A 57,671-nucleotide genomic window follows, 5' to 3' on the forward strand; every position below is an offset into this window, starting at 1 on the left:
ATTTGTGTATATATGTACAAATGTGTGAATAGATTGCTCTTACGTCATTTTAATTGTGTATTTTCGCACAATTATTATCCCGCTTGTAAAAATTTCCAATGGCGCACCCAGCACGCAGCCGTTAGAATGACGTAAACGGCAAAAAAAACACCCCGCAAGGACTCGTCGTCCCGCTTGGGTGTTCTTCCGCACCTATTTAGCTAATTCCTTCAGCTCTCTGTTTCTTCCTGTAATGCTTGATCTCTTGATCCGTCGTGACCAGGATCGGCAGCAATTTCTCGCTCCGGATCATCGCCGACTTGCACATCGGACATGTGGGTTGCTCCTTGAACGAGAAGCTGTCCCTGATCCAGCCGTTGCAATCGTCTCTGCCGCATGACCAGATGGTGGTCAATTCCTCAGGCAAATTATCCAGCGGTTTATTCCATGAATAAGCCATCGAACCTTCCCCCTTCGCATCACTCGAAAAAAAAGAAAAGCCCCAAACGCTAAGTCTGGGGACAATGTCTCACTTACAGCTTGACAACATTCTCGGCTTGTTGGCCGCGGTTGCCTTGAACAACGTTGAATTCCACTCGTTGTCCTTCGTCCAGCGATTTGAAGCCATCGCCAACGATTGCGCTGAAGTGTACGAATACGTCGTCTCCACCTTCAACCTCGATGAAACCGAAACCTTTTTCTGCGTTAAACCATTTAACTGTTCCCGTTTGCATAGAAACACCTCCATATTTTTATATGACCTCTTATTTTATCGAAATTAAAATAAAAATTCACATATTGCACAAGATTATTAATTAAAATAATAACCCTCTGCAATATGCGAATTGCGGTCAAAATTCCAATAAACTCATTGTACCATATCGGCAAGATAATAACAAACTGTATTTGTCCCATTGGTATTTGTCCCATCGTTGCTTCCTTATGCCAGCCCATCATAACGCCTGCGAATTTCCTCCAGCGCATCGAGCAAGTTTCTTCGAAGCTCAGGCGGTTCCATCACTACAACCTTGGCTCCATAGCTCAGCACAACGGACAAGGCATACTCCTCCTTGTAGAACACCGTTCTCACGTCGATATAGTCGCCTTCATGACTGCACTCGCCGGGGAACTGCTCCGAAACTCTAGGGTCGGCGCTTTTGTCGAAGCGCAGGTGAGCATGAATGCCTAGCGGCGGCTGCTCGGGGACCACCGATTCCGTCTCTCCACGCGGCTCGAACGTCTCGTTCGCGATCACCAGTCCGCTCATTCGGGATACGCGGAACAACCGCCTGGCCGAGCGGGTGAGACAATGGCCTTCGACGTACCACGCGCCGCGCTCCCAAAACAGTCGGGTCGGCTCCACACGTCGCTCGCTCATCGTGCCGGATGCGCTTTGGTAAGCGAATGCGATGACGTTCTTGCGTCCGATAGCGCCATAGATGCCGCGAACCGTCTCCCTATCGGGCTCCGAGGTACTCAGATCGAAGAAGAGATCGTCGGCATGCTCCCCGCTCTCCAGCTTGGGATGCAGACTGCGGAGCTTATCCTTCATCCTTGTATACCTGTCTCCGACTGCGCCCTCCACACTCTGCAGCAGCCGGTAGATGACGGAAAAGTCCTGCACCGTGAAGTGCTGCTTGGTCAGGAAGAAGCCGTCCATCAGCTCGAACCCGCCGTCCGCGCCGGTATAGGAGACTACCGGAATGCCAGCTTGGTTGATCAGCTCGATCTCCCGGTAGATGGTCCGCGTAGATACCTCGAACCGGGCAGCCAGATCGGCCGCCCTTACGCGCTTCTTTGACATCAGCTCCAGCGTAATCGCGAGCATCCGATCCAGCTTCATCCCCACACCCCGTTCTCTACGTTACCACTATGCCATCGTGCGGAAAAACTGACGAATATCCTCCACGAACCGGGCAGGTTGCTCCATCGCGAAGAAATGACCGCCTTCCGAAGACTCCGTCCAATGAGTGATGTTGTGAGCTTTCTCGGCCAGAGTCCGTACAGTCGGGTCATGCGATACGGATACAAGCACCCCGGTCGCGACGCTTCCTCTTCCCTTGGGTACCCACGCCATAGGATCGTTCATGGATTCGTAGTAGATCTGGGCAGACGAGCCGGCGGTGCCGCTGAACCAATAGACACTGACGTTCGTCAGCATCCGGTCGCGGTCGATAGAAACCTCCGGCAGCTCCTCGGCCGGAGCAGTAAGCGATTTAAACATCTCGACGATCCAAGCCAGTTGCCCCACAGGAGAATCAGTAAGCCCGTATGCCAGCGTGTACGGACTTTTGGACTGGATCTGCAGATAGCCGTCGTTAAAGCTCTCCATGCTCGCCAGCCGCTGCCGCTCCTCCTCCGTCAAAGCCTCCAGCTCGCCCTCCTCGCCCGACGGGAACGTGAGCAGCGCGTTCATATGGATGCCGATAAGACGCTCCGGCGCCAGATGGCCCAGCTCGGGAGCGATGAAAGCGCCCGTGTCCCCTCCTTGTACGCAGAAACGGTTATAACCGATACGCTCCATTAATTGAAGCAACGCCTCTGCGATTCTGCCAGGCGTCCAGCCTGTCTTAGCGAGCGGAGCGGAGAAGCCAAAGCCCGGGATAGACGGAATGACGAGATGATAAGCGTCGCTCGGATCTCCTCCATGAGCGGAAGGATTGCTGAGCGGGCCGATGACGTCCAGGAACTCCACGAACGATCCCGGCCAGCCATGCAGCAGCAAAAGCGGCTTGGCATCCGGCTCCGGAGATTGAATATGCAGGAAATGAACATTTTGCCCGTCGATTGACGTCATGTAATGGGGAAGGTCATTCAACGCGCTCTCCTGGGCGCGCCAGTCAAATTCATGCTGCCAGTAGCTTGCCAGCTCCTTCAAGTACGGGACCGGCACGCCGCGCTCCCAGCCTGTTTCCGGCAACTCCGGGTATCGGCTGCGAGCCAGCCGATCCTTCAATTCGGCAAGTTCAGCCTGAGAAACCTCGATGCGGTATGGGCGGATTGCTTCATTATTGTTTGTAGTGTTCATGGACCATTCTCCTCTCGATTGGCGGATACAAGAGAAGAATACCAAACTAATTATGACATTAAGGCTGTCATAATTAAAACACAACTATTTATCCGTTTGCTGACGCATCCGCTCCACAACGCCTTAAGCTGTTACCACGCCCTAAAGGCTTCAATCAAGATTTATAAGCGATTGCGCCAAGAGACCGCAGGGCTGGTGCGCAAGGAAGAGGCCGAACATGCCGCGATCGCATATCTCGACTCGGTTTACGATAACATTCGCCAGTGATGTATTAGAGTACGGAAGCTCCACAATTTTCGCATATCCGATCCGCTCCGAGCGCAGCCTTGCAGGAAGGACAGGTTTCGCTTGCCGCAGCCGCAACCGCTTCCTCTTTTCCAATGTGAGCTTCAGCTTTGCCCGTTTCTTCGAGAGCCATAACTTCTCCCGCTTCCGCTGCGTTGACTACAATAACTTCCGGTGCCGACTCTGCAAGTGTATGCTCAAATTTATGACCGCAGGTGGAGCAGTATTTCGCTTCGAACGGCAATACTTCCCCGCAAACGCAATCCTTCTCAGCCTTAATGATTTTTATTTTATTCTCCAGCTGCACAATCTCGAGTTGGATAACATTGATCGTATGGCTGGCTGTCTGAACCAGTTCCAGAGCGGATGTTGACTGACCGGTTGTATGTGCCTGATATACCGCTTTGCCAATTTGAGCATAAAGCTTTTCGATCTCGCCGCGTTTGCTTGAAATTTGCGAATGCAATCGTATAACCTCAACGGAATCCTTGGCCTTATCCGCTGCTTTCGACGCGCCTTCTTTTAGTTTGTCAAAAAAACCCATTGCAATCCTCCTCTTGTTCCCTAAGACATTATATAAATCTATATTACATCATATTTTCGGCAATTATCTATGATTATTGATTATCAGTAATCTTGACCAAAAAAAGCCCGGTCCACTCGACATCGAGCGAACCGGGACAAAGATATCCTGTATTTGGAATGATTGCTGAATACGCATTATGGGGTTATACTATGTGCATACTCTTAAAGAGTATCCACATATTCATCACACCTACCAATTTGCGAGTATAAATAATTACCAAATATAACAAGGAGGTAGTTGATGCATGAACACCGATCATCCAAAGGCGATAGACGTTATCCATATATTAATGAGATCAACCTATTTCATTCAAAGAGAGTTTCAATCCCAGTTAACGGCGTTTGACACGCCTTTTCCACTCACAGGTCCCAGGCTGCGTCTACTTTCCGTCGTTGCGGAAACCGGGAAAATTCGCATGAATGAATTAGCTGCTAAATTAGGTATCAAAGCAAGAACCGTTACCGATTTTGTTGATGCTCTTGAACAGGATAAGCTCCTCGTTCGTATTCCGGATCCAACTGACAGGCGAGCTACGCTGATCCAGCTTACGGAGCTCGCTCAGTCCAATATTGAGCAAGCCCTTGTTTACCAAGATAAAATCGCAAACAAGGTGCTGGAAAATCTTTCGGTAGAGCAGCAAAAGCTATTTTTCGAGCTTCTATTGCAACTAATCAAAGATAAGGATATTTCCGATACTTGCGAAGAGGCAAAGAAATAATCCCGTTCACATTAGCGAACGGTGATGTTCGCAAGTATTCAGCTATTTCCCCTCTAGCTCGAGGCACTCCATTGATATTGAAAATGATAGAAGCCCGATTCCAATTCCAGAATAATCCGATAATCGTAGAGCGCGATGATCCGTACCCCTTCTGCTTCATCAAGCCGTGCGCCTTGCTCCGTCACCCGGTCCTGAAGCGCGTTCGGCAATTCAAGCGTGGCCGTCGTATTCGGGGGAATCGTTACTTCTATGTTCACCGCCCCGTCCGCGACTTTCCAACCGGAAACAATTTCCCCATACATGGATTTAAAGGTCGCTTTGGCGTAACAAAGCCCATCGTTAGGAAGCGGCTTGATTTGAATATGCTTGAAACCCGGTCTGTCTTGGGCCGTGTCAATGCCTGCCACGAAGCGATATAACCACTCCCCGATCGCTCCAAATGCATAATGATTAAAGGAGTTCATATCTTTGCTCCAAAACGAACCATCCGATTTCCGTCCGTCCCAATGTTCCCAGATCGTAGTGGCGCCATTTTGTACGGAATAAAGCCAGGACGGATAGTCGCGGGATAACACCAACCGATAAGCCAGATCGTTTCTCCCGATATCCGAAAGCGTCGGACAAATATAAGGTGTCCCAAGAAATCCCGTAGTCAACTTATACTCCGATTCTTCAATTAACCGAATAAAGTCCTTCTCCACTCTTTTGCGTATCGAACCTTCCACCAAGCAGAAGTGAAGAGCTAATACGTGTGCCGTTTGAGTAGCGGATACCAATCTTCCCGTACTCGTAACAAACTCTTTATTAAAGCTAACGCGAATGTTGGCGAATAACTCCTCGTACATGGCCGCATCCTCGTGTTTACCTAACGCCAAGGCGGATCTGGAGAGCAATTTTGCGGAATAAGCGTAAAACGCAGTCGCGATGAAGTCCTTTGGCGTCGAACCAGTATAGCTTCCCGCCGGAGCATCCAACGCTAGCCAATCCCCGAATTGAAAACCGTCATTTCGAAGATATTCCTGTTCCCCCGAACCCCGCAAAAATTCGACCCATGCTTTCATGCTATCGTATTGTTCTTCTAACAGGCGCAGATCACCATAACATAGATAAATTGTCCATGGACAAATAACCGCGGCATCCCCCCATCCGGAGGCGGAATGCATCTCCCACCCCGGCAACGTGTCGGGAATCGTGTTGGGTACGCCGCCGGCAGGCAATTGGTCCGCTTTCAAATCCCTCAGCCACTTTGTAAAAAAAACGGCAACATTCATGTTATGGACAGCTGTACGAACGAAAACCTGAGCATCGCCCGTGTATCCCAATCTCTCATCCCGTTGCGGGCAATCCGTAGGTACTTCAAGGAAGTTTCCTCTCTGTCCCCATACAATGTTGCTTTGCAATCTATTGACAAGCGGGTCCGAACATTCGAAAGTACCCGTCTCTTCCAAGTCTGAACTTATGACATGCGCCGTAAAACATTCGGAGATCACGTCCCCCGGATAACCATTCACTTTCACATAACGAAAGCCCTGAAACGAAAATCTCGGTTCATACCGTTCATTTCCCGTTCCTTTACATATATATCGGGTCATCTGCTTGGCCGAACGCAAATTTTCGACGTACAAGTTACCGTCCGAATCCAACTCCTCGGCATGTATCAGCTCAATGACCGCTCCTGCATCACCTGATGCTGAATAGGAAACCCAACCGGTCATATTTTGGCCGAAATCCAAAATGGTCTCGCCATCCGGCGAATGCAAAACCCGCTCGGGTTTAAGTTCTTTTACGATTACCGTCGGAACGTTTTCCTGTGGGATCAGCATATGTTTGGAGCGCTCCAACGTTTCAACGAACAACCAATTTTGATCGTCGTATTCCGGCAGACTCCAACCATCCTTCTCGAGCCTGGCGTCATAGGTTTCTCCATCATAAATGGAAGCCAATAAAATCGGCCCCGTCTCCGCGCGCCAGGAACCGTCTGTAACGACTACCTGTTCGCTGCCGTCTTTGTAGACGAGATGCAATTCAAGCAATGCGGCCCGACGATCCCCATAAAAATCGCAGGGGTGTCCTCCTATCCTGCCTTTGTACCAGCCATCGGCGAGAGTCATTCCAATCGAATTATCACCTTTGCGGATATACTCCGTCACGTTAAAGGTTTGGGTCTGAAGCCGTTTGTGATAACTTGTCCACCCAGGGGTAAACAATTGATCGTTTAAACGTTTGCCGTTAATCTCCAATTCATACAACCCAAGAGCCGTCGCGTAAACTCTTGCGGAACGCAAGGGAGAATGCACTTTAAAAACTTTCCGCAATAAGGGTAAGGCTTCGCATGGGCGATTATGTTTCCCTGGATCAAATGTAATCCATTGAGCCTTCCATTCTCTAAAATCCAAAATACCCGTTTCAAAGAAAGATGACTCCCAGTCGCTTACTCGTCCTTTCGCGTCCCAAACACGAACTCTCCAATGGCAGACTTGACGAGACCTTAGCGGGCGTCCATCATATACGATGTGCACCGACTGGTCCGAGCCTATCTCTCCGGTATCCCAGATCGGATTTTCGAAATACGGATCGTTCTCAGAGACTTGGAGATGATATCCTTTTTGTCGAATTGCCCTCCCCATGCCGAAAAGCTTCCAACTAAACCGGGGGATGCGTACGCCAATCCCGATCGGATTTCCCTTGTATTCGACGCGAAGGTCTCCAATACCGAAACCATGCATTTTTGACCTCTGAGTTTTAGCGGTGAAAACGCGATCAGCCTTTGATTGCACCAGCGACGAGTCCTTTCATCATATATTTTTGTGTAAAGATGAATAAAACGACCAGCGGCAAAGTCGCCATCACGCACAGCGCAAAAATCGGACCATAATCGATGGATTGGTGATTGGCCTTAAATTGCACGATTTGAGACATTAGAGTCATCTTTGAGGGATCTTTTAAATAAAGAAGCGGACCGAAAAGATCGTTCCAGATCCCGTATATATTTAACATAATAAGAGTCCCTGTAGCCGGAAGCATAAGAGGAAAAATAATCAACCAGAACGCACGAAACTTTCCATACCCGTCAATGGCAGCCGATTCTTCGATTTCCCTTGGAATGGATTTCGTAAAACCCGAGTACATGAATATCGCCATTGGTAGCGCTCCTGCCGCGTATAACAGGATCATGAAAGTGCGCGTATCAATCAGATGCAAGGCAACTCCCATTTTAAAAATGGGGATCATGCCTGTTTGTAACGGAATGACCATGCCCGAGATAAAGAAAAAAAAGAGAAACTGAAAGAACCTACGCGGAATACGCGCTATAACATAACCTGCCATAGAAGAGATAATGACCAACAGCCCGATTGATCCAACGCTAATGACGGAGGTATTAAACAGACCTAGCAACACGTTTACTTTTTCAATCGCTTTTTCATAATGGCCCCAATATAAAGAGTCGGGCATTGCTAAAGGTTGATTGATTTGAGCTGGAGATTTAAAACTTGTCAGAATGAGATAAAATATCGGATACAAAAACATGAAAGCAGCAATGATTAATATAATCTCCAACGTTATGCCCGTAGGGTTTTTCCGCTTGGCGGAGCGCTTATTCATTACATCTCCACCTCTTTCCGTCGCATGATCTTCAACTGGATCAGCGTAACGATCATGATAAAGATCATCAAGACAATCCCGCCCGAAATGGCATAGCCGTACGTATTTTCCCGGAATGCGGCATTATAAATAGCAAGCGTCAGGGTATAGGAAGCAGAACCAGGGCCCCCGCCTGTCATGATGTATGGAATATCGAACATTTTTAAGCCGCCGACGATGGTCATAAAAACGACGATCGTTGTCGCGGGCATAAGCATCGGAAGCGTGACATGTCTAAATCGGTTTAACGCCTTGGCGCCGTCCATTTTCGCAGCCTCGTACAAATCCTGGGGGATGGTTTGCAGTCCGGCTAAATAAATCACCGCGCAGTACCCGAGTCCTTGCCACTGCGTCAATGCAATAATGGTCGGAAATACGGAACGTGTGTCTCCCAGCCAATCGCGCACCCAGCTATGCAGCCCCATACGTTCCAGAAATCCGTTAAGCAAACCTTCATACTGCAAAATATGGCCCCACACGATAGAGGTGACCACAAGACTTACGACAACCGGTAAATAAAACGCGACTCTGAGCAAAATTTTCGTACGGAAAGAACGATTCAACAAGATCGCCAACAGTAAGGACAAGGGATTTTGGACAACAATTCCGAAGATGGTGATCAAGATCGTGTTTTTGGCCGCCTGAAGCATTTTGGAGTCTTCAAGCAAAAACGCATAATTGTCCCAACCAATAAACTTAGCAGGACGAATGGAGTCCCATTCTGTAAACGAATAGTAGATGCTTGAAACAAAAGGGTAAAATACAAATGCCGAGAATAATACCGTTGCCGGAAGAATGAACCAAAAACCAGCCCACCACTCCCGGGTGCTTGCCTTCATCATAACATCACCTGTTTAGTATTCGACCGGCCGCTCGAGGAGGGGCCGGCCGAATGAATATGGTCTTCGATTACTCTGCCGGGAGAATGACAGTTCCTATGTCCTTCTCCAACTTTTTCTGGGCTTCCGTCAAATCTTTTACATCAAGTTTGATGCCCGAGGCTACCTTCGTAAAAGTCTCCGTTAGCGACGTCATAGCTGAAGCAGGCAAGTAAGCTTCGTATCCGATACCGGATTCCGTCTCGTCAACAACCTTCAACAAATCGTTTAACGCGGCATTCGGGTATTCGAGCTGCATGCCCTGGATTCCCGGAACGGTTCCGCTACCCACATTAAACGGCCCATAGACTTCCGGACTCGCGATAACGGCTACCAAATCCTTTGCTTGCTGAAGGAGCTTTGTTTTGGCGTTCACCGAGAGCGATTGGTCAATACCTAGCGACAACTTGGCATACCCTTTTTCTGTTCGGAACGGGAGGTATCCGAGTTCGAATGCCGTATGGCCTTTCGTTTGGAAGTTTTCCTGAGCGGTGCCTGGCATCCAAGGACCTTGAGCGATCATGGCCGCCTTGCCCGAAGTGAACAGATCCGCGGATTGCGGCCAATCAATGCTGAGCGCGTTCTTGTTCAAGTAACCCTTCTCGACCATTTCTTGCAGATGCATCATGACCGCTTGAACTTCCGGTCCGTCCAGTCGTTTCTTGCCTTCGTAAAGATCCTTGCCATACGTTGGACTGCTCTCGTAGCCATGAGGCTGCATCCACAGATTAAATGTCATGCTTGCCGTCCAAGCGTCTTTAAAACCTGCAGCTACAGGTGTAATCCCTGCAGACTGAATTTTTTCGAAAGCGCTTTCCATTTCCAGCCACGACTTCGGCACTTCGATCCCTAGATCTTCGAATATATTCTTGTTGTACCAAATTCCGCTCGAGGCGATGCCCATAGGAAGTGCGTATACCGTGTCCTTGTACGAATAAGCGCTCTTCGTTCCCGGATTCAGCTCAGATCCCCAAGCCTCGCCGGATAAATCCGCCAAATATCCTACTTCTCCGAACACCGCTGTCTTACCTTGGTGGAAAAACAAGTCCGGCGCCGTATCCGAGGCCAGCTCCGCCTTCAGCTTATCCGCGTACGCATCTCCGAGTGTAATGTCCCATTGGATGGTAGCATTCGGATATTTCTCTTTGTAGGACTTCTCAACATTCGTCTTGAACTCTTGCATGAAAGGCCGGTCATCGATAAACCAAGTCCCGATTCGAATCGTAAAGGATTCGTCTTTTCCGCCGCTGGATCCAGGCGTAGCTTTACTCCCCTCAGAAGTAGTTGAACCCGTTGCAATCGCATTTTGGGGTTCGTTATTTGCTCCGCATGCCGAAACCAGCGAAACTAGTAATAGGCTTACCAGTACGAGAAGCGTTCTTTTTCTTTTCATAGATTTGACCTCCATTTTGATGTGATTAGGATTGGCACAGCCCGTCGACTAGCCTCCATATCCATAAGTTTATCGTTTCGAAACAAGAATCGACATATGTCCATTTGTCTTGAACTGTTCTGTATTTTTCCTTACCCTTTATACTCGCTGGGAGTTTTCCCAGTCAGTTTTTTAAATAGTTGGCTAAAATGGGCTGCATCCTTGAACCCTACGGCATATGCCACTTCATAATGCTTCATGCTTGTCGTCGACAACTTCTCCTTAGCGATATTGATACGGTGTTCCCACAATACATCGCTAAAATTCCGTCCGGTTTCTTTCTTAATTAACCTGCTTAAATACGAATAATTGACGAAAAGTTCTTCTGCCAACATTTGCAGCGTGATGTCTTCCATATATCGTCGTTCGATAAAATTCATCGTGGCATCGATATAATGGATGGGCGTATTCTGTCTGACAGTACTAATTTGAGATGCCGTATTTTTCAAAAACGACTCCATAAATGCCATTAAATCCGACAGAATGGTATAAGACAGTACGTCTTTGCGGACAGCAATTGTCTCCTCGGGACTTGGTTGGATACCAAACGAATGCAGGATTTGGCCCGCAGTCTCCACCATCTCCATGCAGGCTTCCTGGATACGCGTTTTGCTTATTCCTTCCATCATGAACGTTCTGCTCTTGGATCTTAAATAATCGGAGAGCGGCTCCTGTTCTCCTCTGCGCAAGAGATCGGACAGCTCGGAACGATTCATCTCCGACTGCTCTCGTTTCTGCTCCTGCATTAAGAGCATAGCGGAGTAAGCAACGATCGAATTCCGTCCTATCAACATCCGGTATTCCAAACATTTCTTGGCTTCTTCACGTCCCCTGCGAAGCTCCGTCACAGATGGCAGCAAATCGCTAATGCCGATCGAAATACTAAAGCCGCATGACTCGCCAATAGCACCCAGGATCTTCCGGGCCACCTCCATCGCTTCGTGTACGGATTGTTCCTTCGTGGCAGAGGGGGACATGAACAAAACTAAATATAGACCACTCTGCGCTAGGGCCGACCAGTAAGTATGAGGGAACGATGTCATAACGTCGGCGATAAATTCTCGTAAAGTAAGGCTGGTAAACGGTTTCCCCAAATCGTCCAATAAACCTGAATTGTCGATTTCAATAAAAAAGAAAATGGCTGGTTGATTCAACGTTTTGGGCAAGTCAAGCGATCCGGGCATCTCCCGTTGCGGCATTGTCAAAAGCGACTGAATCCATGCCTCCTGTTGGACCCAATCCGGTCTCCGACGTTCCATTCGATGATCTCTGATCCATTGAACTCGATCTACGAGTTCGTTTTCATGAAACGGTTTCGTTATAAAATCGACAACGCCTAACTTTACGGCCTGCTTGGCATATTCGTATTCGCCATGCGCCGTCAGAAATATCACTTTCATATCAGGACAGACATCGAGAATACGACGAGTTAATTCAATGCCGTCCATGGAGGGCATGCGAATGTCCGTGATTAGCACATCCGGCCTATTATCTTTTGCCCTGCATATTGTTTCGTACGCTTCCCACCCATCGGCCGCTTGTCCGACAATCGTACAACCGATACGATTCCAGGCGGACAAGGAGACGATGTAATCCCTAACCGCCTTTTCGTCATCGACGATAAATAGTTTCATGGCGATGCAATCTCCTTTTCAGTTGAGACATCCGTTAGTTCTTTCATTATGATGGGCATAAGAAGCTTTACGACCATTCCATGCTCGCCTTGCAGCTTCGCAATGCCATAACGATTCCCAAAATGCAGCCTAATACGGGATTCTATGCCCTTTAAGCCTGATCCCATCCCTTTGGATTCGCGAGCGCGAGGTTGTGCAGAACCGCCGTTGTCCTCAATCTCAATGACGAGGTTGAATTGACTTTCGTAAGCTCTAATGTCGATTCGGCCTTTCCCGCGAATATGGTCGATGCCATGAATGAACGCATTTTCAATAATAGGTTGAAGAATTAACTTCGGAACTTCGACCTGCTTCAAGTGATCGGGCAGGTCGATATGATATTCGAATCGGTTTTCGAATCGATATTGATGAATCTGCATATAGATTTTCGCAAATTTCATTTCGACGTCCAAAGAAACGAAGGCTTCCCCAGGCGAAATGGAAAAACGAATGATGCTGGACAGACTTTTCACGACGTAGGGGATCCGATCGATCTTGTCCTTGGATTTGGCCAAAATGCTGACGTATTCCAAGGTGTTGTGCAGAAAATGGGGGTTGAAATACGTTCGTATCGCCGCCAATTGGGCCTCCTTCTGCTCGAGCTCCGCTTTATATACTTTCTGGATTAACTCTTTTGTTTCAATGATCATCCGGTTAAAACTATGGCAAAGCTGTGCGATCTCATCATGGGAACCGAAATTTTCTATGAGCTGGTAGTTTTCCTTCTGCGCTTTGCGCATGAGATTGCTTAACGTAGCCAAAGGACTTGTAATTCTTCTCAGTACATAATAGGTAATGACGATTACAGCCACCCACGATGCAAGCGCTACCACGATCGAGAAGACGGCCAATTTTCGGATGCCCGCACTTGCTTCGGATACAGGAATGCGGCTTACATACTTAAATCCCGTCGATTTGGATTTTAGTTCCGTCGTGATCGTATCACCCATAGCTTGCGTGGGAATGAGTTGGCCGATTCTATTTTGATTGTCGGTGGACATCACAATATTACTGGCGTTCGTGATAAAAAACGAGCCACTTTCATAAGAGTCGTATAATGCAGTAACTTTGATTGGGTCTAACAAGACAACCAAACTACCTAGTACGGTACCTGTTGCTGAATCAACGAGCTGCAAATTGCAGATAAGCCTACGATTATCGATAAAAAATGCCCACTCCGGAATGCCTTGTTTTTCGAACGGCATAATGACAATCGCATCGTAATACTGGATTTCAGATTCGGCACCCGCAAAATATTGTTTGCCTTGAACGTCAAAAATGTGAATGGAATCGGCGAAATCGCCAATGTTTTTGCCCATATTGCCTAACTCAATCCACAGCATTGCTTCCACTCTTTCTGTCAAAGCCGTACGTTCGGATGGCGATAGTGGATATTGATCAGGGTTCCAAGCGTTGCGCAGCAGCGTGTACACGAACAAATTGTCGCCGATGTCTGAAGCTTCGTTAGCAAACGCTTTGAAAACTCCATCGATTTTATCCGAAGTTTCGGACATGGTTTGCTTAAAAGATTGATCAACATTATGTTCAAGAATTTCTTTCGACGTTACATAGAAGGTTGCACTCACAATGATCAAAGGAACTAGCGTTAATAGAGAATAGATCAAAATCATTTTGTAATGTAATTTCGATCGAATGAAACGAACGATTTTCACCTGCGAACCTCTCCTTGTCATTGATTGGCATCGAATTCGTGTCCATAACCAATCTCTATTCTCACGGAAGGGACTGCCGTCAGTCAATGATGCGTTGAACTTGTTCGGATTGTATTTGATAACGGCAAGAGCTCCTTTCCGTTACATCCGGAAGGAGCTTGATCCTCAATTCTTCGTTCAAGCGCTACTCTCAGTAGATTGCAATTTCGTATACAATAGGTTGCATGGTTCCGGAGGTAAAGTAGATTCTCGCTTGGCTTCCGGTTACTGCGGGGAAAGTTACGGTCCTTGGCGTGTTTACGTCACCAATCGTCGTTCCCGTATATGCCGTTGCCCATGCAGAACCGTTCCAATATTCAACCCTGTAGCCTGTCGTGCGGTTTCCGTACTCGGTTATTACGGCTTTGCTGAAAGTAACCGATTGACCGAAGTCAACCGAAAGCCATTGCCCCGAAAAAAGATTGTTGGCAGCCTGCCAGTTTGTTAAAGACGAACCGTCGAACGCCTTATCGGCGGATTGATTATCGTCGTACCGCGAAGAACCGGCGTAATTGGACAATGGTTTATTTAATGCATGATTGCGATTTAAGAGCTCAAACTCGTAAATGATGGGTTGAAAACCAGTACCGCCAATAAAAAACAGTCGTGCTTTACTTGCGGTTACGCTAGGAAAAGTTACAGTCAAAGGAGTACCATAATCGCCAATGTTTGTTCCCGTATAAGCCGTAGACCATCCAGAACCGTTCCAGTATTCGACGCGGAATCCCGTTGTACGATTTCCATATTCGCTAATTACGGCGGAGTTAAATGTTACATTGCCGCCAAAGTCGACTTGCAGCCATTCATTTGCATATTTACCCGATGCCGCCTGCCAGTTGGAAGCAGTACCATCGAACGCCTTTGCGGCAGTTTGACTCGCATCGTATTGGGAGGAACTGCTGTAAGTCCGGTTAAAAGCAACATTTTGCGTCAACAGCTTATAATATTCAATCGATTGAGGACTAGTTGTCATTCCTGATTTAACCGCTATAGCTTTTATAACGATCGTTTCGGGTGAAGGAGACGTAATTAGCAAAGGAGCTGTGTAAACAGGACTTGCCGTCGTCGGAGTCGTCCCATCGGTAGTGTAATGAATGGTTGCGCCACTAGTCGTCGTCGTCATCGCCACGCCCAACATGGAGTCATACGTTCCTCCCCCGGTGCTCATAATTGGCGGACTCGCCCTATTGGTTATTTTGGTAACCCATAATGTCCAATCCTCCGTGGAAGGCTGGGAGGGAATACTCCACTGCCCCGATGTATTCGGCGAAAAATTAGGGGTTATCGTCGTATATTTTCCGGTACGTGGATTTAACCATCTTGCCATATAGGTATCCGAAACATTCAATCCATTCAAAATTCCGCTATATGTCGTTGTCGTTGACGGATAATAAGCAACAATCGATGATCGATCCGAGTTTGTTTTCACTGCCGGGCTTTGCGTTCCCGAAGGAGCTCCGCTCCAAGAGATAACAGAATGATTTGGCTCCAGCGTCCACCAATTCGCGGCTTCAAAGAAGTCTTTCATATAGCGCATTTGTTCTCCGGCAGGCTTATCTATGGCATTGTACCAAGGAGTCGGAGTTCCTCCCCAAACTTGCCAAGTGTCATGACTATCCCAAGTGGCTTGCCATAAGCCTTCAGCACCATATGAGAACCCGGCACTGCCAGCCATATTCGCATTCCATGCTGTTTCCCTCGTGTAATAAGAAGGTATGCCGTTGATATTCTCGTAATTGGCTTCGCCTTCGATTACAACCTTGGTCGGAGTTTCATTGTAATGATTCAACCAGTAGCTTTTGTCCAGTAATGCGCCATGGCCTCCCTGCAGAAAATCGAAATGATAAGCATCGTCATTTCGAAACGCTATCGTATTCGTGTAATCATTGTGAAGAGTATTGGCCCGTTTGTATGCATCTATAGCGTAGGTATAATCGAGCACATTTTTCCAGCTGGCCGCACTACCCTGACCATATTCCCCGCCGCCTGTCCACACCGTTGGATAAGCGCCGTACCTGGCTACTATATACCTGGCCATCCTTTTGTAATCCGCTTCGTTACCGCTCTCCAACAACCTTCCCCAGTCAATGCCCAATGCAACGACGAGCCCTTTTTCGACAGCATATTGAATTCGAAGATCGCTGTTTTGCCAGAACCCGGGATTTAGGTCAGACGCGAATCCACTCCAATTCATTAGAGAATTCGCAGCATTAAATACCTTGAACTCCCGAATGGAGGGAGTGCTGCCTCCTGTTGCTCCCGTTATCGTAATCCTGACGTACCTAACCGTGGCCGATACAGGATCGGAGAAGGTATCGCCCGAAACTCCCGATGTGCGGTCTACCAAAGTTGTATAAGATACATTATCGGTCGAACCTTCAATTTTGTATCTCCAAGTGTCATTCTCTCCAAATAAGGTTTCGACTTTACTAAGTGTCGTATTTGCTTTTAGATCCATAGAAAACCATTGAGGATAAACATTCGAAGCAGCCTTCCACATCGTCCCTTCTCGATTGTCCAGAGCTTTGGTTGGGTGGGCCACATAACTATCGTAAGTGGTGCTAGAGGTAATAAAACTCGAAGCATCAGCATCATACCGATTGTAGTTCCAAACATGACCGCCCTCATTGTAGGTTCCGGTTGCATCCACATCACCTTGCTCGAAAGCGAAAAAGTTCATCTGATAAACCGAAAATCCTTGTTTGACACGCTTATCCACCATACCTTTATACTGTGACGACCATCTCGAATCGTTAGAGGATCCCCATCTTTCCCGATAAGAAAGTCCCATCCAATGAGTATCCGCCAACCAATAGAAAGGCGTTCCATCGTTGTAGGTTAAGTATCGGTTCGAAGGATCCGCTTTTACGAATCCATGTTTATAAATACTCAAGGATCCCGAATAAGGTTGACTCATTACGGTTCCGGTTTGTCCATGCAACCCCGTATCCGTCGGATCGGAGGCAATCGTTGTATACGACCACGTGCCTGTAGCGGTGGGAGCAAACCGAAACTTCCATGTATTCCCGCCATCCCAAAACCCCGGTATTGTCAAGGCTATACCTCCGGGCCCAGTAAATGTGGCACTGATTTCTACATCCATAAAAGGATTCGAGTAGCTCTTTGAACTATGCATTGTGATGTCTACCGCTTTCCATATTTCCGTGGTATACGCGGCATGAACGTTCTGAACCGAAAATGATAACTGACCTATGCCAAGTGAAGCAAACATAACAAGAAATGCGATTACTAACGATACTCGTCTTTTCATTGATCTTTCACCCTCCCAGGTAAGCGGTTTCATATATAGAGTAAGGGAACTGCTCTATCATTCACATGTTTGTATTTTGTTTTACCTATTCTATAGTTTTCTCTCCAAAGAAAACATGACCGTCGAGAATGGACGGAATCTCTGCCCCTATGATACTATTTAGCCAACAATGGGGGCGAGGTGGATTCATATGAAGCGAAATGAGACTTCGGTGCGAACGATCAACCTGCTAGAACTGGCGCCCTATGTTCGCTTGGTGCAGCACATCCAAAGCAACGACAGTTACCGCCTTCCTCCACGCATCATCTACGATTACGAGATGAAGTTTGTCGTAGCAGGCAGCTGTGAGTACACGATCGACCAAAAGCTTCATAAAGCTGGACCGGGAGATATGATATTCCTCTCTCCCATGGTCAGGCATTCATGCATCGTTCCTAAGGACAGTATGTTTCACTACTACGCAGTCCATTTCGATCAGAAGCTTTTATACCCGTTGAGCCCGAGCTAACGGATCGCCCAATCGTCCGTCTATCCGATATCGAGCTGCCGTACGTCTTTTCAATCTCCGATCGTCAAGGTTGCGAATCGTTGCTGCGCTCGATGTATGCTGCTTTTGCAGAAAGAGAATTCGGAGCAGAACTTCTGCTTAGAGGCGAATTGCTTAACTTGCTCGCGCTGATCGTCCGTGAACTGACTACGACGGGTGGCAAAAGTCTATGCCCTCCCCGCAGCGAACGGGTCGGACAAGCCATCCGGTGGATGGAGACCCATTATCGGTCGCCGATACAACTTCATGACATCGCATCCTCCGTTCATTTGTCCCCGAGCCGCTTTCGCGAGCTGTTTAAGGAAGAGACGCGCAACGAGGCCGTTCATGGCGAAGGATGGACGGAATGGGAACTTGTCCGCCGAGCGACACCTCGCTTCCCCGGTCATGAGCAACCCAAAGTTCCGCTATGGGGATATCTGGATGAGTCCAAGCCCGAGACTGCAGAGAGGCAGATCGCCCATACAGCGGAATATGGAATCGACACCTTTATTTACGATTGGTATTGGTACGAGGACGGTCCATTTCTAAATCGAGCACTGGAGGAAGGATTCCTTAAAGCGAGCAACAACGATCCGCTCAAATTCTCCCTCATGTGGGCTAACCACGATTGGATTAACATCTTTCCATACAAACGGGGAATGGACCATACCCTGCTGCACAGCGGCCAGGTGTCGCTGCCAGCGTTCGAAGCAGCCAGCGACTATATGATCGAACGTTACTTCTGCCACCCCTCTTACTGGCGAGTAAATGGAGGCTTACGGTAGATTATCCGGCTTATGCCAAACTAGCAGAGGCCGGTTGGGAGAGTTATCGCCAGGATTTCGGCAAATACGGACTACCTTATTTCCCTAACGTTTCGATGGGCTGGGATAGCAGTCCGCGTACCGTTCAATCGGATATCCACGCCAATCTTGGCTACCCATTTACACCAATTTTGGTCGACAATACACCCGAGCAATTTCGCAAATCGCTCGCCGCAGTAAAGGAGTTCCTAGACCGCAGCGGAACGCTCCCGCCAATCGTTACGATCAACTCTTGGAACGAATGGACCGAGGGTAGTTACATCGAGCCAGACACCGTACACGGCCTAGGTTACCTTGAGGCAATACGCTCCGTGTTTGGGGGATAGACAACGCAAGAAACGCCTTGAAGACGCTAAGAGACCGAAGTATATTTTCTGATATAACCTCCTTGATCAACTACGATAAAACAAAGATAAATGGTTCTACAAACAAACAAGCGACCAGCTACGGTCGCTTGTTCATGGTTTAAGGGCTATTTGTCCGATTTTTAACCTCAAATTAGGCGAGCAGTTCTCTGATCGCAACCAACCGTTTCTCTTCAATAGACAGGTTGGCAGCCGCGCCTATAATCAACGACATCGCGCCTGCTCTGGAACCTGCCCGCTGCCCAAGCGGATCCGCCACATCGTCGGTGAATATCATTTTGCGCAAAATAGGGTCTCCGCCGCCATGGACGCCCGATGCTTTCCGACTGTGCAAGGTCATCCGTTCCCCCGCGCTGTTATAAAGGCGAATTTCGTTCCTCTCTCCCTTTTCGAAGCCGCTTTGGTAATCCTCTGCTTCGAGCCGGCCTTTCGTACCGACGAATGTCGCCTTCCAGCCCTCGTAAGGACTATACGCTTGCAGCGAATAAGTCAATAATGTCCCTTTTGAATATTTGACGTTGACCGACATCGTATCGTAGATGTCAATATCGTCCCCGAATACGCACTGGTCCCGGTAATACCCGTCCGCCTGCTCTGCTTGCTGATACATCGATCTTGTAAAGTCGCTTTCCGAAATATCATAATGAAATTCGCAAGTCGATTGATGGCTGCATGTCCAGCATCTCTCGCCTCGCTCGGCTCTCTTCGTTCCATAGAACAGCAGATCGGCATTTGCGAACACGCTCTCCGGCTCGTCCTCCAGCCACCAGTTGATCATATCGAAATGATGCGTCGATTTGTGAATCAATAATCCGCCGCTGTTGTCCATTTGCCGATGCCAACGCCGAAAGTAGTCCGCTCCATGGCTTTTGTCCAGCGACCACTCGAGGACAACGCTGTGAATTTGGCCTATCGCCCCTTCTTTCAGCAGTTCTTTTACTCTAACCACATAAGGCATAAAGCGGCAATTGAAGGTCACCGTTACCTTCTTGCCCGACCTTCGTTCCGCCTCCAATATCGCCCTGCATTTATCCGCCGTCGTGGTCATCGGTTTCTCGGAAATGACATCGCACCCCGCTTCGAGAGCGCGGATAATGTAATAATCATGCAAGCTGTCCGGAGTCGTCACAATAACCGCATCCGGATTGGCCTCCCGAAGCATTTGGTCGAAATCGTCAAACACGGTTATGCCGTTGGCGGCGGAGCTTAACAATTGGGCACGGACCGGATTAACATCATACACGCCGACAAGCTCCACATCCGTCTTTAGCTCGGCGGTCAGCGGGACAGCGAACATTTGCATCGCTCTGCCGCCTGCGCCGACGATTGCAAACTTTTTCATGCACTCAGCTCCGAGGCCGATTCCTGATCCAGAAATAGACGCCAATCCTTATGGATCTTCAAAATGGATGCCGGTACCTGCTCGGTTATCTCCTCTCTCAGGGCCAGCATGATCGCGTTCGCTTTTACTTGATAAGGTACGCAGGAAATAATCGTTTCACTGTCGAGAATTTGCCGTACCGTCATCGTAATAGCCTGCTTTGGGACCTCGTCAATGGAAGCAAACCAGCCCTCGCGCACCTGCTGGCTCTTGCACGCTTCATCCAATTCAACGACTTTATACGCAGCCGTCGTGTCAAAATCGGCAGGCGGATCATTGAAAGCGATATGAGCATTCTCCCCTATTCCGATCAACGACAAGTCGATCGGCGCACGGCGAATCTCCCGAGTCAGCTCCGCGATATGCGCGTCAATATCCTCCGCCTCCCCATTAACGAGATAGGCTTTGGCGCGGGCAGCATAGGACAGAAATCGCTCCTGCAAATATTTACGGAAGCTGGCCGGATGCGTCACCGGCAGTCCCACGTACTCATCGAGGTGAAACATCTCGACTTTGCTCCAATCGACTTTGCACAAGGCAAGCGCTTCTAAGAACGTAAATTGCGATGCGCCGGTCGACAACACGATTCTCGCCAATCCGCGCCGTGCAATACAATCGTTAATGATCGCCGCAGCCTGCTCAGCCGCAGCAACTCCAAGCTTTCCGGCTGTCTCTGCTACTTTTGGTTTCATACTACCGTTTACCTCCATATTCGCGATATGCGTTCCTTCTACCTGACTGTTTGTTCGCTTAGCCATTTATTGGAGGGGATCAAGACGGGAAGCCCCGTCTCTTCCGATTCCGCAGCTGCAATCGCAATGGCGGCGCTGTCCCGCGCTCCTTGAATGCCCGGCATAGCTGGCAACCCTTGATGGATCAATTCTACGAAGGAGTTGACGATTTTCGTATCTCCCCCGCCATGCGATCCGGCCCTGCGCTCCGGATAATAAATGTGTTCGCCGCCATTATGCCGCTTCGTAACCGTAATTTTGAAATCCTGCTCATTATTATAGAAGCCCGTGATCTTCCCTTTGGTTCCGATAAACATAAATTCACGCGTATACTCGGGGGTGAAATGACATTCCAGATAGGAAATTCGCGCGCCATTATCATAGTCGATCAGAACAAGAGAATTATCATGCGTATCGCATTCTTCCGAATAAACGCATAAATCATCCTTCATTCGAACATTCCCGTAGTCCATTTCCAGTCCCAGCTGGTTGTCGACATAGTAATTGCAGTCAGCCGCCTCCCCGCAGTTCCGGCAGCGTTTCTCCTTTGGCGCCGTTCCCCCGAACACATCGAGCCCCCCGGAGCCATACACTCTTACCGGCGAGGCATTGATCAGCCAATTGGCCAAGTCCAGCGAGTGCGTCCCTTTCTCCAAAATCAGGCTTTTCACATATTCCTTGCGTCTCCGCGGACCATGGTAATAATAATCGCCGCCAACCGATACATTGTCCGTGACGGTGCCGATCTTGATCTCTCCAATCTCACCGGAAGAGATGATGCGCTTCATGTCCTCCATCAACGAACAGTAGCGCAGTTCAAGGCCAATCATGAATACGCGCCCCAGCCCCGCAGCCGCTTCGATCATCCGATCACAGTCTTCAATCGTTTGCGCCATTGGCTTCTCCAAGTAAACATGCTTGCCCGCCGCAATGGAAGCAAGGGTATGCTCGGTGTGCGCATGATCGTTACTGCAAATAATGACAGCGTCCAGCCCGGGAAATTGCAGGAATTCCTCAAGCGAGGTCGTCATCGGTATGTCCCCTAGCAGTTCCCTCGCCTCCAGCAGATTTTCCATTCTTATATCGCAAAGTCCCACCAGCTCGCAATCGGGATGATTGCCGAAATATTTACCTCCGAAGTACACGCCGCGCTTTCCCGTGCCTAATATGCCTATTCCAATTTTGTTTGGTTTCATGATCCTTGCCGCTTATGACGGCTCCTCCTCTCAAGGAAGTATGATTTCTTCCACATACCAGTCGTCAAACCATGCCGTACCGTCCGTGAGCTGATTCGCTTGGAAATACACCTGCAAATAATGAGCGTTCGCTCCAGGCGTGATCTCCAGCTCATAGTACGTCCAATCGGTATCGGAGCTTACCTCTTGCCAGTTGTAGGTCAGAGTGGATGTCTGGTTCTCCCTGATCTGTCTGAACCCAAACTTGACCTCCCCCGTTGTGGAATCGTTTTTCACCCAGCCGCTAAGTACGTATTTCGCTCCTGCCTGAACGGGAATAAAACCTAATGAATTAACGACGTTATACACGTTTTGACTGTCCGGCAGCAATGCAATCGCATATTGTCCACTATGCACGGTATTCTGGACCCAGCTTCCCTGACGCATAAGCCAGCCATCAGGAGTCGTGCCTGCACCTGTGCCTTGTTCAAAACCCGGGTTGTACAGCATATTATAATTAACATTAATCTGCAGCGGCACAGTCTGTACGGTGTTTCCATCCGATACAAGGATCGTCGCCAAGTATTGGCCCTCCGGCACTTCGGCCGGCAGGTATACTGACCCGGTAACGGTCATCTGTCCATTGCCGGCCAAAGTGAATACGCCAGGCAACTGCAGCGTCATCCCCGCAGGCAGCAGCCCCGGACTTAACGCAATCTGCTTATCCTCCGAATCGGTATTCGTCACGCTGATTGCAAACGAATAGTTGCCGCCCTTGTTTGTTGTAATCGACGCGGGAACAGCTTCCACTTGAACCCGGTCTATAAATTCCTCTACATAGAAATCATCAAACCATGCGGTCCCGTTCGCAGCGTTGCCCGATTCCAGGTAAACCTGCACATAACTTGCCTGGGAAGCAGCTCTAAGCTCCAGCTCATAGTACGTCCAGTCGGAATCGTCATCGACAGTTTTCCACGTATAGCCGATTGTAGACGTTTGGTTTTCTCTAATCTGCCTGAGGCCGATTCTGACCTCTCCAGTTGTAGAATCGTTCTTCACCCAGCCGCTCAGCTTATACCGGGCTCCCGGCGTTACAGGCATCAACCCCGAAGAATTAATGACATTGTAATTACTGTTAGGGTCGGGATTCAAAGCAACGGCATACTGTCCGCTGTGTACCGCATCCTGGACCCAGCTTCCCTGACGCATAATCCACCCTTCCGGCGACGAGCCTACTTCAGTCGCTTGCTCAAAGCCCGGATTATGCAGCAAATTGTAATCGACAACGATCGTAAGCGGCACCGCTTGAACGGTATACCCACCTGTCTGGATCCCTATGGATGTTTCGTATACCCCTTCGGTTATCTCCATTGGCAAGTACACCGAACCGGTGACTGTCGCTTGCTCTTGTGCAGGCAAGGTAAAAGGTTGCGGCAGTTGCATCGTTATTCCCGAAGGTAGTGGACCGTTATTCAACGTGATTGGTAAATTCCTTGAAGCGTTGCTCGTCATATCCAATGCAAACGAATAAGCGCCGCCCTTATTGGTGGATATGACCGCCGGTTCCGCCGCTGCTCGCAGCAAGTCCGTATACGAATAGGCAATCGACTTCATTATAGTGACTGGGGCTCCCTTATATTCAAACTCGATCTCCAACCGAATCGGGTAACGGCCGCGTTCGATCGATGAGGCGATCTGAAAGCTGAATGCCATAGAATCGGACAATCCGCTGCCGATCTGCTGCAGCGACTGGCTTATCGGAGCCACATTAAAAGCTTCCGGCAGCAGCAAGTTGACATTTATATTTTCCGCGGAGCTTGGTGCTTGATTCGTCAAGCTTACCTGCAGTTCATTCAACTCACCTTGACCGAATATATGATTCTCGCCCAGTTCAAGATCGGCGAGTGCATAAGTGCCGGCTATAGGTCCCAGCAGCTTCTTCATTTGGTCAAGCGCATCCAGCATTTCCTGTTTCTCCGGATTCACTGCAGATGCATGAACCCAATCATTCAGATCACCCAGAATTCGCAAAGCCTTGAGCGTGTCCTTCGCTGCATCCGTCAAGCTTGGACTCACTTCTTCCAGTTCATGTTCAATCGAGGTCAATCGGGAATCCAATGCACTCATCTTGGCAATCCAATGGGAATGCGAAGATAACGCGGATGCTGCATTCCCCGCAACGATCGCTTGATCGACGGATGTCTGGAAAGGAACGATCCGATAGAGAAGTGCCTGCTCCGGCTCCATCGTCAAGATTAATTCGTCGTCAAATTCATCGATCGACGGGCGGGAATCTCCGAACAACAGCTCCGCATGATAGCCGGTCACGCCAAGCGGAACGGTTGCTTGCTGCGTTTCATCGCTGACATTGACAGCCATCACATATCGTTCGTCGCCATCTTCCCACATCGACCACTGAACTTCCCCGCTCTGCCCCTCACTAATCCAGTCCGCATCGACGACAAGACGGCCTATGACATCCAGCTCTTCCTTGAAATCCATTAGGCCAAGCCACAATGGCGAGTATCGCAACTGCCATCCTGCCTCATTAATGGAATAATAAGCGATTCCTTGCGACCCGTTGATAAAGGACTGATAGGCCATGTTTCTAACTTCCTCAATGGTTGGTAAATAAGGCCGTGTCGGCGGATTATACATCGCTTGCAGTACCGTCCACACCGGTTTATTCTCCCCGGCCATCTGCTTGGCTAACGCGGTATGCTCTCCTACCAGCGAGATAGGTTGATCCGGAAGCGGATAGTAATCCGTTGCGAATATATCCGTTGATTTCGCAGTAATATCATAGGTCGCATAAGGGGCCTCGACCATATATACGGGATGTTTTTTGTCAATCGATCTTATCATTAGATAGGCATTAATAAGCTCTTCCGAGGTTTTTCCATTATAAATGGGCTCATCCATAATCATCCATGCCAGAACGGCCGGATGGTCTTTGAATCTCGTTACAAACTCGGTGGTCATGGCCTCGTTTTCACCGACCTGCATGTTGTAATATAACGGGACCATGACCTTCAAGCCGTTAAGATCGGCGTCATCGAGCACATCTTCCAGCACATCGGCATTATTCGTCACTCTGCCCTGAACGGTGTTTACCCCTACCTCGGCCACATAGGGATAATCCGTCTGAAACACATGATAGGCGGCAATCGGAAAGAACGGCTCTTCATCCACGAGAAGCGTTCCATCCTCGCGCAGCATCTCTGGCGGATCATGACGGTAGATGGTCGATTCAACCGTTTCAAGCACCGTATTCAAGCTGTCCAGCAGCTTGACTTCTACCCGGTAGGGCTCGTCCTTGGCCATCTGCGAAGGATTGAAGCCGAAATTCAACGGCTGCCCGGCGCTCGCCTGGGAATACGTAGCGATAGTGACGCCAGTCGATTGCCGATAGATGCGGGCTTCCGCATGCAGGTCCTCCAAAGGCTCTTCTGCCGAGAAGAACGATGCCCTGACCTGACCTTCTGTCACTTGGGAATAGTAGAAATATTGATCGGTCGTCAGCTCGATCATCGGTCTGTGCTTCAGCAGTTCGAAGGCCGCGTTGTCAAAGTAGACGGTGCCGGTGCCGTATAGCCGCAAATAGACTTTGACGAGCCCCGCTTCCAGCGGCGCCACGTCCTGAATGCTGATCCGCTGCCAATCGCCGGTAACGGAATCGCTCAGTATCGAGTGGATCGTATCGTATTCGAGCAGATGATTTTCGCTAATAATCTCATTACCCTTGTAATATTCCAGCTTGAAGCCTACCCCTGCCCCTTGCACCGAGACCCCTTTCAGCCAAGCCGAAATTTCATACGTCGCACCGGCTTCGTAGGGGATCGTTTGAACAATCCAAGGTTTCGTATTCTGCTGTGTTTGAATGGCCACGCTGTTCAATCCGGCATAGACCTCGCTGGTGGACAATGCAATCTCCGGATTTCCCCAGCCGGCCATCGCATCCCAATTAAGGGGATTACCCAAGCCAAGCTGCTCGAACCCCCCATTGCTCATTACATTGTCTCCGATATTTTGCGCCTGTGCGCGAGATGCTCCGATCAGATTCCCTATAACGAGCACTACCAACAATCCCGTAAGGATCGCGATATCCCGGAAGCTGCCGGCAATCGTTTTTCTCTTCACCGTAGTGCCAGTCACAATGAATCACTCCCACTTAAGAATAGTATGTTTCTTGCGGGTGAATCACATTGCACATTAAACCTTCGGATGACTGCGACCACTTCACATGGATGTCCCCATAGGGTGTTGGTATGGTGCCGGAGGCTTGATGGAATATCCCCTGAATTGGCTCTACTCTAAACCGCTTAAAACCCGGTTCCAACGGTCGAATCCCCAGTATATACGCATAATAGAAGTAAATCGGGATGGCCGACCAACCATGACACAAGCTGCCCGCCAATCCGAAATCGGCTGCGCCGCCTTTCGTTTCCCAGAAACTAGTTGCGCCTCGATACAGCATGCCGCCCCAATCCTCGGCAATGCTGCCAAACACAACAGTCCCGTATTGGTCCGGCTCATCCAGCAAAGCCTTGTACTTAAAGTAAGAATAGCTGAGCGTAACCGGTATGAACCCGTTGTCGGGAGCCGCCAGCTTTGCCCTCAACCGCTCTGCCGTCCCTTCGGGGCAAGCCCCGGCGCATAATGCCAAGGCTTGCGTCAATTCCGCATAATGATCCTCGCTGTCTCCGCCCAGATAGGTACGATATGCAAGCCTCTCGGCATCCCAGAACCGTTCGTGGAACGCTTTCTTCACCTGCTTGGCGATATGCAGATAATACTGCGACCGCTCTGCGCTTCCACAGTGCCTCTCCATGATCCCTGCCGCATCCAACGCCATTGCAAAAAATAAATTAAGAGGTGCGTCGCACCGAATATTCCCTTTGCTGTCGACAGCGGACTGCTTCCAATTGTGCATGCCCGGGGCCCAATCATAGAAGTTCCAGTACGCAGGATCCTCCGGCGTAACAAGCAATTGCTCCCGCATGCGATAGATATGCAGCTTCAGCATTTGATGAACATAGCCCAGCATTTGCTTTGCCTGATCCGTATTTCCGCTGTATAACAGATGCTCCTCCAATGCAACGACCCAGAGAAAGCTGAACGACGGAATGGCAATCGGCACGACCGAGGGGGCCGTTAACGTCAGGAAACCATCCTCCTTCAACCCTTCTGCCAATAGCCGGAAGGAAGCAGCCGGGAACTCGTATTCGCCGAAGCTGTAATACCCGCATAAAGCTTGATTCCGGGAGTCCATCGCATACAACGCTTGCTCGCGCCAAGGCGTATCCTCGTAATGCTCGTGCATGCATAGATGGAGAGTCCGGACGGCAATCTTCTCGATCTGCCGGTGCAGGCTGTCCGGACAATCGAATTTCCCTTTCGCTTCAACCGGATATTCAGCCGGCCTCAATCCGGCGTAATAGAGCACCAACTTCTCCTTCACGCCGCTGATATGAAGCTGCAAATACCGGCCAGCCATTCTCTTAAAATAGTAGGTGAACATTTGCCGGCCATCCCCACACCGATATCGGACAGCAAAGTTTTTGCCGCGCGCATGGGATCGGACCCGAAGATCGTCCAGATGTTCGCCATATGCGATATCAATCGTTGTCCCAACCTCCGCCTCCAACTCCAGCTCCAGATAACCGCACTCTTCCCTCCCCAGATCCAGCAGCAGGTACAGTCCGCCATCCGCACGGAATAATTCAGGGCTTATGGCGCAACCTTCGGGCCGCGGCAGCGGAGACGGCTCCTTCTGTCCAACAATGACCTCCGGCAATCGATAGGACAAATAATCTTGCTGCATCAGCTCAGCAACCGTTGCGCCTTGAACCTCTTGACGCACATACAAGCCTTGGGACACGATATGCGCGGTGCATCGATTGTTCAGCTCAAGCTTGCGGATGGGTCTGGGGTATAACGCGGGACTCATCTCGGTCGTCCGATGCTCTGGATCATATCGCTTCCAATCCGCTTCCCGCTCATATTCAACGTCCCGCCATAAGGAGTGATTGGCCGCATCATATTCAAACGTAAATCCCAACTGATTCGTAATCTTGGGAACCGGCCCGCTCACATACGTCGGAGACACTCGATAATACGTGTCCTTCCCGCTGACAACCGTCGCACCCTCTGTTTCCAGCGCGTAGATTAACCCTGGATTTCCCTTTATATATTGAAAGCTGTCTTCTCCCTGATAGTGGGCGAGTATCGAGATGACGTTATTCCCACGCCGCAGCAAATGGCCGATCGCCAAACAATCATAGGCCTTATGGTCCGGATAATCGTCGTATTGCCCGGCATCTGCGAACGTCCCATTGATCCAAAGGACGTAATCTGAATCGACGGAAATGTAGAATCCGGCATCTGTCATTGCTTGGTCAAGCACAAACTCATGACGAAATTCAACATACTGATTGACCTCATCCGGGCCGCCTTCATTCCAGATCCATACCGCGTGTTTGAAAGGTTCCATTGTTGCGGAGTTCCCCTTTTCCAACCTTATTTAACTTTTGCGTACCATTGACGTACACGATCTGTCACGACTTGTCCGCCGCTTTGATGCCATTCTTCCACAAACTTGTCGAATCTTTCGATAGGTTCATCGCCAATAATAATTTTGGTCATGACTTCCTGATATAACGTATGGTTCTGAATATCGGCGTATCCTTCGTATACACTGGACGGCACGCCTTCACCCGCTATTATCTTGGCATATGGCTGGTTGTCGATCAGAATTTGCTCTCTCTGCTGGAACAGGCTCGCGCGCTGTTCATCGACAGCCCCCCGCTCAAGCTCAAGCTGATAGAGCAGGTCTTCCAGACGAAAGATGAAATTATTTATAACCTTTGCCGAATTTTTCTCGAAGTCTTGTGGAAGAATGATTTTTTGCCCGTTTTCCACCTTATGATCAATTCCTTCAATCCCGAATATGACATCTTCCCTATTCGCAGGATCGTGGAACCAATCCAATATTTTCAATGCATTAATAATGGTTTCTTCCCCTTTATTCGCAATAACAAATTCCGGGCGGTTAATACGCGTTTGTGTCGTAAAGCCTTCGTAGCCCTCCACTTTCGGAACCGGCAACGCCGTTAACTGAACGTCCGGATTAACCTGGTAAATACTTTCTATATTCGCGTGGGTGTTCTTATTAATATGGAACCAGGAACCTACCCGGTCGGCATTAATCTTGCCCGTCCAGTCCGCTGCCTTGTTCAAGAAGGTTTCATTGTCCAGGAAACCCTTCTCGTACATCTCTCTCAAATTGACAATGGCCGCCCTCATATTCGAACTGACTCCTGAATAAGTAATTTCTCCTTCATAAAGGTCCCACATTGGAAACCCTTCCCACATGGCTACTCCGTACATGCCGAACAGAACGTCCATCCACCGTCCGAACTCTCTCCCCGAGATTGGAATTTCATCGTTGGGATCTCCGTTGCCATTGGCATCCTGGTCAAGGAACGCCTGGAATACAGTCTCAAGTTCTTCCTTGGTTTGAGGCACTTTCATGTCAACGCGATCCAGCCAGTCCTGGCGAATGAAGGCTCCGTATCCCTCATAAAGCTCTACTCTTGGGATATAATAGATTTTCCCTTCACCCGTCGGATCTGAGGTGCGCACAACGTTCCAGATATCCTCTGGAATTTGACTCCAGATGTTAGGTGCGTACTCAGGCAAGTATTCAGTCAGATCCGCCAAAGCGCCTTGATTAATCAACGTACCTTCAATTCCGCCCCAAGGCAGGAACACATCAGGAAGATCATTGCTTGCAATCCGCGTATTCAAACGTTGAATGTATGAAGCGCCACCTTCCCAAGGAACCAAAGGCGAAGTATAGCCTACTCCAGTCTTCTCCACCATCCACTTCGAATAAGGAGAATCCTTTTCGATCGCATTTTTGAAATTCCCATGGTTCCCCCATACTTCGATGTACGGGGTTTCTTTCTGCGTCTCCCCTTGCGAAGAGTTTGCCGTGCCTGCCGGTGTGGCCGTGTTGTTTGTTTCATTGCCATTCGGCCCGTTAGAGCACCCTGCAATAAATAGAACCAGTACCATCATGAACATCGCCATACGGTTGATTTTGTTTCTCTTTTCATTTTGCATAAAACGTAAACTCCTCCCCTAAATCTCGATTATGGTAAACAGTTAATAATCAACTGAACAACCCGGTTCGAATTACTTGACAGAACCTAACATGGCGCCTTTCACGAAATACTTCTGTAGGAACGGGTACACGAGCAAAATAGGAATGGTTGCAAAAATAATCGTTGCAGATCGCAGCGTCTCATTGCTGTATGGCAGAATCTCTCCAAATCCGCCTGCCTCCATATCGACATTCACGATGTATTCTCTTAGTTTCAACTGCAGCGGATACAAGGATTGGTCCTCGATAAACAATAACGGAATCATAAATTGATTCCATATCCCAACCGCATAGAAAATCCCTAATGTAGCAATTACAGCTTGCGAGGATGGCAGGACGATTCGAAACAGCAGCTGGAAATATCCGCAGCCTTCCATCTGCGCAGCTTCTTCCAGCTCTTTCGGGAGCCCTTTGAAGAAGGTCCGCATAATAATCAAATTAAAAGCAGTAACCGTATAGGGAATAATTAATACCCATATCGAGTTGTACAAGCCATACGAACGCAGCGAAAGGAAGTACGGAATGATCGGATAGCGGAAGATCATCGTAATCACGATCATAAACATTAAGATTTTCGCTAATTTGAACTCATTCTTAGAGAGCGGATAGGCGAATAATGCTGTAATCAGCAGACTAAGGAACGTTCCTGCAACCGTTGCGAATAAGGTAATGAAAAAAGAACTCCATAGCGGCTCCAGACCGAGAATGTACTTCCAGGAAGCCCATGTAAATTGCACCGGCCAAAGGTAGACTTGGCCTGCCCCCACTGCATGAGGTCCGCTGAAGCTCGTGGCCAAAACTTTAACAAAAGGTATAAGCATGACGATAGATATCAATCCCAGAATGGTAGCGTTCGTATATCGAAATATCAAATCACCTCTGGATTCTCGCGACGAGATCATTACCACAGCCCTCCATCCTCTTGATATCTTTTGGCCAATCGATTGAATACGACAACCAGTACGAGTCCGATTACCGATTGGAAGACGCCAATGGCAGTCGTAGAGCTGTATTGTCCCTGAACAATTCCAACCCGATACACATAAGTATCAATCACATCTCCGACCGGATAGGTCATTGGTGTCAGCAAGTTATAAATTTGCTCAAAACTCAAATCCAGGAAATTCCCAATATTTAATAGAAAAAGAATGACTACGGTTGGCATAATTAACGGTAATGTAATATTTAACACTTGTCTGATTCGATTCGCTCCGTCCACCATGGCGGCTTCATACATTTCGGGGTTGATGCTGCTTATGGCGGCAAGCAATACTATGGTTCCCCAGCCAGCGTCTCTCCATATACTGGTTAACACCGTTATTATCCGAAAGTATGATTCATCTTGCATGAACAGGATTGTATCCAGGCCGAACCACCCACGAACGGAATTGACAACTCCCGATGAAGACAGAAAATCAAACGTGAGCCCTGCAATAATGACCCAAGAGAAAAAATGAGGGATATAATAAATCGTTTGCAGCGATCTTTTGAATACGATATTTCGAATCTCATTAAACATCAGCGCCAGAACGACCGGAACGGGAAAGACGAACACGATGTTATATAAGCCTATAATGGCTGTGTTCTTTAACACTCTCCAGAACTGAGGGTAATCAAAGAGAGCCTGGAAATGCTTAAATCCGACAAACGGACTATCCATAATTCCTTTAAAAATCATATAATCCTGGAAGGCGATGACAATACCGGCGAGCGGAATGTACCGAAACATAATTAAGAACACGACGCCCGGCAGAACCATCACATAAAGTGGCCAATATTTTCGAATATTTCTCGCGCCCCCTCTTTTCTTTATCCTTTCATTTGAAATCGCTTTCTTAGTTTCGTGCAATCTGTTTGCCATTTGCATCATATCTCACTCATTTCCAACTCAGACTTCTCAACGGTGAACACAATTAATTGATTGATTTCAATTGTAGCTTCTGACGTTCGCAATAGAAATACGACAATCTTTATCGTTTGGTAAGACAACTATTAGCTAATACAGCCAAAATCAATCGATTTCATGTCATAATTTAAACATACTTCTTTAGTCATACTTTTATATATTTGTGCCTTGATGTTGCACGCTAAAACGTCTCGTAGAAATGAGTCATTCGTTAGTGTTTGGCATTACAAATGTTAGTATGTGCTTCGCGACACTTCTATCTGCCATGCAACAGTTTCAAAAATGCCCGCAAATAAAGCTCATGCCCATAGTCATTTGGATGATTAATATTGTTAAGCAGTAAGCTTTCCGGAGTTTTGCCGGCAGCAAGTTCTGCTTCCCACACAGCATAGGTATCGGCTACGCCCACGTTGTACCTTACCCCCAACTCGCATAGTGCGGCAGCGTAATCAACGGTTCTCCCGCTCGTACGTTTCCAGTCTGGATTTGGGGAGCAGGGAGTAACCAAAATAATGTCACAGGAAGTTTGATCACGCAGCCATTTGATCATCGTTTCAATATTTTCTACAAATTGAGATAATGGTATAGCACTATCTTGCCCTCTAGCAGATACATTCTGATCATTCATACCGTACCCTATCGTTACTAAATCAGGTCGTGTTGGAATGACGTCGCGCTCTATCCTGGCCAAACCACCCCTGCTTGTCTCACCGCCGATTGCTCTATTAACCAAGGCGACGTCTGCTCCCAATGCAGAACCATATTGCTCACATAAATAACGCGACAACCTGCTGAAAAATGTCCATTGCTCAGCGCTTGCTTCCCCCCCTGTACTGATGCTATCACCCAATACCGTGTAGGTCGCTTGCTCGCCTGCCTGAAGCTTGGCCAACGTCTGGGGCAGAATAGAGGAGGCTATTGCAGGGTCTATTTCACCCTCATAATGTTCTGCGATGTAGTCATATTGCGCATACACCGTGTAAGCTTGATTACTATAATCAGTGTACAAGGTATGGTCAAAACGTTTGATACCATACATGGGGTGCAAGGACCAATCCGGAATACGACTGTTTGGCGTACGACTTATGACCCCGCGTTCGTAATCGACTACATAATCCACATGCTCCTTGAACATCACATGTTCATCATTCGTATTCTCCTTTACAGCATGGCTTCTGACCACAACTCCTTGACGCAAAGGCATATATCGCAGATTTAATGCTTCTTCGCCCACAAATACAAAAGACTCGGCACGTTGTTGTTTAATCATCTCACTCATCAACCTTATCCCCGTCTAAATAATTTGGATTGTCTTTCTCTGTTTAATTGTAGGCCTCGTGAAAATCGAATGAAATACGACATTCTTTATGATTTAGTACGTCATCCTTTAGATAGCGCTTTCAAACAGCGCGTACAGCCTTGTCACTCCCTACTAAATCTTCTATACTGATGCTACGCTTCAGTCCGAATGGAGAGAGTATACATGCTGCTATATGTTTGGGAGAAATTTCAATCTATCAGCTTCTTCAAAAAGTTATTCTTATACTTTCTCGTATTGTGTATCATTCCAATTCTGATTATTACTCAAACCTTATATTCGCAAGGGAAAACGACCATTCAAACCTCCACTACGGATTTCATTCAGTTGTATGTCTCACAACTGAATACAACCTTAAACAACTATATTCTTCAAATCGATTACACCTCGAGAAGCATATTCAGCGATTACAATATGATCGCGTATTTGCAAGGAGAGTCGGTTTATTCGACCGGAGAACGTATTGAAAATAATCTGTTGATTTCCCGTCAGCTCCTCAGATTTTATGACCAGCTTCCCTACGTGGAATCGGTTCAAATCATAAGTAAAGAGGGCAAACAATACTCTACCGGCAATATTAATGCGATTACAGATTATAAATTGCTGTTGGAGCAAAAATGGTTTCAGGAGATTCTGAAGGCAAATGGCGAGCTCGTTATCACGCCCTATTATGGCAAGACAACGCTTAAGGAGAAGGAGTTCGATGTGTTTACTGCAGGGCGGCTAATCAAGGATCAACAAGGAAAGATGGCCGGCGTTATCTTGTTTGAGCTCTCCTCCGCCAGTCTGATTACGATGGATAACCGTTTATTCGATATCCGCGATCAATATCAATCCCAAATTTTGGTTTACAATAAATATGACGAGCTGCTGTTCGATATAAGCCCCGAATACGGCGCAGCAGATCAATCCATTATCAAGCGGCCCGCTGAGCTAGATAACTCGATACTAAGCATTACGGATCGTTCCTCGGCAACAGGCATTAATGTTGCCGTATTTGTCCCCGTTAAAAATTTATATAAACAATTAGAACATTATAAGAGCCTATCCATTTTGATTACATTATTAGTATTGGTTATCATCATTCCCGCTTCGATCTGGATCAGCTATCAAATTACAAAACCTATTCAAAGACTCATCTTTAATATGAAACACGTAGAGCAGGGCTATTATCGTCCGATCCTGGGGTCCCAGCATTCGGACGAGCTTGGTACATTAACGAAGCACTATAATCAAATGATTGTGCAGATCAAACATCTCATCGAAGACGTGTTAGCCTCCAAAATCAAACATAACGAGGCCCGTTTCCTTGCTTTGCAAAATCAGATCAATCCGCACTGGCTTAACAACACGTTAGAGTCCATTCGAATGGAGGCGCAGTTGAACAAGGCCCCTACCGTAGCCAAGATGATTCAGACACTCGGCAAGCTTTTCCAGATCGCTCTTAACAAATCGAACCGCAAAAATCAAATTCGCCATGAAATGGAGTATATAGATACCTATATTGCCCTGCAAAACATTCGATTTGACAACCGTTTTCATCTGCACGTAGAGCTTGATGAACAACTGCTCGATATACAGATTCCCAGAATTATCTTTCAGCCTTTGATAGAAAACAGTATTATTCATGGATTTCTGAGGCATGACCGTCATTATCATATTTATATTAATGGGAGTATCGGCGTTGATAGCTGTACGATCTCCATCAGAGACGATGGCGAGGGGATGACGGAAGAGGAACTGGCGTTCATTCGAACTAGTGTGCACATTCGAAGCGCCGAAGAGGAATCTACCCATTCTCTGGGCTTAAAAAATGTTGTCGAACGCCTGCAATTGCATTACGGCGAAGCATTGGCCTTTCATATCGATTCATCTCCAGGCATAGGCACAAATATAATGATTTCCTTTCCTGTCAACCCGATCTGAATGAAAAGGAGCCCTGTCATGTACAAGGTATTATTGGTCGATGACGAGAATAGAATCACGCGCGGCTTACAACAGATCATTCCTTGGGAGCAATTACGTTGTATCGTAGCAGGTACCGCATACAATGGAGAAGCAGGCTTGAAGTTAGCCGAGGAAACGAAGCCCGATATCATCATTACGGATATCAATATGCCTTACATGAACGGTCTGGAGATGATTGCCGCGCTTAAGCAAAATAAACATTCGATTAAATTCATTATTCTAAGCGGATATTCCGATTTTCAATATGCCCAAAAAGGAATTCAATTCGGCGTTTTAAATTACGTGCTTAAACCAGTGGACGAACATGAATTAGAGAGAAGTATTAGGCAAGCAATAACTGAAATTGAAGATGAACGCCTTAAAAACGATCAAATTGCAAGCTTGCAAGCTCAATTCGGCAAATTTAACTCTGAGCAAGCTCCGCTTGATGCCGATGAGCCAGAAGGACACCGGCAAAAGGGAATGATCCAGGACATTAAAAGTTATATAAATGAGCATTATGCAGAAAATCTATCGCTTGTCACTTTAGCTGATCTTTTTTTCATTAATCCCAGTTACTTAAGCCAGCTGTTCATGAAAAAAACGAATACTACCTTTCTTAATTATTTAACCTCCGTTCGGATAAGCAAAGCGCAACACCTATTAAAGGAGACAGACCTTAAAGTGTACGAAATCAGCAATCAGATTGGATATAAAGACACCAAATATTTCAGTAAAATATTCGAGAGGACCACCGGATTAAAGCCTGTCGAATACAGGAATCGACAGGGTTAAGATCGATCATAACGGATACCGTTTCGACCAATCGCATCTGGTCGACCAAAAGCCAAAAAGGGAGGTGCAGGGATAGCCCCTGCACCTCTAAAGAACACCTATTGCAATAAGCACCCACCCGATAATAAACGAAAGTCCGCCAAGAGGTGTAATGGGACCAAGAAAGCGCGCTTTGGCCACGCTTAGCACGTACAAGCTTCCCGAGAACAGAATAATCCCCGCGATTAGGAACCATCCCCCTGTCACGATCATCCCGGCCTCCGGAAATTGATTGACGAGCAAACCGACCACGATCAGCCCCAATGCATGTACGATATGATAGTGCACGCCGGTCTCATATACCTTCAGTTTGTCCGGCGATAATTTACTTTTTAACGCATGAGCGCCGAATGCGCCAAGCACAACCGCTAACGCCATCAAACTACAGCCAAGCACGATAAACAACTGCATGATATCCACCTCGTTAACTTATGGGCCGACTTTATCCCAATTTATGAGCTTTTCAAGCAATATCGATAATAGAACACCCATAATAAATCCATTCGTAAGCAAAGGTTGCAAGAGCGCGGGCATTCCGCTAAACAAAGTCGCGTCAACATTCATAATACAGACCCCTACCAGAAGAGGGAGCGCCAAACGATGAATCGTAACGGAATTGAAATCATAACCTTTAATGCCTTTTAAGGATGTCCCCAATAATTGCAAATACGCGGCAAACAATACCGCATTCCCCACAGTTATGGGCAAGGTTGCCAGAATTCCCCCGAGAAATGGGATTATCCCCAGCAACGACATCAACCCTCCGCCAATTAAAAAGGGTTTGCGATCGAAGTTTCTTGTGCTTTCCAAAAAACCGATGCTAGAGGCAAATGTCGCATATGAAACCAGTCCCAGAACGGACGCCGGAATAGAAAATAAGCCTGTTAGCACATACGAACGTCTTAATTGGCTTTCCGTTGCTTTTTGCTGCAATAAATTAGAAACGGCTCGGACGGATGCGATCGTATTGCTTAAATTCACGAAGCTGGCCAGAAATGCAACCGCAATAATGCTGACATTTAAATTTGGCTTTCCAAACGGGAATATCGGGAAGCTTAGTGAAGACTCAACGTTAACGGATTGACCTGACGGAAACACAAGCACATACAAGATCCAGCCTACGACCATTCCGATAAGGATGGAAAAGTTCCCGATCGCCGGTTTCCCTTTTATTTTGAGCAAAATGACGAATATGGCAATGCCTATGGAAAACAAACTTACGGGCATGTCCAATACCCCATCTGCCGAGGTCTTCAGCATGCCCTTGAAAAAGATTAATATCAATTGAAACGTTAATAAGAATAAAAAAACATTCATGACCATCGGCGTAAAGATTTTTTGAATAAAGCCAAGGAGATTCAATGCCCCTAGCGTCGCAACAACGAATCCAGCAAGCAACATCCCGGTGGCAATGCCTCCGCCAATCGATGTCAAGCTCATGCCCATGGAAGAGGCAGATGCGCTTAAAGTTAACGTTAACCCCCACATGACTCCGGAATGTCCTTCCAGAAGCGGATATCGGTGGCCGATAAACCCCTGCAGCATGCAAGCAATTCCCGTAAAGATCAAGGAGCTTCGCAAAATTCCGGCTATATCATGTGTCGGCAGTTCGAAGGCTGAGCCCACAGATAGAGGAACAACGACCGTATTGGCAAAAATAAAAAACAACCATTGTACAGAAGCAAGCGGTAATGTCCATGATGTATGTTTTCGCATGTTTTCATTATCCTATGTTTTGTTTAATTGTCAACATGAGTTGTTCCATTGTTCTATACACCTAAACCAATACACGGCATCGAATTGCGATTTTACAAAACCCGCAATTCGACGCCGTGCGCTGGTTAATACTATGGTCGATCAACGATCCGTGTCTGCAAACTCCCTATCTTGAACCTCGGCCAAGCGTACGAACAAACGCTCATGCATTCGTTTTTGCAGTTCGACATAGACGCCCTCAAAAGCGTCATCGAGGAGGTTTTCCGATTCATACGGGTCGTTTTGGGCATGAATCAGACGGATGGCCTTTACGGTAGAATCCCTTTTCTCGACAGCGTAGAAATACGTACCGTCAAACAAAGCTCGCCAGTTTCCGACGCCAAGCAAAACATCCTGCTGGCAAACTCCTTCCCCGCTGGTAATCCAGTTCGCCTGCGATACGCCCGGCAAATTCGTTGCAGGCTTTATGCCGGCCAGCTCAAGCAGCGTGGGCATCACGTCCACCGAATTGATAAGCGCGTCCGTCCCTTTTCCCGAAGGAACCCCTGCCTCCGGCCCCCACGCGATAAATGGAGTACGGTAAGCATTCTGGTACGGCAAGCTCTTTTCGCGCAGAAAATTGTCACTCAACATATCGCCATGGTCCGATGTAAAAATGACAATCGTATTTCGGGACTCTCCCGTCCGCTCTAGACAATCCATCACACGCCCGATCTGCTCGTCAAGGCAAGTGATCATCGCGTAACATTCCTTCAGAAAAATGCTGGTAAGCTTGCGGAAACGCTCAGGAACATTGGGATCCAGCGTCAACTCCGTTTCGCCATACATATCCAAATACCGCTGTGGGAGCAATTGGGTCAGCAGCGACTGAGGAAATGTGCCGCAAAATGCCAACGGATTGGCGACGTTCAGCATCTCTTCCGTCAATCCAAGCTCCAGGCTTTTGTTCAACTCGCGTATATATTCTCGCGTTGCCGGCATACCGTACAAGGCCGGCATCGTGGCAATATGCGGTTCGCTGTAATTCAATTGCAATAGCCACGGCTTGCTTTGGTGCCGCTCGATAAAGTCCATCGCGATTTCGCTGCGCACTTCGGCTCCGTATCGGCCGTAATACTTCGTGTCCAGCATGCCTCGTTCGTCGTATATCGGCGTATCCCAGTGGTGGTCGCCGCCCGTTCCGCACCAGTGTTTCCAGCCGAGTCGATGCTCCGGTCTGACCCATCCGTCCTTTTCCTCGATCTCGTCCAGGCCGAAATGGGATTTGCCGACAAAACAGGTTTCATATCCTGCCTCGCTGAAATACTCCGCCAAGCCTTTGAAACTAGGCTTGAATAAATCCGCATTGCTCCTTACTCCATGCTGGTGCGGATATAAACCGCTTTGCAAAGAGGTTCTGTAAGGCGCGCACACGGGCGAAGCAGATACGCTGTTCGAAAAGGTTACGCCCTCCCGCGACAATTTGTCGATGACCGGTGTTTTTACATCCCGGTTTCCGTAGGCGCCAACCGCTGTTTTACGCAGTTGGTCGGCCACGATAAGCAGTATATTCGGTTGACTCATCATGCAACGCCTCCAAGCTGAAATGGCAAAAGATCATTCCACGGTCGAGCGCTTTTGAAAGCCTTTAATCTCGATGACAGGGCGGGCCGATAAGTCCGTCTCATCTGGATGGACTTCAAATAGCAGCCCTTTTTTCTTCACGCAGGTGACCGTCATCGCAATCGATTCCCCGGGGAACAAACTTTCGTAAGCCCCATCGGCGATCAGCCAGAACCGGTCGCCCGTTTCTTCCGGATAGAGGTGCAAGGCGACCGCAGCACCCGAATTCGTAATCCGGTAACGATAGTTGTGCTCCGGACCACTCAAGCCCTCGTTTGTCCATTGTTCAACCAATTCTATATCAAGCCTGGAGTCCTCCAGTTTCAACGCAGGCGCATAAACGGCTTCATCACGGACGGAGAATATATACAAATTGCGGTTTTCGCCCGATGCACCGCCTTCCAGCGTCAATCGTACAAAGAACAGCTCCTCCCCCGTCTGCGGCACTTCGAAAACAAGCTCGCCGATTTCAAGCGCTTTGTCCGCTTCGGAAACTCCCCGGAATTGCTGCTCATGCAGCAGTTGCCCTTGTGCGTTAAGAACCTGGGCAATCACTGCGGATTGCTCCGAGCTACCTGCGCGATGAACGAAGATCCCTGCTTTAAAGATCTCGCCAGGCTTGTAATTTAAGCGACGGTAATCAAGCGACACATGATTAGGCGAGAATGCTTTCCTTGCCGAGTAATACGCCATTTTGCCTTCGCCGTAATAATCGACCAGGTTCGTGCAGGATACGTTCGGCCAAGGTTCGTTTAATTGCCAAATAATGCTGCCGCTATTCCGGAACTTCCGTCTCCGGTTCGCTTCCAGTATGAAACGCAATCCTTCCGACTGGATCCATTGACTGCATGCGACGAACGTCTCCAGGTCAGGCACGGCCCCAAACATGTTAAGCTCGCGGCTGTAGGTATCCCACCATTCTCCATGATGGCGCCACACGCTGCTGTTCTCCATGGATGCAGGAGCAAGATGCGTCTCGCTCAAGCTTTTCCGAATGCTCTTTGCCGAGTTTAAGCCATCGACACCGAACTCGCTATGGAATAAGTTATCCGACTCTCCATACAGCTCATAATGATTCGGATTTCCTTCATACTTCCACCATCCGTGTATATCGTGGCTTACGCCCTTCTCCCGGGTAATATGTTCGACGGGACCGGAAGCCGAGGTAGGCAGGAACAACCGCTGCGGATCATAGGCTTCGACCAGAGCCTTCAACATGGCCAGATTCTCATCTTCGTAGGTCGACGGCACTCGGGATTCGCTCATCAGCTCGTTGCCGCCGCTCCAGACGCTCAAGCTTGTATGGTTCCGACGGTCCTTAAGCGCCGCAATAGCGGATTGCTCCAGCAACGCAAGAAATTCCGGCCGCTTGGAAGGGATATTATCGATACCGGAGCTGGATTGAATAAATTCCTGCCAGACCATGATGCCATGCCGATCGCATAAGTCGAAAAATGCCTTCTTCTCGACAATTCCCCCTCCCCATACCCGAATCATATTGATGTTGGCATGTTTGGCCAAACGAACGATCCATTCGTATCTGGATAGGCTGACATTGCCGTACAAATGATCAAGCGGCGTCATATTGACGCCTTTGATATAGACTTTCTTGCCGTTGATGGCAACGGTATAAGGGAGCGCCTCCTCGGGGCTGTCCACGTTGCTGACGTAATTCAGGCTCCGAATTCCTACCTTGTACATTTTTTCGTCGAGCAACGATTCTCCATGACTTAGGCGAATACGCATTTCATATAAAGGCTGAGCACCGTATCCGTTGGGATACCACAATTCGGGAACTTGGATCCGAAACTCGGTGGAGTAAGAGCTGTCGTCGGCAGGAATGAACGTCGCCTGCTCGCCTGCCTGATTTCCTTGCGGATCCGACAGGATCACGCTGATTGTCAATTGTCCCGCGATACTTCTATAGGAACGAATATCCGTCGATACGGTTATAATGCCTTCCCCTTCGGAATCCACATCCGATCTTACATAGACATTGTCCATGGAATGGGATTGATGAACCTTGAAGACTACGTCTTCCCATATCCCTATATTGACCAGCCGCGTCGAGAAATCCCATTTATAGTTGAAACGGCTCTTTTGGGTAAAGGTCTGCGACGTTTTTCCGATTTGCCCCATCTCATCCGGTACATGCTTTAGAATAATCATAAGCTGGACCGTATCTTTTTGCTTAAGTACCTCCGTTACATCCAGAACGGCCGGGTGGAACATGCCCTTATGCTCCCCTAGCCACTGGCCGTTCATATAAATGATAGCTTCATAATCCAAACCTTTGCATATAAGCTCTATTTTCTCGCCTTCGACATCCGGCCTGGGAAACTCCGTCTTATACACCCACCAACGATGCTCCACCCATTCGCACAGAAGACTGTTATTGTCTTGGTACGGATTGTCGATCAGCCCCGCCCGGAACAGGTCGTAATGCACGCCTCCCGGAACGGTTGCCGGCATCCAATCCGTTACTCCCATGAGCTCCATGCCGGTTTCCGCACTGTTTCGCAGCATCGGCACCCAAGGCCAAAACCCTTTTACCTGCCACTCCATGGCCGATAAGGAAATTTCCATTGCGCTCCACACCTCTTCTGTTTGTATACCTGACTAAGGTTCTACGACCGCAAGCTCTTTCGATATTCATTCGGCGACATTCCCGTCTGACTCTTGAACACTCTCCGGAAGGTCTGTTCCGTATACCCCACCTTCTCCGCAATATTGTAGATCGGATCATCCGTCTGTTCGAGCTGCTTCTTCGCTTCATCTATCTTGATAGAAGCCACATATTGCAAGAAATTTTGGCCCGTTTCCTTGCGGAATAACCTGCTGAAGTAAGAAGGATTCAAGTTCACTTGCTCCGCTACGAGATTTAAAGAATGATCTTGGTCAAGAGTCATCGCGATATATTGTTTGGCCGATTCGATGATTTGCGTTCCTTTACTTTCATTCTCCCGTTCGATAAGCAGGAAGCAGGAGATAATCCATTCTTGCTTAAACCATTGTTCAATCTCTGTAAAGGACTGTGCTTTGAGTATTTTTTCATAGCCGTTTTTGTTGAGCAGCTCGTTAACCGCTTCGTAAGAGAAGTAGTTCAACCCTTGAATCATGGCGTCATAGAGCATCAGGAAGATTTGCCGGTAGGTTTGATCCGAGTACGTTTTTAGACGGATGATTTCCACGAACTCGTTGAAGCTGCTTTCCACTTCCGACTGATTCGCGCTCCGGAGCTCCTTCACGATTTTTTTGCTTGTATCAAAGGGATATTCGAACCGATCCTTCACTTTTATCACATCATTTATATCCAAAATTTGTTCATCCTCTCGGATGATGCGATACTGCAAGGCTTCTATCGCTTCTAAATAGGAGTCCCTTAGCTCGAACACGGAATGCCTGAGTCTTCCTAAACCTAAGGTAGCCCGGAATTTCAGATACGTCTTGATCGACATAATCAGCGCCTGCGTAATCTGCTTGGTTACCTGCTCCGCCTGCGCATCGCTTAGATCTCGCGGATAATACAAGATGAAAATCGTTTGATTGACCTCGGATCTTCTAAACGAATCGCCCTCCAGATGATAATGGCGGATCAAGTCCTCGAAAATATTGGACATCGCCGCGTGAACCAAAGCTTCATCTTCCACTTTAAAGCTTTTGTATAACAGATAATCCCCGGCATCGATAATAAAGGCAACACATTTTTGATCGTGGGGAATTTTGTGCCGTTTTAACAAATCAGGCAAATCCTTTTCCGATTCGGAGTAATAACCGGCCAATAAAGCAGACAAAAACGATCGTCTTAATACCGGTTCGTTTATCTGCAAATCCTCTTTGAGCAATTGCCATCTGGCACGCAGCCAAGACCATTCGTCCTTGTTGTCGATCTGACCTTCCTGAGCGTAGTTTTCGGCTTTTAACCATTGATAAATAGGGGCATACAGCTTTCTCGAATTGATGTAGATGATGACTCCGCCCGTCACAATGGCCAAGAGGCTGATCAAGATGGTTACCCAAATAATCTCGGCGATAAATCCAGCCTGAGCATTTAAGGGAATCAATAAAGCCGTATAATAGCCGGTCTTATCCGATTGAATATAAAGCGCGGTTAGATTGGAAGGCTTGTCCTTCCAAATGTCGTATTGCCGCTCATTTCCTTTGATCCATTCGAGTCCCTTCTCTGCTTGACTCCCATCGATGTTCCCCTGTTTTCTGCTTAAAATAGGCTGAAGCTCGGTATCCAAAAAGTACAAGTCGCCCATTTCAATAAAATCAATATCCCTTAAAATATCGGCAAATGCATTATGATTCATATGCACAGTCAAATAAGCCCGGGGCGTCTTGGAGAAAGCAGGCAACGCGATGGTATAGGAAACGACGCGAAAATTAGCGTTTGTCTGGTAATGCCACTCGCCAATCGGTCCATGCTTTGGATAATCGGAGATCCACTCCTGATCCAGCATCGTTATATACCTGTCGTTAAACAACACCGCTTTGCTATCGACGAAATAAAACGACACGCCATAACTGCCTTCAATAGATTGATTGAGCAAAGCCAGCTTTTCTTGCGCGTCCATCATTTGCTGGGAGCTTAACGAGCTGCTGTTCGTTTGGGCTGCCCTGACAAGATCCGCATCAAACACCAGAGAATACAACGCTTTCCTTGCCGCTTCCAATCGTTCGTCTACCCGTGATTGCAGCTGCCCCAGCATATTCATCCGGGCCTGATAATTTTGTTTCTCCATATTGTTGATCGTTATGTTATAGCTAATGGAGGAAATAAGAATAATAGGCACCACGACAGATACAAGTCCATAACCAATCAGTCTGTAAAAATATGGTTTGGAACGCAGCTTTTTCAGCAGTTGCTTTAATAAGCGAATCATCTTTCCCCCACCTTTCCTTCATCCGGCAGACGTTTTAGTCTTGCAGGACGAGGTGCGGGTTAAAAACCGCCTCATATAGCAAGCCAGTAAAGTCGTTTTTTTGCATAGACAGGAAGCCCGGGAGAATCCCCAGGCCTCCATTATGATGTCATCTAGCCGTTCATAAGATCATATTGCGCTTTAAATTCTTTCATCATTTGCTGAACCGTTGGATTTGCCTTCAATTGCGCCACGTATTTATCCCAATCTTCCATGCTGGCTTCTCCGGTCGTCACTTTCACGATTGTAGCATCCAAATCCTTAAATACGTCCGCATAACGGTCCGAATACGTTTCGGAGATCAGCGTGTCGAACAGGCTAGCGGAAGTAAGCTCAATGTGCTCATCGATACTTTTAATTAACTCTTCTTCAAGGCCGTCAATCGTGAAACCGTTTTTGGTAACGTCATTGTACGGTCTGTATTTGTTAAGGAACACGATCGTGCCTTGTCCCGCCTCTTCGTCGCGCAGCTTGACCTGAGCTTCCGTATCGTTTACTTTTTGGCCCTCGATACTGTCGTAATGAACGCCTTCGATTCCATAATTGATCAGATTGTTGATTTCCTCCGAAGCGGTTTTATCCAAGTAAGCCAGAATTTGCGGAACCTTCTTCTTATCCACGCTGGACGGGATTAACCACATGCCATAGTAGCCCAGCTTTTGTTGGCCCGTATAACCTCCCGGTCCCTGGATCGGACTCAGGTTCGTGAAGCTGGCTTCAGGAAGTTTTTTCTGAATGTCTACCGTATATTCGCCGGCTGCATGCAGAGGAGTGCTGTACATGCCGCCAAGTCCTTGGACAAGCATATTTTTCATGTCGCTGTTTTTCATCAGGAAGTACTCTTTCGGCATTACTTCGTTGGCATACAGATCATTCATATACGCCAAGTATTCCTTATAGTTATCCGTCATCCAGTTCAACAACATCATATCATCTTCAAATTGCGGCTCATGGACGCCAAATGCCCCAAGCAGGGACAGGCCTCTCCCGACTAATCCGTAAGTGTCTTTTTTGCCATTGCCGTCTGGATCCTTCTCGCGGAAGGCGATCAACACTTCTCTTAACTCCTCTAATGTTGTCGGAGCTTTCAGATTAAGCTTGTCCAGCCAGTCTTTTCTCACCATGAAACCGTCGGCATTTAACCCAACAGGACTTGGAATGCCATAAATTTTGCCGTTAATCTTCGAATTGTTCCAGATCAACTCCGGAATTTCCGTCATATTAGGGTAGGCGCTCAAGTCGAACTCGCTCAAATCGTGGAAAGCCCCTTGATTTATCGCTTTTACCAAAGTAGGCGCCTTGCTGTTGAATGCATGCACAAGATCCGGGAGGCCGTTCGCAGCCATAACCAGATTGAGATTCTGATCGTAGTTGGATACCGGAACAACCTGAATATCCAGTACCGTGTTTGTTTCTTCTTGCAGCTTTTTGAATATGGAGCTGTTCTTGATATCAGCCGGAGGCTGGCCCCAGACTCCTGTCAGCATGCTGATGGACGTAGGTCCTTCATTCACCGGCGCATTAGTTTCACCGGCATTCTCATTCGCAGGACTAGCTGTCGGCGCTCCGTTATTTGAATTGTTACCTGCGCAAGCTGTTAAAAATACAAGCATGGCCGATATGATTATCGCCGTTTTTTTTCTAACGTTCATGGTCATAACTCCCCTATTATATAATTATTTATCCCTTAACCGAACCGAGCAATACGCCCTTTGCAAAATGTTTCTGTAAAAACGGGTACACAACCAATATAGGAAGCATAACTAACACAAGAGAGGCCATCTTGATCGTCTCGGAAGGAGGCGGAACCCGGTTAAACTCGTCGAAATTAATCGATGAACCCATACTGGTATTCGACTCAATGATCATCTGCGATAGAAATACCTGCAGAGGCCATTTTTGCGGATCCTGGATGTAGAAAATACCCGAAAGATAAGTATTCCATAGGCCGACTGCAAAAAACAATGAAAATGCTGCCATTATTGGCTTTGACAATGGCAATATGACTTTTTGGAAGATTTGCAGATCGTTAGCGCCATCGATATAGGCCGCTTCTTCCAGACTTCCGGGAATGCTTTTATAGAACGACCTGACTACAAACAAAGCCCATGGATTCGTTAATCCCGGCAAGATCAAGGCCCACAAAGAATTCATCAGGCCAAGCTCTTTGATTAACAGATAGCTTGGAACTAATCCTGCGTTAAAAAACAGAATCAGCAGCACCATGTAAGTGAAGAACTTCCACCCCGGCATGCCATTTTTGGTCAGCACGTAGGCGAAGGTCATCGTAAAAAACAGATTTAATACCGTACCAACCACGGTAATAAACACCGTGGATTGGAGCGAGTTCCACAGTTGGCCCGTCCCTAGAACAAATTTATAAGCATCCAGGGAAAAGTCTTTCGGTATTAATAAAAATTCTCCCTGAACATAGGTATCCGGATCCGTTAATGACACCGAGAATACATAGAAAAACGGAAATAACATCGTTAATGAAATTAGAGTCAAAACGATATAGTTTACGACATCTCCGATTTGGAGTTTTCCCTTTGTCATCGCTCCTTCCTCCTTCGATTATTAATACAATCCATCTTCGCCGGCTTTTTTGGCAAGATAGTTGCCTCCTACCACAAGAATAAGTCCGGCCACTGACTTAAACAGTCCGACCGCTATACTATAACTAAAGTTTCCGCTAAGAATGCCCTGCTGGTATACATAGGTGTCGAATACTTCCCCGACATTCTGCACCATAGGGTTCAACATTAACAGAATTTGTTCAAACCCGACGTCGAGCATGTCCCCCAATTTCAAGATCATCAGAATGACGATCGTAGATCGGATGGCCGGCAATGTCACATGCCATATTTTGCGTAATCTTCCGGCCCCGTCAACGGTTGCCGCCTCGTACAATTGTTGGTCCACTCCCGCGATCGCCGCAAGAAAAATAATCGTGCCCCAACCAACTTCCTTCCAAACATTTTGCCCGACCAGCAAACCGTAAAAGTATCGCGGCTCCGACAAAATAGATATTTCCGCAAACCCAATAAAATTTAATGCCTTATTCAGAAACCCGATATCGAAGGAAAAGAACAAGAAAGTAAAGCTCACTACGATAACCCAAGATAAGAAATGCGGCAAATAAATAATGGTCTGCGTGATTCTCTTGAAAGCTTCCGCCCGCACCTCATTTAACATTAAGGCCAAAACGATAGGAGCTGGAAAAAAGAAAATCAGATTCAAAATACTGATGGTCAACGTATTTCGAAGCAACGGCCAAAAATCCCCATAGGTAAAAAATGTTTTGAAATTTTCAAAGCCTACCCATTCGCTTTCCCAAAAGCCTTTGAACGGATTGTAGTCTTGAAAAGCCAACAGAATTCCCCACATCGGCAAATACTTCATAATGAGGAAAAACAGAAAACCGGGCAAAGCCATGAGGTACATCCATCGGTAACGAATGATCCGTTTCCATAGAACAGATGAACGTTTTGGTGTCTGACTTGTTGATACATGCTGATCAAACGTTTCTAAACTTGCGATTTGACTCCCCCCCTTCTAAGCTGTCCGCAACGCTAAGGCTAAATATATCAGAACAAAATCCAACTAAAAGATTGAATATTCGACACAGGCTGCATATGCGGAAAGTCCTTGATACATAAGGCTTTCGGGCATCTTTACGATCATTTTTTTACATACGATGAGGCGCTCAGGTAAAGAAATGATCGCTTGCAAATTGCTTGCTTTATGTATCCCGACAACGCAAAAAAGACACCTGATAAGGTGTCTCTCTGATAGTTTGTTCTTAATCCCTATTCCGTTGGAGGTTGCGATCGTTTCGTAAAGAGCGCCACGGCAACCGCAAGAAGGGCGAAAATAAAGCCGAACAGAAATGCATTTTGCACGCCCGAAACCATTGCCTCCGTTAGTTCAACCGGAGCGGTCGGATCGGAGGATTTCTCCAGATAACTGCGTTGCCCTGCAGTCATGATGCTGATAAAAAACGCGACTCCGATCGCACCCGCTACCTGGGACAAGGTATTGAGAATAGCCGTTCCGTGAGGATAATAACGCCGCGGAAGCTGGTTCAAACCATTGGTTTGCGCCGGCATCATGATCATGGAGATAGACACCATCATACAGACATGCAGGATGATAAACGTCATCTTGGACGTTTCCGCCGTTACCTGCGTAAAGAACCACATCACGACCGCTAATATTACAGCACCGGGAATAATTAACGCTCGGGGACCAAAACGGTCAAACGCCTTTCCCGTTAACGGGGAAAGAAGCCCATTCAAGATACTGCCCGGCAGCATAATCAGTCCCGATACATAAACGGTCAGACCAAGAGCCCCCTGAAACAGGAAGGGAAGCAGAGACATCGTCGAGAACATCGTCATCATCATAATGCACAACAGAATCGTTGTAAAAGTAAACAAGGGGTATTTGAACGCACGAAGATCCAATAGCGGATCCTTCAATTTTAATTGACGCAGCACGAACAAAAGAAGCGCTGCAAAACCCACCAAGATGACTCCGTAAACCCGCGGGCTGTCCCATCCCTCGCCGGAGCTGCTAAATCCATACACGATTCCGCCGAATCCTATCGTAGATAAAATGATAGAAAAGAGCGCGAACGGTATAACGACATAAAATAACCATCTCCACTCCAATGATTCCAGAATGACACCCGAAAGCGTTGGCCCGATAGCAGGCGCGAACATGATGACGAGTCCGATACTCCCCATTGCCGCTCCCCGTTTTTCCGGAGGGTATAATAAAAGGATCGTGTTCATCAGGACAGGCATCATTAATCCCGTACCACCCGCCTGCAATAAACGACCGATCAAAAGAACCGAAAATCCGGGGGCCATGCCGCTAAGCAGCGGTCGAAGTTGGAACGTTCATAATTAACCCCTCTTCATTTGCTTCATATTTTTGTTCAACCCGGGAACACCCGCGGGAAACAGAAAACGATACAGCACGACTACGGCAATGATCACCAGGGACATGACAATAAATATGTTGCTGTACACATAGGCCCCTTCATTTGTAATCAAGGGATTGAACTGCATGGAAGCGGTGCCCTTGTCGAGCATTTTCCCGACTACGCTCATGGCCATCGCGCCAGAGATGAAATTAATCATGGAGAGCAGTCCCATGCCTACGCCTGTTTCCTCTTTGGACAGCGTCCGCGAAATCGTATTGGACATCGCGATCTGCATGAAAGTCTGACCCACGTTTCCTAGTATCAGAATAATCGCGATGACATATGCGGATAACCCGATAAAGGTAGATAATAAGAAGAAGGCTAAAAATAACAACACCGAAGCGACGAATACAAGCGCGAAATTGCCTCGGTCGTCGGCCAACCTGCCGCCCTTGCGTCCCATGATGGCTGAAGCAATTGCCGCTGGAACTAACACGAAACCGATATTAGCAGGGGACAAACCGTTTACCGCCGCTAAAAATTGAGGGGTCATAAATGTCATGCTAAAGCTCATTGCCGTCGTCAAAAAAGCAAGCAGCAACCCGATCGAATAGGTTTTGTTGCGGAACAGCCCCGGTTTAATAAAGGGCTCCCCGGCTTTCCGAATCCGAATGATAAATAAGGCCAGCATGACAAGCCCTCCGAGAAACAACCAAACTTGCATCTGCGTAATCGCAAGCAAGAAGACTGCGACCGCAACCGCAAGCAAACCGCCGCCAAGGACATCGATACTTCCCGCTTTCCCTTTCGCATTATCCAAATACTTCCGAAAGAAAGGAAGCGTCAGCAGCGGAAGCAAGGAAAGGACGAACATGAGTCTCCAGCTTCCAAAGCTGGTGATCAATCCCGCAGCGACCGGGCCCAAAGCATTGCCAAGCGCCAGCCCAACCGCGGAAGTGCCGAGCGCCCGTCCTCTTTTCTCGGGAGCAAAATATCGGATGGGAATGATCATCGCCGTTGCAGGAAGAACAGAAGCACCCGCTGCCTGGATCACGCGCCCCAATATGATAAGCCAAAACTCATTAGCAAGCAGACCGATCAAAGAACCGATAGCGAAAATTAACAGTCCGTACGTCAACAAATCCTTCAGCCGATATTTATCCGCCAATTTACCCATCACGATGGACCCTACCGCGTATACGACCATATAACTGGTCATTATCCAACTGACTTGCGAAGGAACGAGACTGAACTCTTTGCCTATCTCAGGTAGAGCGACATTGAACATCGTACCGTTCATAACCGAAAATATTAACGTGACCACAAGAATCTTAAGCAGCTTGTCCGCGTTTTGCGATGATGCGTCCGTCATAATCGGAACCTCTTTTCTATTCCTAGTAAATGATTCACATAACTTAAACTAAGTGTTCTCATAATGAGTATCCTCTGCATCATTTAATAATGAGGATACTCATTATCATCTTGCATGTCAAGTTATATTCCAACTTACTTCGAACGTACTAAGAATACAAAACGTCTTAAAAAAGGTCTGTCATTGCGGAAAAATGGAGACTTGCGAGAACCAGAGTTAAAATCATGAGCATTGCCGCCGGAATCATTTTGCCAACGGGATCCCTCGAACGAATATGGAACAATACCGCCCCTAGCATAATACAAGCAAGCCATAGTGCCGCTAACGCGAGTACTCCCTCATTCCAAAAACCAATAATCAGGCCGACGACTCCCGCCAAGGCGATAAAACCCGTTGCAACTCTAAACCATTGGGGCAATCCCAAGTGCCTGAAGGTGTCTACCTGCATTTTGGCTCCCGTTATTTTACCTACCCCCGAGAAGAAAAAAGCAAAGATCATTAAGGATTGCAAGACTATCGTTATAATACCCATGTGAAACCCTCCGTTTTTAATATGTGATTTAAACCTTGCCGCTCACTAACCATTAAAATAAATATCATTTTTTACGCGCTAACACCTCGTTTCATCATAAAGATCGACTACGAATGGGAGTATCAGCAGTATTAAAATACTCTCATGGCCGGATCTATAGCTTAATACTCAATATGAGTGTATAATATAGAGAGGTTACTCATTAAGAGTAATCGCATATTCACTTTACTCACAAAATTGAGAATATAAAAAAATAGTGATTCTGTCAAGGAGGTAGTTCGTGCATTGAACTCAGATCAGCCAAAGTCGATTGACGTCATCCACATCTTAATGAGATCAGCAAACTACATTCAGAGAGAGTTCCAATCCCAATTATTAGCGCTAAACACGAATTATCAACTGACAGGTCCCAGGTTGCGTCTGCTCTCCGTCGTTGCCGAAACCGGAAAGATTCGCATGAATGAGTTAGCTGTTAAATTAGGCATTAAAGCACGCACCGTTACCGATTTTGTTGATGCGCTCGAACAGGATAAGCTCCTCGTTCGCATTCCCGATCCAACCGACCGACGTGCCACGCTGATCCAGCTTACGGAACTCGCGCAGTCCAATATTGAAAAAGTTCTTGCTGTCCAAGATACAATTGCGGACAACGTGCTGGAAAATCTTTCGTCAGCGCAGAAGAAGCAGTTTTTTGACCTTTTATCGCAACTAATCAGTAATAAGGAAGTTTCTGAAACATGCGGAGATTCCGAGTAGGATTTAAGCGGCAAAATGACAGGTTATTTTATTGCATCTCTTGCAGGCCGGGACGAACCGATTCAACGAGCTCAAGCGGAAAAGCCGCCTGGACTTGCATCCGGGCGGCTCTGCAAAACGGTGTTATTTGCCTTTCACCTGCTTCAGCTCAATCGCGTTGCCGTCTCCGGCATAGTTGTAAACGTTGAAGTAACCTTCGGCAGCGATCGGGTTGCTCGGGTCGGAATCCAATTCGTTCAGGATGACACGAGAGCCCGATTTCAAAATGTAGCGTTCTCCGCCTGCGGAGCGGATCACGCCAATCTCAATCTCATACTCGCCTCCGGCTTTGAACTCGTCATTCGGGATGATCCTGACCATTTTATGCCCCGGCTTCCATGTCTGGAACTCGATTTGGTCTTCCTTGATGACAAGCAGGTAACCTTTGTTTCCTCCCACCCACGTCGGATCACCGGTCCGGTCGGAGCGCAGGGCAAAGCCGTACCAACCTCCGTCGAACGCTCCGAGCTTCGCCTTGAACCGGAGCAACTTGCTGCCGAATTTCTGTCCTTCGTAGCCGAATACTCCTTCTCCGTCAATCCGGACATTTCCTTTATGGAACTCGACCGCATCGGAATCCGTCCAGCGCTTCTTGTCTTTCAACGCTTTATTCAACGATTGAGTAGCGTATTTGGGCCAAGGTTTAACCGTAACGGTTGCTTCAGCCTTCACTTGTTCATTTTCGTCAGATACGGCCGCAATGACTGCTGATCCGGACTTATGTGCTATGACTAAGCCCGTATTGTCTACGCTTGCGACCGCAGGGTTACTGGATACCCAGTCAACCTTCCGATTAGACGCTTCCTGCGGCAATACATTTGCGTTTAGCTGCCTTCTCTCGCCCATCTCGAGCGACACCTTGCTCTGATCCAACTCAATTCCCGTTACCGGTTCTTTGACGAGCGAGATCTCTTTCGTCTTAAAGGAAAAGACTCCTTCTGAATTCCATGTATTATCGATAAATCGCGAACTTCCTTGAGCTTCTACCTTCCAATAGTAGGTTGTCTTTTCAGATAGATCTTCCAGGATAATACTCGTGTTATTAACCGTTTCATTATGAACAACTTGCTCAAAACCATGATCTAGAGCAAGTACAAAACGATAAGCGGAGGCAGATTGGGAATGCTCCCAAGTAAATTCTACTTTCGTTGGTTCTACTTCTTCCGATCCGTGTATGGGCGAGCTGAGGTTAAAGGATCCTGTTGATGGCATACGGATACGTTTGTCGTTTTGATATAAACCGATATTATCAAATGGGATATCCTCAAAACCCTCTACTTGGTCGAATACGATAGATTCTGGTTTAAGGCTAAAATTCATGTTATCGGCATCGACAAACCCTGGATCCTGACCTGCATCTAAAGTTAAATTATTTTCAACAACGCCATACTCCTTGACAATATCGGCAATCTGCATTTCTCCAGAGTTAATCATTACATTTTTCCGTACGGAGTTACCTGCTGGAATGCCTGGGTTATCATCAAGAATACTCGCTAATTCCGGATAGCGTGAACTCCAGGGCTCCTCTTGGAAAGGTACTGCATATAAACTCGTGTACAGGGGTCCGTCCGGATCCATACTGTGTTTGAACCAATCCGGCAAACTATATGCGCGATCATCTATGAAAATGGACTGTACGCCATCTATGATGAGGTTATTCTCGATAGAATGATCACGTCCCCCGCCTATAACAACAGCGCGATACAAATCATAAAATACGTTCCCATATGTGGCGGCACTGCTCATGGCATCATCTAAATAGATAGCGTTGACACCGACTCTTCCGCCGAGACCTCCAATATCATGGAAAAAGTTATATCGAATAACATTCCCTCTTTCCGTCCAATTCCTTCCTGCATAAACGGCCCCCGCATCATCTGACTCTGTTACGACATTAAAAAACTCGTTATATTCTATAAGATGATCGTTTCCGTATAACACCAGAGCAGTATGAGGTCCACCATGAATAAGGTTATGGGATGCCGAATTTCCTACACCCTCAATTAGAATGGCTGGAGTATATGTTCTTACAATTCGTGAAAAGTTATAGATGTGATTGTTATCTGCCACATTCTCACCAGGTGTTAATGTCATTCGGTCACCGCCGCTAAGGGTAATTCCCCCAGCACCTGTGTCAAATATATCATTGTTTATAATTTGCAACTTTTTACTATTTTTGGTTATGATCGCTCTATTGCCTAGTTGTGCTAAAGTCATGTCATTAATTATAATATGAGATGAATCTTCAATATAAAAAGCATTCTTTCGACTCGTCCCCATATACATGCCTTCAAAAGAAATATGGGATGCATTCGAAATATGGATTAAATCTTCTTCTAAGACGGAGAGCTGAACACTGGCTTCTTCTAATTGCCCCTTTGGATATAAATATAAGCTGCCGCTTTTTCGATCCAAGTAATACTCGCCGGGCATATCAATTTCCTCTAAGAGATTATATACGTAATAACGTTGACCTTCCAAGATTCCGAAGGCGCTTGGTTGTACTGACTTTATTTGCTTCTTATCGGTATCAATCCAATCCACTTGCAGAGATTGATCGGACCAATCCCATCTCCAATAACCATACATCCATATGTCATTGGCTTCTGTCCATCGACTAGGTCGATCTCCATCGTACTCAATAACAAATCCTTCCCAAGGACCGGAATCATCTGCAGGCGGCGGATAAATTTCGTGTGTCGTTCCTCCATCGATGACCTTCTTCACCGTAGCAAAGTCGTTGTTTGGCCACCGTGCCAAAGTTTGACTTTCCCCATTAATAAATAATTCTGGGGCTGAATATTGTGAAATTCCCTCTGGAAAGTAGTTCATACTATGCCCGTATCTCACTAATTCTCCGTATTCCGTAATTCCTTGCTGTGCCAAATCAACTTTAACTACTTTACCACGCGCACTTTCAACTAATCTGTTTAAAATATTTTCATCTGTTACCGTTTTAAATTCTGAAGCATCTATGGTAGCCCCGCCCATAATTTTAACTTCTTCATTATTATAGGCTTTATAGATAATCGGATTATCTTCTGTTCCTGAATCCTCCTCCGTTAGCTCAAAAGATTTTCCAAGACGATATTCTCCTCCTCGCAAATAGACAGTAATTCCGCCATCAGGAAGACCTGAATCCGCTTTCAATTCTCGTATGGCATCACGCGCTTTCTCTAAGGTGGCAAAAGGGGCGTTTATCGTTCCTAACCCACTTTCATTATCGCCATTTGGCGCTACAAAAAGGGTATGGCCCAGGTTCTCTGCGGATACTTCTGTAGATAAGCTGAATCTAGGAAACAAACTTCCTAATAACACAAATGCCATGAAAACAACCATAAATTTTCCCTTTGCATTGTTAATCATGATCGCTCACCTCTTCTTATTTGAATAACTACAAAGTTAACAAGTAATAAAACGCTTACAACGATAATTCTTAACTCTTCCACTTTGGTCGATCATACCCGTACTTCAATGTCCCCTCCCTCAGAATCATTACCACTACCGCCTGTTCATCACATCACGCCTTCCTGCGATTTTATGTCTGCTTGCAATATTTATTTTGACAAACTTTCATCCGCATCATCAATCCCAAAACGAAGTCAACGTACCAATTCCGATAACAGGATTTGTATTTTGTATCAAATTTGATAGATTGGTCCAGCTGTCTTTCTTATCCGAGCGCTACATTCATCCGAAAGTTCAATTGGCCCCATAGATTCCCTGATCCTCGGATGTCGATTTCGCCAATGCTTCTACCGTTTGTGATCTTCTTGTTGGCTATGCACTTCTGCCACCTGCGGTATGCTTGGGACTATCACACCTCAGTCTCTTGCGCTGTCAAGCGCACAAAAAAAAGATGAACGGTTTCGTTCATCTTTTTCGCGCTGGGAGCTGCACGCTACATTTGCCTGCAGTTTCAAATTCTGTTTAATAAAACGTTCCGTTACGGTAATCTCTATACGCCTCAGCAATCTCCTCTTCCGTGTTCATGACAAACGGACCGCGAGCAACAACCGGTTCTCTGAGCGGCTCTCCTGCAAATAGAACAAGCCGCAGCCCTTCGTTTGCCGTGACCTGTATACTGCTCATGCCCGCCTCATCGGCAGAATCCAGCCACAGCGCTTGACCTTTCCTCGCTTCGGCCTTATTCTCTCCGAATGTGCCGCTTCCTTCCAAAATATAAATAAAACCGTTATAGCTGCCCGGGAGGTCTTGCAACACGGAAGCACCGCCGTCTACGACCATCTCCACGAAAGTGACAGGGGCATAATTCAGCGTGCTGGAAACGACGTCGCCCGACGAGCCCGAATAAACCCGGATCAAAGCCCCATTTTCCTCGCGGACGGGCATATCATTTGCATGCATGTTCTGGTAGCGAGGCTCAGTCATCTTGTATTTTCGCGGCAGGTTGACCCAAAGCTGGAGCATATGCACCCGTTCCCCGTCAGCAGGAGTCTCGTTATGGACGACCCCTCTGCCGGCGGTCATAAACTGCAAATCACCCCTCTGAAGCCTTCCGCCATCGCCTGTTGCGCTGTCGTAATGATTGATGTTGCCATCGATGATAAAGGAGATCGTCTCGATTCCGCGATGCGGATGGGCATCGAACGCCCCTTTCTCAAACTTGTCTTCCATCATCACAAGAAACGGATCGAAGTCCGCCCAGCGCCCGGGCTCTAGAACCGGGGCAGCACTATGAATAGGGCTTACTTGCTTCTCCGTGATTGTCCATACTTTTTTGATGCCGCGCGGTTTCATGTTGTTCGTCTCCATTAATTCGCACCATCCTTCTTAGCCGTTAAATTTAGAACTTGCTAATATTGCTTGCTCCGTATGATGCATCTGGAAATACGCTCTAGCCTGAAGCTCGTCATGCTTCATCTGTTTTACGAGCTCTTCCAGATTGTTAAATTTAAGTTCTTCGCGGAGATAACTATAGAAGGACAAGTTTACCTTCTTGCCATATACATCGCCCGAAAAATCAAGCAAATTGGCCTCGATCAAATAATCGCCCCCATCGACAGTAGGCCGATAGCCGGCGCTAATAAGCGCATGACGATGCTCGCTTTCATGAGGACTATGGCAAATCTCCGCGCTGCCTGCGTATACACCGGCTTTAGGAGGAACATATTGCTCGGCGCCATGGCCTAGATTAATGGTCGGAAACCCCAGCTCTCTGCCCAGGGCATTCCCATGAATAACCTCTCCAGCAACAGCGTAATGACGCCCCAATAGCTTCCCGGCAGCTTCAATGCGGCCTTCCTTAATATGCGACCGGATTGTCGCGCTGCTTATTTTTTCATCGTTGTCCTTTAGTAACGGAATGACCGATACGGCTACATTTATTTCTTTGCAATAACCAATCAAGTCGTTCGTATCCGATTCTCTTCCCTTTCCCAAATGAAAGCCTTC

41 protein-coding genes and 1 pseudogene (1 of these 42 cut by a window edge) are annotated in these 57,671 nt (G+C 47.4%); 7 read left to right on the forward strand and 35 right to left on the reverse strand.

All coding sequences use genetic code 11. The features are described 5' to 3' along the window. Window positions 1-196 precede the first annotated feature (196 nt). The 5 genes from H7F31_RS33585 to H7F31_RS33605 form a co-directional block, all read right to left on the reverse strand. Window positions 197-439, reverse strand: a complete 243-nt coding sequence (locus H7F31_RS33585; RefSeq protein WP_087567459.1) for a cold-shock protein — start codon at window positions 437-439, stop codon at window positions 197-199. 73 nt (window positions 440-512) lie between these two features. Next, complete coding sequence (locus tag H7F31_RS33590; RefSeq protein WP_087567460.1) at window positions 513-713, reverse strand: cold-shock protein; 201 nt, start codon at window positions 711-713, stop codon at window positions 513-515. Window positions 714-919: 206 nt separating this feature from the next. Next, a complete protein-coding gene (locus tag H7F31_RS33595; RefSeq protein ID WP_187102410.1) occupies window positions 920-1,822 on the reverse strand; it encodes a helix-turn-helix transcriptional regulator in 903 nt (300 codons plus the stop codon). A gap of 27 nt (window positions 1,823-1,849) precedes the next feature. Next, the gene (locus H7F31_RS33600) at window positions 1,850-3,007 is read right to left on the reverse strand and encodes an epoxide hydrolase family protein (protein WP_187102411.1); all 1,158 of its coding nucleotides are present in this window, start codon (window positions 3,005-3,007) and stop codon (window positions 1,850-1,852) included. Window positions 3,008-3,278: 271 nt separating this feature from the next. After that, on the reverse strand, window positions 3,279-3,836 hold the full coding sequence (locus tag H7F31_RS33605) for a double zinc ribbon domain-containing protein (protein ID WP_187102412.1): 558 nt from the start codon (window positions 3,834-3,836) through the stop codon (window positions 3,279-3,281). Between the two features lie 286 nt (window positions 3,837-4,122). Here H7F31_RS33605 and H7F31_RS33610 point away from each other — a divergent pair, with 286 nt between their 5' ends. Then, window positions 4,123-4,596, forward strand: a complete 474-nt coding sequence (locus H7F31_RS33610) for a MarR family winged helix-turn-helix transcriptional regulator (protein ID WP_187102413.1) — start codon at window positions 4,123-4,125, stop codon at window positions 4,594-4,596. A gap of 53 nt (window positions 4,597-4,649) precedes the next feature. Here the strand turns inward: H7F31_RS33610 and H7F31_RS33615 are convergent, their stop codons facing one another. The 7 genes from H7F31_RS33615 to H7F31_RS33645 form a co-directional block, all read right to left on the reverse strand. Next, entirely contained in the window at window positions 4,650-6,881 is a 2,232-nt protein-coding gene (locus H7F31_RS33615) for a glycoside hydrolase family 78 protein (RefSeq protein ID WP_261800239.1), read from the reverse strand. Window positions 6,882-7,356: 475 nt separating this feature from the next. Further along, window positions 7,357-8,199, reverse strand: coding sequence for a carbohydrate ABC transporter permease (locus tag H7F31_RS33620; RefSeq protein ID WP_187102415.1), 843 nt, complete (start codon window positions 8,197-8,199; stop codon window positions 7,357-7,359). Next, a complete protein-coding gene (locus H7F31_RS33625; RefSeq protein ID WP_187102416.1) occupies window positions 8,199-9,077 on the reverse strand; it encodes a carbohydrate ABC transporter permease in 879 nt (292 codons plus the stop codon). Before H7F31_RS33625 ends, H7F31_RS33620 begins: the two co-directional genes overlap by 1 nt. Before the next feature lie 70 nt (window positions 9,078-9,147). Further along, complete coding sequence (locus H7F31_RS33630; protein WP_187102417.1) at window positions 9,148-10,509, reverse strand: ABC transporter substrate-binding protein; 1,362 nt, start codon at window positions 10,507-10,509, stop codon at window positions 9,148-9,150. Window positions 10,510-10,640: 131 nt separating this feature from the next. After that, window positions 10,641-12,182, reverse strand: coding sequence for a response regulator (locus H7F31_RS33635; RefSeq protein WP_187102418.1), 1,542 nt, complete (start codon window positions 12,180-12,182; stop codon window positions 10,641-10,643). Next, entirely contained in the window at window positions 12,179-13,894 is a 1,716-nt protein-coding gene (locus tag H7F31_RS33640) for a sensor histidine kinase (protein ID WP_187102419.1), read from the reverse strand. Before H7F31_RS33640 ends, H7F31_RS33635 begins: the two co-directional genes overlap by 4 nt. A gap of 190 nt (window positions 13,895-14,084) precedes the next feature. After that, window positions 14,085-17,237, reverse strand: coding sequence for an apiosidase-like domain-containing protein (locus H7F31_RS33645; protein ID WP_315970543.1), 3,153 nt, complete (start codon window positions 17,235-17,237; stop codon window positions 14,085-14,087). A gap of 157 nt (window positions 17,238-17,394) precedes the next feature. On the opposite strand from H7F31_RS33645, the gene H7F31_RS33650 reads away from it, so the two are divergent. The 3 genes from H7F31_RS33650 to H7F31_RS34660 all read left to right on the forward strand — a co-directional run bounded on the left by H7F31_RS33650 (window position 17,395) and on the right by H7F31_RS34660 (window position 18,883). Next, window positions 17,395-17,712 (forward strand): AraC family ligand binding domain-containing protein, encoded by a 318-nt coding sequence (locus tag H7F31_RS33650; protein ID WP_187102421.1) that lies wholly within the window; start codon window positions 17,395-17,397, stop codon window positions 17,710-17,712. 80 nt (window positions 17,713-17,792) lie between these two features. Next, a complete protein-coding gene (locus H7F31_RS33655; RefSeq protein ID WP_187102422.1) occupies window positions 17,793-18,518 on the forward strand; it encodes a glycoside hydrolase family 99-like domain-containing protein in 726 nt (241 codons plus the stop codon). Continuing rightward, window positions 18,491-18,883: a glycoside hydrolase family 99-like domain-containing protein gene (locus tag H7F31_RS34660; protein ID WP_397374792.1), complete on the forward strand. Its 393-nt coding sequence runs from the start codon at window positions 18,491-18,493 to the stop codon at window positions 18,881-18,883. Before H7F31_RS33655 ends, H7F31_RS34660 begins: the two co-directional genes overlap by 28 nt. 172 nt (window positions 18,884-19,055) lie before the next feature. On the opposite strand, the gene H7F31_RS33665 is transcribed toward H7F31_RS34660, so the two are convergent. The 9 genes from H7F31_RS33665 to H7F31_RS33705 form a co-directional block, all read right to left on the reverse strand. Further along, window positions 19,056-20,264, reverse strand: coding sequence for a Gfo/Idh/MocA family protein (locus H7F31_RS33665; RefSeq protein WP_187102423.1), 1,209 nt, complete (start codon window positions 20,262-20,264; stop codon window positions 19,056-19,058). Further along, window positions 20,261-20,995 (reverse strand): 6-phosphogluconolactonase, encoded by a 735-nt coding sequence (locus H7F31_RS33670; protein ID WP_187102424.1) that lies wholly within the window; start codon window positions 20,993-20,995, stop codon window positions 20,261-20,263. Before H7F31_RS33670 ends, H7F31_RS33665 begins: the two co-directional genes overlap by 4 nt. A gap of 38 nt (window positions 20,996-21,033) precedes the next feature. Next, entirely contained in the window at window positions 21,034-22,230 is a 1,197-nt protein-coding gene (locus tag H7F31_RS33675; RefSeq protein WP_087567479.1) for a Gfo/Idh/MocA family protein, read from the reverse strand. 30 nt (window positions 22,231-22,260) lie between these two features. Continuing rightward, window positions 22,261-26,364, reverse strand: a complete 4,104-nt coding sequence (locus H7F31_RS33680; RefSeq protein ID WP_187102425.1) for a carbohydrate binding domain-containing protein — start codon at window positions 26,362-26,364, stop codon at window positions 22,261-22,263. Window positions 26,365-26,380: 16 nt separating this feature from the next. Further along, window positions 26,381-28,702 carry a family 78 glycoside hydrolase catalytic domain gene (locus H7F31_RS33685; RefSeq protein ID WP_087567481.1) on the reverse strand — a complete coding sequence of 774 codons (2,322 nt, stop codon included), beginning with the start codon at window positions 28,700-28,702 and terminating at the stop codon, window positions 26,381-26,383. Window positions 28,703-28,728: 26 nt separating this feature from the next. Continuing rightward, entirely contained in the window at window positions 28,729-30,336 is a 1,608-nt protein-coding gene (locus H7F31_RS33690; RefSeq protein ID WP_087567482.1) for an extracellular solute-binding protein, read from the reverse strand. Window positions 30,337-30,408: 72 nt separating this feature from the next. After that, window positions 30,409-31,278: a carbohydrate ABC transporter permease gene (locus H7F31_RS33695; RefSeq protein WP_087567483.1), complete on the reverse strand. Its 870-nt coding sequence runs from the start codon at window positions 31,276-31,278 to the stop codon at window positions 30,409-30,411. Beyond that, the gene (locus H7F31_RS33700; protein WP_315970544.1) at window positions 31,278-32,105 is read right to left on the reverse strand and encodes an ABC transporter permease; all 828 of its coding nucleotides are present in this window, start codon (window positions 32,103-32,105) and stop codon (window positions 31,278-31,280) included. Before H7F31_RS33700 ends, H7F31_RS33695 begins: the two co-directional genes overlap by 1 nt. 433 nt (window positions 32,106-32,538) lie before the next feature. Next, on the reverse strand, window positions 32,539-33,561 hold the full coding sequence (locus H7F31_RS33705) for an SGNH/GDSL hydrolase family protein (RefSeq protein WP_087567485.1): 1,023 nt from the start codon (window positions 33,559-33,561) through the stop codon (window positions 32,539-32,541). 204 nt (window positions 33,562-33,765) lie between these two features. Here H7F31_RS33705 and H7F31_RS33710 point away from each other — a divergent pair, with 204 nt between their 5' ends. Together H7F31_RS33710 and H7F31_RS33715 are read left to right on the forward strand one after the other, a co-directional pair. Beyond that, complete coding sequence (locus tag H7F31_RS33710; protein WP_187102427.1) at window positions 33,766-35,526, forward strand: sensor histidine kinase; 1,761 nt, start codon at window positions 33,766-33,768, stop codon at window positions 35,524-35,526. An 18-nt stretch (window positions 35,527-35,544) separates the two neighbouring features. Next, the gene (locus H7F31_RS33715; RefSeq protein ID WP_187102428.1) at window positions 35,545-36,342 is read left to right on the forward strand and encodes a response regulator transcription factor; all 798 of its coding nucleotides are present in this window, start codon (window positions 35,545-35,547) and stop codon (window positions 36,340-36,342) included. Window positions 36,343-36,429: 87 nt separating this feature from the next. Here the strand turns inward: H7F31_RS33715 and H7F31_RS33720 are convergent, their stop codons facing one another. The 11 genes and pseudogenes from H7F31_RS33720 to H7F31_RS33770 all read right to left on the reverse strand — a co-directional run bounded on the left by H7F31_RS33720 (window position 36,430) and on the right by H7F31_RS33770 (window position 51,461). Continuing rightward, window positions 36,430-36,792 carry a DUF423 domain-containing protein gene (locus H7F31_RS33720; RefSeq protein ID WP_187102429.1) on the reverse strand — a complete coding sequence of 121 codons (363 nt, stop codon included), beginning with the start codon at window positions 36,790-36,792 and terminating at the stop codon, window positions 36,430-36,432. 18 nt (window positions 36,793-36,810) lie between these two features. After that, window positions 36,811-38,097: a uracil/xanthine transporter gene (locus tag H7F31_RS33725; protein WP_187102430.1), complete on the reverse strand. Its 1,287-nt coding sequence runs from the start codon at window positions 38,095-38,097 to the stop codon at window positions 36,811-36,813. Between the two features lie 141 nt (window positions 38,098-38,238). After that, a complete protein-coding gene (locus tag H7F31_RS33730; RefSeq protein WP_187102431.1) occupies window positions 38,239-39,663 on the reverse strand; it encodes a sulfatase-like hydrolase/transferase in 1,425 nt (474 codons plus the stop codon). A gap of 30 nt (window positions 39,664-39,693) precedes the next feature. After that, window positions 39,694-42,285: a glycoside hydrolase family 2 protein gene (locus H7F31_RS33735; RefSeq protein ID WP_187102432.1), complete on the reverse strand. Its 2,592-nt coding sequence runs from the start codon at window positions 42,283-42,285 to the stop codon at window positions 39,694-39,696. A gap of 41 nt (window positions 42,286-42,326) precedes the next feature. Next, window positions 42,327-44,588: a helix-turn-helix domain-containing protein gene (locus tag H7F31_RS33740; RefSeq protein WP_187102433.1), complete on the reverse strand. Its 2,262-nt coding sequence runs from the start codon at window positions 44,586-44,588 to the stop codon at window positions 42,327-42,329. 152 nt (window positions 44,589-44,740) lie between these two features. Then, complete coding sequence (locus H7F31_RS33745) at window positions 44,741-46,279, reverse strand: type 2 periplasmic-binding domain-containing protein (RefSeq protein ID WP_187102434.1); 1,539 nt, start codon at window positions 46,277-46,279, stop codon at window positions 44,741-44,743. 28 nt (window positions 46,280-46,307) lie between these two features. Continuing rightward, window positions 46,308-47,183, reverse strand: coding sequence for a carbohydrate ABC transporter permease (locus H7F31_RS33750; protein WP_187102435.1), 876 nt, complete (start codon window positions 47,181-47,183; stop codon window positions 46,308-46,310). A gap of 21 nt (window positions 47,184-47,204) precedes the next feature. Continuing rightward, on the reverse strand, window positions 47,205-48,071 hold the full coding sequence (locus tag H7F31_RS33755; protein ID WP_397373583.1) for an ABC transporter permease: 867 nt from the start codon (window positions 48,069-48,071) through the stop codon (window positions 47,205-47,207). A gap of 365 nt (window positions 48,072-48,436) precedes the next feature. Then, a pseudogene (locus H7F31_RS33760) lies at window positions 48,437-49,507 on the reverse strand (MFS transporter); the annotation flags it as partial. Window positions 49,508-49,537: 30 nt separating this feature from the next. Next, window positions 49,538-50,929: an MFS transporter gene (locus H7F31_RS33765; RefSeq protein WP_187102436.1), complete on the reverse strand. Its 1,392-nt coding sequence runs from the start codon at window positions 50,927-50,929 to the stop codon at window positions 49,538-49,540. Window positions 50,930-51,095: 166 nt separating this feature from the next. Further along, a complete protein-coding gene (locus H7F31_RS33770) occupies window positions 51,096-51,461 on the reverse strand; it encodes a DoxX family protein (RefSeq protein ID WP_187102437.1) in 366 nt (121 codons plus the stop codon). A 285-nt stretch (window positions 51,462-51,746) separates the two neighbouring features. Between H7F31_RS33770 and H7F31_RS33775 the strand changes: the two genes are divergently transcribed. Continuing rightward, complete coding sequence (locus tag H7F31_RS33775; RefSeq protein WP_187102438.1) at window positions 51,747-52,217, forward strand: MarR family winged helix-turn-helix transcriptional regulator; 471 nt, start codon at window positions 51,747-51,749, stop codon at window positions 52,215-52,217. Between the two features lie 123 nt (window positions 52,218-52,340). On the opposite strand, the gene H7F31_RS33780 is transcribed toward H7F31_RS33775, so the two are convergent. The 3 genes from H7F31_RS33780 to H7F31_RS33790 form a co-directional block, all read right to left on the reverse strand. Next, entirely contained in the window at window positions 52,341-55,622 is a 3,282-nt protein-coding gene (locus tag H7F31_RS33780) for an Ig-like domain-containing protein (RefSeq protein ID WP_187102439.1), read from the reverse strand. A gap of 564 nt (window positions 55,623-56,186) precedes the next feature. Continuing rightward, on the reverse strand, window positions 56,187-57,032 hold the full coding sequence (locus tag H7F31_RS33785; protein WP_187102440.1) for a pirin family protein: 846 nt from the start codon (window positions 57,030-57,032) through the stop codon (window positions 56,187-56,189). 18 nt (window positions 57,033-57,050) lie between these two features. Next, window positions 57,051-57,671 carry the 3' portion of a bifunctional riboflavin kinase/FAD synthetase gene (locus H7F31_RS33790; RefSeq protein WP_187102441.1) on the reverse strand. Its footprint extends 360 nt past the window's final position, so 621 of the gene's 981 nt are visible here — the last part of the coding sequence; its start codon lies off the right edge, out of view — the gene reads right to left on this strand; its stop codon occupies window positions 57,051-57,053.

Origin of the sequence: Paenibacillus sp. PAMC21692, assembly GCF_014303795.1 — a bacterium.
Classification (GTDB): domain Bacteria; phylum Bacillota; class Bacilli; order Paenibacillales; family Paenibacillaceae; genus Pristimantibacillus; species Pristimantibacillus agaridevorans.

Coding starts and splice junctions, on each gene's coding strand:
- H7F31_RS33745 (WP_187102434.1), bottom strand. CDS start 46,279: ATGAACGTTAGAAAAAAAACGGCGATAATCATATCGGCCATGCTTGTA.
- H7F31_RS33685 (WP_087567481.1), bottom strand. CDS start 28,702: ATGGAACCTTTCAAACACGCGGTATGGATCTGGAATGAAGGCGGCCCG.
- H7F31_RS33600 (WP_187102411.1), bottom strand. CDS start 3,007: ATGAACACTACAAACAATAATGAAGCAATCCGCCCATACCGCATCGAG.
- H7F31_RS33595 (WP_187102410.1), bottom strand. CDS start 1,822: ATGAAGCTGGATCGGATGCTCGCGATTACGCTGGAGCTGATGTCAAAG.
- H7F31_RS33695 (WP_087567483.1), bottom strand. CDS start 31,278: ATGATCTCGTCGCGAGAATCCAGAGGTGATTTGATATTTCGATATACG.
- H7F31_RS33610 (WP_187102413.1), top strand. CDS start 4,123: ATGAACACCGATCATCCAAAGGCGATAGACGTTATCCATATATTAATG.
- H7F31_RS33585 (WP_087567459.1), bottom strand. CDS start 439: ATGGCTTATTCATGGAATAAACCGCTGGATAATTTGCCTGAGGAATTG.
- H7F31_RS33725 (WP_187102430.1), bottom strand. CDS start 38,097: ATGCGAAAACATACATCATGGACATTACCGCTTGCTTCTGTACAATGG.
- H7F31_RS33780 (WP_187102439.1), bottom strand. CDS start 55,622: ATGATTAACAATGCAAAGGGAAAATTTATGGTTGTTTTCATGGCATTT.
- H7F31_RS33620 (WP_187102415.1), bottom strand. CDS start 8,199: ATGAATAAGCGCTCCGCCAAGCGGAAAAACCCTACGGGCATAACGTTG.
- H7F31_RS33670 (WP_187102424.1), bottom strand. CDS start 20,995: ATGAAACCAAAAGTAGCAGAGACAGCCGGAAAGCTTGGAGTTGCTGCG.
- H7F31_RS33710 (WP_187102427.1), top strand. CDS start 33,766: ATGCTGCTATATGTTTGGGAGAAATTTCAATCTATCAGCTTCTTCAAA.
- H7F31_RS33675 (WP_087567479.1), bottom strand. CDS start 22,230: ATGAAACCAAACAAAATTGGAATAGGCATATTAGGCACGGGAAAGCGC.
- H7F31_RS33770 (WP_187102437.1), bottom strand. CDS start 51,461: ATGGGTATTATAACGATAGTCTTGCAATCCTTAATGATCTTTGCTTTT.
- H7F31_RS33645 (WP_315970543.1), bottom strand. CDS start 17,237: ATGAAACCGCTTACCTGGGAGGGTGAAAGATCAATGAAAAGACGAGTA.
- H7F31_RS33785 (WP_187102440.1), bottom strand. CDS start 57,032: ATGGAGACGAACAACATGAAACCGCGCGGCATCAAAAAAGTATGGACA.
- H7F31_RS33750 (WP_187102435.1), bottom strand. CDS start 47,183: ATGACAAAGGGAAAACTCCAAATCGGAGATGTCGTAAACTATATCGTT.
- H7F31_RS33740 (WP_187102433.1), bottom strand. CDS start 44,588: ATGATTCGCTTATTAAAGCAACTGCTGAAAAAGCTGCGTTCCAAACCA.
- H7F31_RS33715 (WP_187102428.1), top strand. CDS start 35,545: ATGTACAAGGTATTATTGGTCGATGACGAGAATAGAATCACGCGCGGC.
- H7F31_RS33700 (WP_315970544.1), bottom strand. CDS start 32,105: ATGTTTCGGTACATTCCGCTCGCCGGTATTGTCATCGCCTTCCAGGAT.
- H7F31_RS33765 (WP_187102436.1), bottom strand. CDS start 50,929: ATGACGGACGCATCATCGCAAAACGCGGACAAGCTGCTTAAGATTCTT.
- H7F31_RS33735 (WP_187102432.1), bottom strand. CDS start 42,285: ATGGAAATTTCCTTATCGGCCATGGAGTGGCAGGTAAAAGGGTTTTGG.
- H7F31_RS33755 (WP_397373583.1), bottom strand. CDS start 48,071: ATGTACCTCATGGCTTTGCCCGGTTTTCTGTTTTTCCTCATTATGAAG.
- H7F31_RS33665 (WP_187102423.1), bottom strand. CDS start 20,264: ATGAAAAAGTTTGCAATCGTCGGCGCAGGCGGCAGAGCGATGCAAATG.
- H7F31_RS33605 (WP_187102412.1), bottom strand. CDS start 3,836: ATGGGTTTTTTTGACAAACTAAAAGAAGGCGCGTCGAAAGCAGCGGAT.
- H7F31_RS33705 (WP_087567485.1), bottom strand. CDS start 33,561: ATGAGTGAGATGATTAAACAACAACGTGCCGAGTCTTTTGTATTTGTG.
- H7F31_RS33690 (WP_087567482.1), bottom strand. CDS start 30,336: ATGCAAAATGAAAAGAGAAACAAAATCAACCGTATGGCGATGTTCATG.
- H7F31_RS33650 (WP_187102421.1), top strand. CDS start 17,395: ATGAAGCGAAATGAGACTTCGGTGCGAACGATCAACCTGCTAGAACTG.
- H7F31_RS33630 (WP_187102417.1), bottom strand. CDS start 10,509: ATGAAAAGAAAAAGAACGCTTCTCGTACTGGTAAGCCTATTACTAGTT.
- H7F31_RS33720 (WP_187102429.1), bottom strand. CDS start 36,792: ATGCAGTTGTTTATCGTGCTTGGCTGTAGTTTGATGGCGTTAGCGGTT.
- H7F31_RS33635 (WP_187102418.1), bottom strand. CDS start 12,182: ATGAAACTATTTATCGTCGATGACGAAAAGGCGGTTAGGGATTACATC.
- H7F31_RS33590 (WP_087567460.1), bottom strand. CDS start 713: ATGCAAACGGGAACAGTTAAATGGTTTAACGCAGAAAAAGGTTTCGGT.
- H7F31_RS33730 (WP_187102431.1), bottom strand. CDS start 39,663: ATGATGAGTCAACCGAATATACTGCTTATCGTGGCCGACCAACTGCGT.
- H7F31_RS33625 (WP_187102416.1), bottom strand. CDS start 9,077: ATGAAGGCAAGCACCCGGGAGTGGTGGGCTGGTTTTTGGTTCATTCTT.